At 58.6% G+C, this 55971-nt stretch carries 51 protein-coding genes and 1 pseudogene; 23 read left to right on the top strand and 29 right to left on the bottom strand.

Features of this window, described 5'->3' with window-relative positions:
* The 4 genes and pseudogenes from VB780_RS29580 to VB780_RS29595 all read left to right on the top strand — a co-directional run.
* A pseudogene (locus VB780_RS29580) lies at nucleotides 1-221 on the top strand (photosystem II q(b) protein); the annotation flags it as partial.
* Between the two features lie 149 nt (nucleotides 222-370).
* Entirely contained in the window at nucleotides 371-1435 is a 1065-nt protein-coding gene (locus VB780_RS29585; protein ID WP_323354785.1) for a folate-binding protein, read from the top strand.
* A gap of 106 nt (nucleotides 1436-1541) precedes the next feature.
* Complete coding sequence (gene gmd / locus VB780_RS29590) at nucleotides 1542-2615, top strand: GDP-mannose 4,6-dehydratase (protein ID WP_323354786.1); 1074 nt, start codon at nucleotides 1542-1544, stop codon at nucleotides 2613-2615.
* Between the two features lie 174 nt (nucleotides 2616-2789).
* Entirely contained in the window at nucleotides 2790-3329 is a 540-nt protein-coding gene (locus tag VB780_RS29595; protein WP_323354787.1) for a DUF2996 domain-containing protein, read from the top strand.
* 115 nt (nucleotides 3330-3444) lie between these two features.
* Here the strand turns inward: VB780_RS29595 and VB780_RS29600 are convergent, their stop codons facing one another.
* On the bottom strand, nucleotides 3445-4344 hold the full coding sequence (locus VB780_RS29600; protein WP_323354788.1) for an alpha/beta hydrolase: 900 nt from the start codon (nucleotides 4342-4344) through the stop codon (nucleotides 3445-3447).
* A gap of 104 nt (nucleotides 4345-4448) precedes the next feature.
* Here VB780_RS29600 and VB780_RS29605 point away from each other — a divergent pair, with 104 nt between their 5' ends.
* Complete coding sequence (locus VB780_RS29605; RefSeq protein ID WP_323354789.1) at nucleotides 4449-5672, top strand: DUF790 family protein; 1224 nt, start codon at nucleotides 4449-4451, stop codon at nucleotides 5670-5672.
* A 201-nt stretch (nucleotides 5673-5873) separates the two neighbouring features.
* On the opposite strand, the gene VB780_RS29610 is transcribed toward VB780_RS29605, so the two are convergent.
* Nucleotides 5874-6344, bottom strand: coding sequence for a hypothetical protein (locus tag VB780_RS29610; protein ID WP_323354790.1), 471 nt, complete (start codon nucleotides 6342-6344; stop codon nucleotides 5874-5876).
* 111 nt (nucleotides 6345-6455) lie between these two features.
* Nucleotides 6456-6866, bottom strand: coding sequence for a hypothetical protein (locus VB780_RS29615; RefSeq protein ID WP_323354791.1), 411 nt, complete (start codon nucleotides 6864-6866; stop codon nucleotides 6456-6458).
* A 633-nt stretch (nucleotides 6867-7499) separates the two neighbouring features.
* On the opposite strand from VB780_RS29615, the gene VB780_RS29620 reads away from it, so the two are divergent.
* The 3 genes from VB780_RS29620 (at nucleotide 7500) to VB780_RS29630 (ending at nucleotide 9969) form a co-directional block, all read left to right on the top strand.
* On the top strand, nucleotides 7500-8681 hold the full coding sequence (locus VB780_RS29620) for a histidine kinase (protein WP_323354792.1): 1182 nt from the start codon (nucleotides 7500-7502) through the stop codon (nucleotides 8679-8681).
* 232 nt (nucleotides 8682-8913) lie between these two features.
* Nucleotides 8914-9786: a hypothetical protein gene (locus tag VB780_RS29625; protein WP_323354793.1), complete on the top strand. Its 873-nt coding sequence runs from the start codon at nucleotides 8914-8916 to the stop codon at nucleotides 9784-9786.
* 30 nt (nucleotides 9787-9816) lie between these two features.
* Nucleotides 9817-9969, top strand: coding sequence for a hypothetical protein (locus VB780_RS29630; RefSeq protein ID WP_323354794.1), 153 nt, complete (start codon nucleotides 9817-9819; stop codon nucleotides 9967-9969).
* Here VB780_RS29630 and VB780_RS29635 read toward each other — a convergent pair.
* Nucleotides 9966-10154, bottom strand: a complete 189-nt coding sequence (locus tag VB780_RS29635; RefSeq protein WP_190628870.1) for a hypothetical protein — start codon at nucleotides 10152-10154, stop codon at nucleotides 9966-9968. The genes VB780_RS29630 and VB780_RS29635 overlap by 4 nt on opposite strands.
* Nucleotides 10155-10451: 297 nt before the next feature.
* Here VB780_RS29635 and VB780_RS29640 point away from each other — a divergent pair, with 297 nt between their 5' ends.
* Nucleotides 10452-11054: an SRPBCC family protein gene (locus VB780_RS29640; RefSeq protein WP_323354795.1), complete on the top strand. Its 603-nt coding sequence runs from the start codon at nucleotides 10452-10454 to the stop codon at nucleotides 11052-11054.
* A gap of 45 nt (nucleotides 11055-11099) precedes the next feature.
* Here VB780_RS29640 and VB780_RS29645 read toward each other — a convergent pair whose 3' ends face one another.
* Nucleotides 11100-11291: a hypothetical protein gene (locus tag VB780_RS29645; RefSeq protein ID WP_190628873.1), complete on the bottom strand. Its 192-nt coding sequence runs from the start codon at nucleotides 11289-11291 to the stop codon at nucleotides 11100-11102.
* Nucleotides 11292-11456: 165 nt separating this feature from the next.
* Here VB780_RS29645 and VB780_RS29650 point away from each other — a divergent pair, with 165 nt between their 5' ends.
* Nucleotides 11457-12125 (top strand): class I SAM-dependent methyltransferase, encoded by a 669-nt coding sequence (locus VB780_RS29650; protein WP_323354796.1) that lies wholly within the window; start codon nucleotides 11457-11459, stop codon nucleotides 12123-12125.
* A gap of 125 nt (nucleotides 12126-12250) precedes the next feature.
* Here VB780_RS29650 and mnmE read toward each other — a convergent pair whose 3' ends face one another.
* Complete coding sequence (mnmE, locus tag VB780_RS29655; protein WP_323354797.1) at nucleotides 12251-13681, bottom strand: tRNA uridine-5-carboxymethylaminomethyl(34) synthesis GTPase MnmE; 1431 nt, start codon at nucleotides 13679-13681, stop codon at nucleotides 12251-12253.
* Between the two features lie 80 nt (nucleotides 13682-13761).
* Nucleotides 13762-13971 (bottom strand): hypothetical protein, encoded by a 210-nt coding sequence (locus VB780_RS29660; protein WP_323354798.1) that lies wholly within the window; start codon nucleotides 13969-13971, stop codon nucleotides 13762-13764.
* A gap of 1 nt (nucleotide 13972) precedes the next feature.
* On the opposite strand from VB780_RS29660, the gene VB780_RS29665 reads away from it, so the two are divergent.
* Nucleotides 13973-14455: a DUF2062 domain-containing protein gene (locus VB780_RS29665; protein WP_323354799.1), complete on the top strand. Its 483-nt coding sequence runs from the start codon at nucleotides 13973-13975 to the stop codon at nucleotides 14453-14455.
* An 8-nt stretch (nucleotides 14456-14463) separates the two neighbouring features.
* On the opposite strand, the gene dapB is transcribed toward VB780_RS29665, so the two are convergent.
* Both dapB and ilvN read right to left on the bottom strand, forming a co-directional pair.
* Nucleotides 14464-15288 (bottom strand): 4-hydroxy-tetrahydrodipicolinate reductase, encoded by an 825-nt coding sequence (dapB, locus tag VB780_RS29670; RefSeq protein WP_323354800.1) that lies wholly within the window; start codon nucleotides 15286-15288, stop codon nucleotides 14464-14466.
* Between the two features lie 142 nt (nucleotides 15289-15430).
* Nucleotides 15431-15952, bottom strand: a complete 522-nt coding sequence (ilvN, locus tag VB780_RS29675; protein ID WP_323354831.1) for an acetolactate synthase small subunit — start codon at nucleotides 15950-15952, stop codon at nucleotides 15431-15433.
* A gap of 494 nt (nucleotides 15953-16446) precedes the next feature.
* On the opposite strand from ilvN, the gene VB780_RS29680 reads away from it, so the two are divergent.
* Together VB780_RS29680 and VB780_RS29685 are read left to right on the top strand one after the other, a co-directional pair.
* Nucleotides 16447-19452: a HEAT repeat domain-containing protein gene (locus VB780_RS29680; RefSeq protein WP_323354801.1), complete on the top strand. Its 3006-nt coding sequence runs from the start codon at nucleotides 16447-16449 to the stop codon at nucleotides 19450-19452.
* Nucleotides 19453-19550: 98 nt separating this feature from the next.
* A complete protein-coding gene (locus VB780_RS29685) occupies nucleotides 19551-20036 on the top strand; it encodes a cyclic nucleotide-binding domain-containing protein (RefSeq protein ID WP_323354802.1) in 486 nt (161 codons plus the stop codon).
* Nucleotides 20037-20384: 348 nt separating this feature from the next.
* On the opposite strand, the gene VB780_RS29690 is transcribed toward VB780_RS29685, so the two are convergent.
* The 3 genes from VB780_RS29690 to VB780_RS29700 are packed head-to-tail and all read right to left on the bottom strand — an operon-like array spanning nucleotide 20385 to nucleotide 22404.
* The gene (locus VB780_RS29690) at nucleotides 20385-21092 is read right to left on the bottom strand and encodes a carbonic anhydrase (protein ID WP_323354803.1); all 708 of its coding nucleotides are present in this window, start codon (nucleotides 21090-21092) and stop codon (nucleotides 20385-20387) included.
* Nucleotides 21093-21119: 27 nt separating this feature from the next.
* Nucleotides 21120-21431, bottom strand: a complete 312-nt coding sequence (locus tag VB780_RS29695; RefSeq protein ID WP_323354804.1) for a P-II family nitrogen regulator — start codon at nucleotides 21429-21431, stop codon at nucleotides 21120-21122.
* A gap of 4 nt (nucleotides 21432-21435) precedes the next feature.
* Nucleotides 21436-22404 (bottom strand): sodium-dependent bicarbonate transport family permease, encoded by a 969-nt coding sequence (locus VB780_RS29700; protein ID WP_323354805.1) that lies wholly within the window; start codon nucleotides 22402-22404, stop codon nucleotides 21436-21438.
* 555 nt (nucleotides 22405-22959) lie between these two features.
* Between VB780_RS29700 and VB780_RS29705 the strand changes: the two genes are divergently transcribed.
* The 3 genes from VB780_RS29705 to VB780_RS29710 are packed head-to-tail and all read left to right on the top strand — an operon-like array spanning nucleotide 22960 to nucleotide 24164.
* Nucleotides 22960-23178, top strand: coding sequence for a transposase family protein (locus VB780_RS29705; protein ID WP_323354806.1), 219 nt, complete (start codon nucleotides 22960-22962; stop codon nucleotides 23176-23178).
* 3 nt (nucleotides 23179-23181) lie between these two features.
* Nucleotides 23182-23445, top strand: coding sequence for a transposase family protein (locus VB780_RS31555; RefSeq protein WP_416349279.1), 264 nt, complete (start codon nucleotides 23182-23184; stop codon nucleotides 23443-23445).
* A gap of 56 nt (nucleotides 23446-23501) precedes the next feature.
* Complete coding sequence (locus VB780_RS29710) at nucleotides 23502-24164, top strand: MOSC domain-containing protein (protein WP_323354807.1); 663 nt, start codon at nucleotides 23502-23504, stop codon at nucleotides 24162-24164.
* Here VB780_RS29710 and VB780_RS29715 read toward each other — a convergent pair.
* The 8 genes from VB780_RS29715 to VB780_RS29750 form a co-directional block, all read right to left on the bottom strand.
* On the bottom strand, nucleotides 24142-24408 hold the full coding sequence (locus VB780_RS29715; RefSeq protein ID WP_323354808.1) for a hypothetical protein: 267 nt from the start codon (nucleotides 24406-24408) through the stop codon (nucleotides 24142-24144). The genes VB780_RS29710 and VB780_RS29715 overlap by 23 nt on opposite strands.
* A complete protein-coding gene (locus VB780_RS29720) occupies nucleotides 24408-24635 on the bottom strand; it encodes a hypothetical protein (protein ID WP_323354809.1) in 228 nt (75 codons plus the stop codon). Before VB780_RS29720 ends, VB780_RS29715 begins: the two co-directional genes overlap by 1 nt.
* Nucleotides 24636-25045: 410 nt before the next feature.
* Nucleotides 25046-27238: a VWD domain-containing protein gene (locus tag VB780_RS29725; protein WP_323354810.1), complete on the bottom strand. Its 2193-nt coding sequence runs from the start codon at nucleotides 27236-27238 to the stop codon at nucleotides 25046-25048.
* Nucleotides 27239-27359: 121 nt separating this feature from the next.
* Nucleotides 27360-27944, bottom strand: a complete 585-nt coding sequence (locus VB780_RS29730) for a hypothetical protein (RefSeq protein ID WP_323354811.1) — start codon at nucleotides 27942-27944, stop codon at nucleotides 27360-27362.
* Between the two features lie 163 nt (nucleotides 27945-28107).
* Nucleotides 28108-28737 (bottom strand): response regulator transcription factor, encoded by a 630-nt coding sequence (locus VB780_RS29735; protein ID WP_323354812.1) that lies wholly within the window; start codon nucleotides 28735-28737, stop codon nucleotides 28108-28110.
* Nucleotides 28734-29567 carry a S1C family serine protease gene (locus VB780_RS29740; protein ID WP_323354813.1) on the bottom strand — a complete coding sequence of 278 codons (834 nt, stop codon included), beginning with the start codon at nucleotides 29565-29567 and terminating at the stop codon, nucleotides 28734-28736. Before VB780_RS29740 ends, VB780_RS29735 begins: the two co-directional genes overlap by 4 nt.
* Nucleotides 29564-30490, bottom strand: coding sequence for a S1C family serine protease (locus VB780_RS29745; RefSeq protein ID WP_323354814.1), 927 nt, complete (start codon nucleotides 30488-30490; stop codon nucleotides 29564-29566). Before VB780_RS29745 ends, VB780_RS29740 begins: the two co-directional genes overlap by 4 nt.
* Nucleotides 30491-30910: 420 nt before the next feature.
* Nucleotides 30911-31114 carry a hypothetical protein gene (locus VB780_RS29750; protein WP_323354815.1) on the bottom strand — a complete coding sequence of 68 codons (204 nt, stop codon included), beginning with the start codon at nucleotides 31112-31114 and terminating at the stop codon, nucleotides 30911-30913.
* Nucleotides 31115-31436: 322 nt separating this feature from the next.
* Between VB780_RS29750 and VB780_RS29755 the strand changes: the two genes are divergently transcribed.
* The 4 genes from VB780_RS29755 (at nucleotide 31437) to VB780_RS29770 (ending at nucleotide 34023) form a co-directional block, all read left to right on the top strand.
* The gene (locus VB780_RS29755; protein WP_323354816.1) at nucleotides 31437-32117 is read left to right on the top strand and encodes an alpha/beta hydrolase; all 681 of its coding nucleotides are present in this window, start codon (nucleotides 31437-31439) and stop codon (nucleotides 32115-32117) included.
* 142 nt (nucleotides 32118-32259) lie between these two features.
* A complete protein-coding gene (locus VB780_RS29760) occupies nucleotides 32260-32928 on the top strand; it encodes an NADPH-dependent F420 reductase (protein ID WP_323354817.1) in 669 nt (222 codons plus the stop codon).
* Between the two features lie 137 nt (nucleotides 32929-33065).
* Entirely contained in the window at nucleotides 33066-33863 is a 798-nt protein-coding gene (locus VB780_RS29765; RefSeq protein WP_323354818.1) for an MOSC domain-containing protein, read from the top strand.
* 25 nt (nucleotides 33864-33888) lie between these two features.
* The gene (locus tag VB780_RS29770; RefSeq protein ID WP_323354819.1) at nucleotides 33889-34023 is read left to right on the top strand and encodes a hypothetical protein; all 135 of its coding nucleotides are present in this window, start codon (nucleotides 33889-33891) and stop codon (nucleotides 34021-34023) included.
* Between the two features lie 16 nt (nucleotides 34024-34039).
* Here the strand turns inward: VB780_RS29770 and VB780_RS29775 are convergent, their stop codons facing one another.
* The 9 genes from VB780_RS29775 to VB780_RS29810 form a co-directional block, all read right to left on the bottom strand.
* Nucleotides 34040-34612 (bottom strand): hypothetical protein, encoded by a 573-nt coding sequence (locus tag VB780_RS29775; RefSeq protein WP_323354820.1) that lies wholly within the window; start codon nucleotides 34610-34612, stop codon nucleotides 34040-34042.
* A 248-nt stretch (nucleotides 34613-34860) separates the two neighbouring features.
* Nucleotides 34861-35103 carry a LexA family protein gene (locus VB780_RS31560; RefSeq protein WP_416349280.1) on the bottom strand — a complete coding sequence of 81 codons (243 nt, stop codon included), beginning with the start codon at nucleotides 35101-35103 and terminating at the stop codon, nucleotides 34861-34863.
* A 7-nt stretch (nucleotides 35104-35110) separates the two neighbouring features.
* Nucleotides 35111-35881 carry a 4'-phosphopantetheinyl transferase family protein gene (locus tag VB780_RS29780; protein WP_323354821.1) on the bottom strand — a complete coding sequence of 257 codons (771 nt, stop codon included), beginning with the start codon at nucleotides 35879-35881 and terminating at the stop codon, nucleotides 35111-35113.
* 2 nt (nucleotides 35882-35883) lie between these two features.
* On the bottom strand, nucleotides 35884-36699 hold the full coding sequence (locus VB780_RS29785) for a thioesterase II family protein (RefSeq protein ID WP_323354822.1): 816 nt from the start codon (nucleotides 36697-36699) through the stop codon (nucleotides 35884-35886).
* Nucleotides 36700-36707: 8 nt separating this feature from the next.
* Complete coding sequence (locus tag VB780_RS29790; protein ID WP_323354823.1) at nucleotides 36708-41306, bottom strand: type I polyketide synthase; 4599 nt, start codon at nucleotides 41304-41306, stop codon at nucleotides 36708-36710.
* 25 nt (nucleotides 41307-41331) lie between these two features.
* Nucleotides 41332-44628: an amino acid adenylation domain-containing protein gene (locus tag VB780_RS29795; RefSeq protein WP_323354824.1), complete on the bottom strand. Its 3297-nt coding sequence runs from the start codon at nucleotides 44626-44628 to the stop codon at nucleotides 41332-41334.
* 3 nt (nucleotides 44629-44631) lie between these two features.
* Nucleotides 44632-49248: a non-ribosomal peptide synthetase gene (locus VB780_RS29800; RefSeq protein WP_323354825.1), complete on the bottom strand. Its 4617-nt coding sequence runs from the start codon at nucleotides 49246-49248 to the stop codon at nucleotides 44632-44634.
* Nucleotides 49249-49332: 84 nt separating this feature from the next.
* Nucleotides 49333-50373 (bottom strand): TauD/TfdA family dioxygenase, encoded by a 1041-nt coding sequence (locus tag VB780_RS29805; RefSeq protein ID WP_323354826.1) that lies wholly within the window; start codon nucleotides 50371-50373, stop codon nucleotides 49333-49335.
* A 5-nt stretch (nucleotides 50374-50378) separates the two neighbouring features.
* The gene (locus VB780_RS29810; RefSeq protein WP_323354827.1) at nucleotides 50379-51893 is read right to left on the bottom strand and encodes a condensation domain-containing protein; all 1515 of its coding nucleotides are present in this window, start codon (nucleotides 51891-51893) and stop codon (nucleotides 50379-50381) included.
* Nucleotides 51894-52121: 228 nt separating this feature from the next.
* On the opposite strand from VB780_RS29810, the gene VB780_RS29815 reads away from it, so the two are divergent.
* The 3 genes from VB780_RS29815 (at nucleotide 52122) to VB780_RS29825 (ending at nucleotide 55780) form a co-directional block, all read left to right on the top strand.
* Nucleotides 52122-53750 carry a cyclic peptide export ABC transporter gene (locus tag VB780_RS29815; RefSeq protein ID WP_323354828.1) on the top strand — a complete coding sequence of 543 codons (1629 nt, stop codon included), beginning with the start codon at nucleotides 52122-52124 and terminating at the stop codon, nucleotides 53748-53750.
* 117 nt (nucleotides 53751-53867) lie between these two features.
* The gene (locus VB780_RS29820) at nucleotides 53868-54809 is read left to right on the top strand and encodes an iron-siderophore ABC transporter substrate-binding protein (protein WP_323354829.1); all 942 of its coding nucleotides are present in this window, start codon (nucleotides 53868-53870) and stop codon (nucleotides 54807-54809) included.
* Complete coding sequence (locus VB780_RS29825; RefSeq protein WP_323354830.1) at nucleotides 54806-55780, top strand: sucrase ferredoxin; 975 nt, start codon at nucleotides 54806-54808, stop codon at nucleotides 55778-55780. The genes VB780_RS29820 and VB780_RS29825 overlap by 4 nt, the downstream gene beginning before the upstream one ends.
* Nucleotides 55781-55971: the final 191 nt, after the last annotated feature.

The raw sequence follows: 55971 nt of genomic DNA on the forward strand, positions 1-55971 counted from the left end.
TTGGCATCTGGTTCACCTCCCTGGGCATCAGCACCATGGCGTTCAACCTGAACGGGTTCAACTTCAACCAGTCGATCCTCGATAGCCAAGGTCGTGTGATTGGCACCTGGGCGGATGTGATCAACCGTGCGAACCTGGGTATGGAAGTGATGCACGAGCGCAATGCTCACAACTTCCCCCTTGACCTGGCCACGGCTGAGGCACCTGAAATCATCGGCTAGTCCCTTGTGACTACCCCATTGATTGATTAGGCAAAAAGCGCTCCCTGCGGGGGGCGCTTTTGCGTTGGGGGAGCGATCGCCCCTCGCAACGCCTAAAATAGTCAAACCCCATCGGCATATGTCACCGAAACGAGAGATACCGTATTCTCATGATCCAATCACTCCGCGATTTACAGCAGTGCCAAGGCGCAACGTTCTCATCAGAGGGTGTCCCCATAACCTTCGGCAACGCTGCTGGGCTAGAGGCGGTTGAGACGGGGGTTGCGCTGTTCGATCGCAGCCACTGGGGCGTACTTCAAATGTCTGGGGGCGATCGCCTCCGGTTTATCCACAATCAGACCACCAACACCTTTACCCAGCGCCAGCCTGGCGAAGGCTGCGACACCGTATTTGTCACCTCTACCGCTAGAACCATTGACCTGACCACCGTCTACCTAACCGATGAGGCGCTGCTGATTCTCACCTCCCCGGGCCAAGATCAGCGCCTCATGAACTGGATGGATCGCTACATCTTTCCAGCCGATCAGGTATCACTGACCAATTTGACCGAAGATATGGCCGTATTTTCCCTGGTTGGGCCTGGCAGCGCTGCTGTACTCAAAAGTCTGGGGGTTGAAGTAGAGACCGATTGGCCCATGGCCCACCACCGCAGCGTTAACCTTGACGGTGTGTCTCTACGCCTCGCAGTAGGCAGTGGTCTTGCTCTAGTCGGCTATACTCTCCTCATGCCCACAAAAGACGCGGCATCGGTATGGCGGCTTCTCACCACCGCTGGAGTTACCCCAGCGGGAGAATCCCTGTGGCAACAGCTCAGGGTGCAGCAGGGGCGTCCGGCCCCAGAGCGCGAACTCACCGAGGATTACAATCCTCTCGAAGCGGGTCTGTGGGACGCAATTTCCTTCGATAAAGGATGCTACATCGGGCAGGAGACCATCGCCCGACTCAACACCTACCAGGGAGTAAAACAGCAGCTCTGGGGGATTCAGCTCAGCGGCGCGGTTGACCCAGGGGAAGTTATTTTTGCAGGCACTGAAAAAGTGGGTTTACTCACCAGCGTGGTTGAGGCTCCTGGTGGGCTCAGGGGTTTGGGCTACATTCGCACCAAAGCTGGTGGAGCTGGCTTAGCGGTCAATATTGGCGCGGCTAAGGGTGTGGTAGTGGATGTGCCTTATCTGGCTCGTGGGTACCTAACAACGGAGCACCTAACCGTTTAGGCGGTAATTTGGGTACTCTTAGGTGAACTCACTCGATTGTATTTAAGTAACGCACTGATTGTATTAAGCTTGGTCAGCTAAGCACTGCCGTACAGATTTATACCCTATGAGCCAATCCAAACGCGCCCTAATTACTGGTATTACCGGTCAGGATGGATCTTATTTAGCAGAGTTACTTCTAGATGAAGGTTACGAGGTTCACGGCATTATTCGCCGTACCTCTACATTTAATACTGACCGCATCGACCACATCTACATTGATCCCCACAGCGCCGAAGCGCGTCTGTTTTTGCACTATGGCGACCTGACCGATGGCACCATGCTGCGCCGTATTCTGGAGCAGGTGCAGCCTCAAGAGGTCTACAACCTGGGCGCTCAATCCCACGTACGGGTGAGTTTTGATTCGCCCGAGTACACCGTAGATTGCGTTGGTATGGGTACGCTGCGACTTCTAGAGGCCATTCGTGACTACCAGCAGCGCACGGGGTTAGAAGTCCGTTTTTACCAGGCGGGTTCCTCGGAAATGTTTGGTAAGGTACAAGAAATTCCCCAAACAGAAACGACGCCCTTTTACCCTCGCAGTCCCTACGCCTGCGCTAAGGTCTTTGCCCACTGGCAAACCATCAACTATCGGGAGTCTTACAATCTGTTTGCCTGCAACGGCATTTTGTTCAACCACGAATCGCCCCGGCGTGGCGAAACCTTCGTTACCCGCAAAATCACCCGGGCGGTGGCCCGTATTGTGGCCGGTCAGCAGAAAAAGCTGTACCTGGGCAATCTCGACGCCAAGCGCGACTGGGGCTATGCCAAAGACTATGTCAAGGCTATGTGGCTGATGCTGCAGCAAGATCAGCCCGACGACTATGTCGTAGCCACCAACGAAACCCATGCCATCAGTGAGTTTTTAGACATTGCCTTCAACCACGTCAACCTCGACTGGCACGACTACGTGGAATTTGACCCCCGCTACCTGCGGCCCGCCGAAGTGGAACTGCTAATTGGTGACTCAACTAAAGCCCGCCAGGCTCTGGGCTGGGAGCCCAGCGTCACCTTTGAGGAACTGGTGCACCTCATGGTAGAGAGCGACCTAGAGGCGATCGGTATTGGTCATGGCAACGGCACCAACTCTGACATGGCCACTATCCGCAAAGAGATGTTGCATCTGGCTCCCCAGGGCTAGGGGCAGAGCAAATTTCTGATCAGAAAACGGTATCTGCCTCAAAGGCAGATACCGTTTTCTGTTTGGCAAAGCATGCGTTTTAGAGACCTTTCCTTTAGTATGGGAAAGACCAACTGGGTGAGCGACTCGACCCACTGAGACTGCCCCGATTGCTGTTGTAGGTTTTCCCTTTGTATGGCTGACGAAAAGACCCCCCCAGTAGATTCTGCTTCGGCTGAGGCTGCTCCCTCCCCCAAGGCCGAGGCTGCCGCCCCCAAAGCTGCCCCTAAGGCTGCTCCTAAGAAAGAAAAGCCTCCAGCCTTAGAGGACAAGCCGTTTACTGAGTTTATTGAGCAGCACTTTATTCCAACGCTAAAATCGGCGCTGAAGGAAAAAGGCCTTGACGATATTCAGCTGACGCTAGATCAGCAGCCCCTGGGCGTGTTTGGGGTCAGCGACGATGAGCAGTACTGGCATGTAAAGGGGCAATGGCAAACGGGCGATCGCGAAGCGTCTCTTTCAGAGAAAGCCTCCCCTTCGGGGAATCGCCAGTTTAATATCGCCTTCACCAAAGACAGTATCACTAGCCCTAAGCTGTTCTACTTTGCCGACCAGGGGTCGCAACCCAGCACTATCGAGCAGTTCATGGGCGACGAGCGCAAAATCACGCTAGATCTGATGGTTCTGTTTACGCTGAGGCGGCTTAACGGCCAAAAGTGGCTGGCGCGGAATTGAGTTGATAGGTGGTGCTCTTTATATCATGTAGATAGGCTTTGCCAACGTACCATTGGCCCCGTTAGCGCGACTTTTCTACTGGGGCGTTTCTCCTCTCCCCAGCGGAAAAATGTAGCTAGTCTGTGCAGTGGGTTAGAAACTGTCTGAGCAGGCCGCTTACTACGGCGGGTTGCTCAACATGGGGCAGTACTCCAGAATTAGGGATTTCGATGACCCGCTGCACTGCCTTTGGATTGAGGCTCGCCAGCCGCTTGACTGTGGCTGGTGCCGTAAACCGCGACCTGGATCCAAGCACAATGGTAGTGGGAGTTTGAAGCTGATGAATGTAGCGCGATAGATCAAAGCTAATGGCCCCAGTGAGGGAGGCCAAGGCTGCGTATTCGGCATTGGGCTGCTGGATGCAGGTGAGGTAGGCCTGCACGGTTTCAGGAGTGATGCGGCGTGAATCGGCGAAGAGAAAAGTCGAGAGGAACGATCGCACCGCTAGTTCATTAGCGGCCCCTACCTGGTACAGCAGCTTGTCTACGCCGGGTGTGCTGGCCAGCAGGGCGGGCAGGCTGGCTTTGTAGTCACGGCCAAAGTCGCTGTTGCCAGAGGGCGATATCAGAAACAGTCCTTTGAATAAATCGGGCCGTATGCCCGCTAGGCGAATCACCACCCCGGCGGTGAGGGAGGTGGCCGCTACCAGGGTGGGGGGCTCAGCCACCGACTCCAGCAGGTGGGCAATCATATAGAAGTAATCCTCCGTTGAGTAGGAACGGGCGGGATGGGTTGACTGGCCCCAGCCAATCAGGTCAGGCGCGATCACCCGATGGGTCGCGCCAAAGGCAGCGTAGACCTTGGACCATTCAAAGGCGGAGGAGCCGCCCCCCAGGCTGTGGAGAAACACCAGGGGAGGACGGGTAGCATTAGGTTCCTCTTGCCAGGGCCAGCCGCCGGGGGTGTAGTAGGCCATGACCCCTAGGTCTGTGGCAAGGGCCTGCTGAATAAAGCCCAGCGGCTGGAAGTTAAGCATGGTGATATTCGCTAAGATTCGTGGGTGCGGGCTATGCCCCCGCTGTGATTCAATCTTAGGGCCAATCTAGAGGCCTCTGCGGCCCGTTTGTATTCTTCCTGGAGGTGAGGTCAACGTTACCGAGCGAGCTGCTAATTTATCGGTTTCAAGGGGAGGCGATTCAGCCGAAGCGGCTGGCACTGGATGGGGCGAATCGGGCGATCGCAGCCGATCTGATCCAGCTTTTCCAACAGCAGGTGGGCCGTACCCAGGGCGACCTCAATCGCCAGCTGCAAGATTTGGAGGGCGAAGACACTAACTACCGTATCAAACGCGGGCTGGCCCACATTCTGCGCAACAGCTTTGCCACCTTTGACGTGGTGAGCCCGCTGGAACCGATCGAACTACGGCGGCGGGTGTTTGCTCTGGCAGCCCAGGCAATTCCGTCGCCGATCGCGGCTGAGACCCATTTGACAACGCTTGGCCAGCAGCTTTCTGAAGAGCTAGATCGCGAAGTTTCGGTAGCTGACCTGCGTCAGGGGCTCTACGCCGATCGCCAGGACAACCACATCCTGATTGAGTTTGAGCCGCCCACTCCCGACGTACTCATCCACCGCTACAACCTGTCGCAGACCCAGGGCGTGTTCTACAAAGCCAGTGATCTGGCAATGCACCTGTACCGTAACGACCCCGGCGAGTACAAGCTGATGTTTCGCTACCTAAAGCTGTTTCGCTTGATGACCTACATTGAGGGCGATGCTGACCAGGGGTTTACCATCACCATCGACGGCCCGGCTAGCCTATTTAAGGCCAGCACTCGCTATGGGGTCGATATTGCCAAGCTGATCCCCGCCATTCTGCATGTCAGCAAGTGGCGACTGACGGCGACACTGCAGATGAAAGACACCTTTACCCAGCAGGTGAAGACGCGCCAGTTCACCCTCGACAGCGACTGTGGTCTAGTCACCCACTACCCCCCCGGCAAGACCTACGACAGCATGATTGAAGAGTCGTTTGTCAGCCGCTGGCCGACTAAAACCCCCTGGCGGCTGGAACGGGAAGTAGACCTGGTACCGCTGCCCGGTAGCGTCATGATCCCCGACTTTCGCCTGGTGCATCCCGATGGGCGAGAATATTTGCTGGAGATCGTCGGCTACTGGCGACCCGAATATCTGCGCAAGAAGTTTGCCCAGGTTCGCAGGTCGGGGCGCGATAACCTGATTTTAGCTGTGTCAGAACGACTCAACTTAGAGAATGCTGGAGTGGATATGGCAAACGTCCCGGCCCAGGTGGTTTGGTTTAAGACCAAGCTACAGCCCAAGGTAGTGCTGGATGTGCTGGAAGACTAATACTGATACTGAACTTTGCTGTCGCCCCCTCATCTATAGGCTCGCTGACTGAAGTGACGTCTACGACAATTCTTGAGCGATGCGATAGAGCTGCATTGGGTCAAATCTACATCGGTGGCAGGAGCCCTGATGCTGAGACTGCCCCGATGGTCAAAGTCTCACTCGTGCCACAGACACCTGCCATCCAGAACGGACTGCGGTTTAGAAGCGGTCTGGTTCGGAGGAGGTTTGCGATGGATTAAACAGACTAAACACCTGCCGACAGCAGCGCCTTAGGCGTTCACGGCAGGTCGGATCGGGGGTAACCTCCCCGGAAAACACCCAATTGTCGATAGTCGATAGGCTCCAGCGCTTACCGCGGTGGTCGAACCCCGCTAGATCAAGACCAATCACTCGTCGTTGGGGAGAGGTTTCGGGCTCTCCATCGTTTTCAGGATCGGTATATAGGCGAATCTGCACTAGCAAACTGCGGCACTGAAACAACCGACTTACCCCAGGGAAGTGAAAACCCACGTCGATGGAGTCAGGATCTACTAAATCGCGAGTATCGGGGTCGTTGGCCCAGGGCTTAAGATCAGCCCGCAGATCGGGGAACTCGGCCTTAAAAAGGCCCACTACGGCGGCAATTTTGCTGGCGAACTCAATGCTGTTGGCCTGTTCTGCTGCGTTCACGCGACCTGCAACGATAATAGGGGAGCTTTAAGCATAAACTAGCACTCCCCTTTCAACAGTTAACTGGGTAACGGCTGGACCAACTTCGAACCGGCTCAATCTGGGCTATGGCTATGGGGCGGGATCCACAACCCCACGGCAGACATCGAGCATGCGGTGGTCGTTTTCGCTGAGACTGCCAATGGCATGGAATCCTTCGAGGCCGAAGGGAACTAGCTCACCGGAGGCATCGCTAGCGGCTACTGCAGGCCCCTCAGCCATGGCCAGGCTATAGGGATAGGTGTCTGATGGGTCGTAGCTATTGATAACGGTCATGGCGACTTCGTCACCCTGCACCTGACCCTCAAAGCAGTCGAAGGAGGAGCTAGGGTAGTACAGCGCACCGTAGACGCGATCGCCCGTACGCTCTAGCACCACATAACCTTGGCCGATCTGGTCAGGTTGAGGAACTTGGCCAAACAAATAGCGCTCGGCTGCGGATTCAGTGGTAGTCTGGGCCACTGCTAGGGACTCGCGAGCCATCTGACTGTCTGCAGTTTGAGCCCGGGCAGCCGTGCCCAGGGCAACCACAGCTGCTGCGCCCAACAATCCATAGACTAGGGGTCGGCGATCGCTATTCCGTCCCTGGCTTGCAAATCGGTTTACCAGGGAAGGAAATAGCTTGGATTGAAACGTTTTGATACCCATTACTATTGCCCCCTACCATTTAGTTTTCTGAATCGCTAACGGGTCATTGAGAGACTTAGTTCTCTCTCTAGCTCAATGCCCCAACGCGCCGCTCCGTGCCCCTTTCGGGTTCTGTGGCTTAAATTTAATGTAGTAGACCCTGGCAACCACTCTTACACCCTGACAGTGAACCGTAACAACTCTTGTCAGTGGTGGTTTTTTGTTTGCAATTGGCCCTGATTAGCCGTGGATTCTGCAATCTGCCCAGGGGGCGATCGCGCTGTCCGCAGCTTGTTTTACTACTGGGTTTTACTACTAAGTTTTGCCACTAGGTATAGTTTCGGGCCAATACTCCGATTAGGCATCTGCCGATGGGCCAGCTTTGCAACTGGTTAAAATTGGCTGCGGTCCTCAGTTGGGCCGTAGAGACCTAAGAGTCAGGGTAAAATCGTAGATAGAAACTGGTTTTCAGATGTGTAGGAGACAGTAATGGAGGGTTCCTCCACTTCCTTTGACGATGTTCGGGTACCCCTCAAACTGCTGTTGTTTATTGACAAGCGGCCCAGCTTGGCCCGGCAGATGCGCCAGATTAAACAGTACCTGAAAACTTTAGAAGCCCACTTTGAATTCAACCTAGACGTTGTTGACATCGGCGAACAGCCCTATCTGGCCGAGCACTACAAGCTGGTAGCGAGCCCTGCACTGATCAAAATTTCCCCAGCCCCGCAGCAGATGCTGGCCGGCAGCGACATTGTTAACCAGCTGGAGCGCTGGTGGCCCAAGTGGCAGCAAGAGCACCTTGATACGCTCAACTTGGCAGATGTAGATATAGAGGCTGAGCCTGGTCAGTCTGCTGATTCGGCTCAGCAAACCGAGCTTCTGACCAACTCCGCTGAGCTCATGAAGCTCTCTGACGAAATCTTTCGGCTCAACCAGACTCGCGAAGAGCTAGAGGCCCAGCTGCGCTTCAAAGATCGCATCATTGCCATGATGGCCCACGACCTGCGCAACCCCCTCACCGCTGCCTCCATTGCGGTTGAAACCCTGGAGTTGGGCTATGCCCCCAACCAAACCCGCAACATTACCCTGAGCCCTGAGCTCACTGGGCAGCTGCTGAAGCATGCTAAAACTCAAATTCGGGCCATCAATCGGATGATTACCGACATTCTCAAGGCGGCTCGGGGGGCTTCCATGGAGCTTCAGATTGTGCCCCAGGAGCTGAATTTACCGGCACTGTGCATGGAGGTAGTAGACGCCTTTCAAAACCGGCTTCAGGAAAAACAGCAGAGTCTAACCGCAGAAATCCCGCAAGATCTGCCCACGGTTTACGCCGACGGTACCCAGGTCAAGCGAGTGGTCACCAACCTGCTCGACAACGCCATTAAATATACGCCCCAGGGGGGGCAGGTCTCGATCATCGCGCTGCACCGCACTACCCAAAAGGTGCAAGTTGCCGTCATGGATACCGGCCCTGGTATTCCTCCCGAGAACCGCGACAAAATTTTTGAAGAGAGCTATCGTCTGCAGCGCGATGTTACCCAGGAGGGCTATGGGCTGGGGCTAGCCCTTTGTCAGCGGATTGTGCGCGCCCACTACGGTCAAATTTGGGTCGACTCGGCCCCTGGGGCAGGCAGCTCTTTTTTCTTTACTCTGCCGGTCTATCGGGCGTAGATTGTGCCAACCACAACACACTTATCCAGAATCTCACCGCGACCAGCCCCACGGGCCAAGTTCGCGTTCTGGGAAAGGATAATTTTTTAGCTGGAATAGGCTTGGCTCGGCTCGGCGAACTATTCCCCCCGACCTGCTGCGTCAGCTCGCCCCAAACCCTGGTGCCTATGGCAAGATAGGGGCCATGGTGAAGCGGCTTCTATCTTATCTGAGCCCTGCTCTTTGGGGCAGTATGCTGTCTGTCTACGGCAGCGGGCAGCTCTGGCGTGAGGTGGGGCAGCAGGCTGCCCGATCGCGTTGGGCAGAGGTTGCGGCTGCGATCGCATTTCTTTGGCTGCTGGGCCTGCTGGGGTTTAGCTTTGTGCTGCTCCACCTGGAGCAGCGTACGATGCTTCCTCCAGGGACTGTGGGGCTGGCCCACGGCCTCCAAACTATGTTGGGAATGGCTAATGCCGCCGCGCCAATTGCCTCTCCTGGCCGCTGGGGGCTCAGCCTAGTGGGGCTAGGGGCATGGTTTTGCCTAGTTGCCGGTACTCACAAGCTAGTGGGGCTGGTGGCGGCGGTTTTGACCTCTCCCTCTAACGCCCTCTCCCCCTGGCGCAGTCGCCTGCTGCCCTGGGGAATGACCTTGCTAGGCCTGGGGGGGTTGGGGCTGACAGTGAGCCTGGCGGGCGGCGATTTAGAGTCAGCGGCGATCGCCGGGCGCTGGGTCGGCTTAATTCGTCTGGGTCGCTGGGCGCTAGCTATAGGTATTGGGGGTGCCGGCCTAGCGCTGGTCTATCGCCTCGCCCCTCAGCGCTGGTTACCGGGCTTAGCGCTATGGCCCGGCGTCAGGGTGGCCTTGGCCCTGGCCCTGGGGGTTTTGGGCCTGCGACACTGGGGGCTAGACTGGCTGATCCACCAGGGAATCGCCTACGATCGCTTACTAATTCTCGGCCTGAACTTGGCAACGCTGTACGCGCTGATTCTGCTGGTGCCAGTGGGGGCGCAGATTAACCTCAGCATTCTGCGCCATCGGGGAGCCGTTCACCGACCCTGGGGGCGGCCTACGCCCCCCCCGCCCCCGCCGTCCTTTGACTCTTTCAAAATCAAGCGTCGAGAATAGGGACAGACGAGGTCTGCTGCAGGGGTTCCAATGCCCGACGCATCTGACCCTAAAGCTTTGAATCCACCGACGTTGTGGACGCTGCGCTGGCAAAAAAGTCCAGGTCTGCCGGAGCGGGAGCGATTTTTACTGGCAGGGGAGCCGGGCGATCGCCCCCAGCACCGCTCCAGGATCGGCCCCTAGCGAATGCGCTGGAGGCTGCTGACAATGCCTAAACCAAAACACAGCAAAACCAGCAGCCAGATTACCAGACCCGGTAAAAAGGCCAGCAGCGACAGGCCTCGTAGAACCCACACAATGGCGGTTAGGCCAAGGGCCGCTAAAAAAAGTTTGGTCAGGGGTTGCAGCGGGTAGCGACGACGGCCCATGGTGGCAATGTCTCCATTTGTAAAGCTTTCACTAGGCTACGGGGGAATACTGAGGGCATTGGTGAAAGCCCCGTAATGATACTACCGTCCTCCCTACGCTACGAAACTGTCTCACCTTTAATAGAAAGGCAGGCGACGCAGCGCTAGCATGGGCCAGTGCCGCAGCCTTGACCAGGGTAGCGGGCCTATCTGGGGCTTGCGATCGCCCCAGGGCCAGTTGTTTAACCTCCCCTCCTTAGCTGGACGGTGGCGGGTGCCGGCATAAAATCAGGTCGCGTTGTTAGGAGAGATCGAGCGATGGTGATTAGCGAAGCTCAGGGTATCCACGGGGTTAGGTCAGAAATCGGGTTTCTCGCCCAGTTTTCTCCCGGCGACCAGGTGGCACTGCTCAGGGGAGATGTCTTACTCAAGTCTCAGACTGGGGACGCCAGCGGCGCTGTTACGGCCCACATGTATGTACCCCTGGCCCGCCCTCAGATTTGGCCCCAGGTCACCAACTACAGCTGCTGGACTCAGTACTTTCCCAATATTGTGCACAGTGAAGTGCTAGAGACCGTGAAAACCGCAACTCAGCGCTATCGCCGTCTCTACCAGGTCGGGCGCAAGGGTTTTATGATGCTGACCGCCCAGGTCGAAATTTACCTCAAGGTGGTTGAAACCGCCTGTGAAGCGATTCAGTTTCGCCTAGAGCAGGGCACCTTCTCCCACTTTGCGGCAGACCTGCATCTGCAAGACTTTAACCAGGGCACGCTGCTGACCTACTCAGTACAGGCCGCGCCGACCATTCCAGTGCCGTCGTTTCTAATTGAGCAGGCAATTAAGACCGATCTGCCGGGCAATATGCGGCAGATGAGGCGGGTGCTGTGTGCCCGCTACGGTGTGGCGCAAGCAGCGGCGTAGGGCAGATTCTGCGTCTGTTCAATGGCTTAAGGCGTGCTTAGTCTGCTAGCGGTAGCGCTCCACAAAGGCGCGCCCTGCCGACATAGCCGCACTGCTAGTGGTGTAGAAAGTGCCGTCGCTGAGCACGTCCAGGTCAGGCTTCACAATCCAGCACTGGTAGCCCCGGTCTTTATTGTGGCTGACGCCAATAATCCAGCCGGTCATGGCTGAAACTTGCACGACCGAATCCGCGTCCATCGCAGTATCCTCCCGTGGGCCTACGACCCATCCCAAACCAAGGTCGAGGGTCAGAGCTGTGCGGTGCTATGGTAAGTCAGATTCTGGCCTGGGTTGGCAAAACCCCTGACTTTCTTCTCAATTTCGTTGGGCTATTCTGTACGTCTGCGCCCCTCCTTAGCTGCTATGAGCAATCAAACCCTGCCCCTCGACGATCGCTTGTATCGCTACCTGCTCGACCACTCGGTACATGAACCCGAGGTGCTCGTTGCTCTGCGCCATGAAACGGCCCAGCACTCCATGGCCCAAATGCAGATTGCTCCCGAACAAGGCCAGTTTATGGCGCTGCTGGTACAGCTATTGGGGGTGACCAAGGCGCTAGAGATCGGCGTTTTTACGGGCTATAGTGCGCTGCGGGTGGCACTGGCCATGCCTCCAGAGGGGCGGCTAGTAGCCTGCGATGTGAGTGAGGAGTACACGGCGATCGCCCACCGCTACTGGGAAAAAGCTGGGGTTGCCCACAAGATTGACCTACGCATTGCCCCGGCGACCGAAACCCTAGATCAGCTTATTGAAACTGGCGAAACCAACAGCTTCGACTTTGCCTTTATCGACGCCGACAAAAGCGGCTACCCCACCTACTATGAGCAAGCACTAAAATTGGTGCGCCCTGGCGGTCTTATTGTCTTAGACAACGTCCTGTGGTCGGGCCAGGTGGCCGATCCCGCCGTGCAAGATGGCCGCACTAACACCCTGCGCCGCCTCAATGAAGCGATTCACAATGACGATCGCGTCGTTGCCAGCCTAGTTCCCATCGCCGATGGTCTCACCCTGGCGATGAAAAAGCGGTGCTGATCCCCGATGAACTGGCCCAAGTCTTGCAGCAAGAGCAGCAACGGGTTGCCGCACTAGAAGCCTAGCTTGCTCGCTACTACAAACAACTTGTCAATTTAGCAGAGTGATTCTTCAAAATCGCAGGATCACTTGCCAATACAGAATCGGCTGAAGATTTCATCGAGCATAGATTCGGTGATTTCGTCGCCGGTAATGCTGCCCAGGGCGGCGATCGCAATTCTTAGATCAATCGTCCAAAAATCTAGCGGCAGCTGATTTTCAATGGTTTGCTGCACCTGGTGGAGCGCATTGCGAGCCGCGGTAAGGGCCGCTCCCTGGCGCTGATTGACGGTAAACTCCAAATTGGCCGTGGTGAGCTGGTCAGAGTGGATCGCATTGAGAATCGCCTGCTCTAGGGCGTCAATCCCCTGCTGCTGAGCGGCGGCGGTGTGAACAACAGGCCAGTCACCAGGGAAAACGAGATCCTTCACCCCATCGGCAGGGACTAGATCGACCTTGTTAATCACCAGAATTAAAGAATTTTCCTGCACCGACTCGTAGAGCTGTTGGTCGGCCTCAGTCCACCCGGCGACGGCGTCGATGGTGAGCAGTACCAGATCAGCCCCCTGGGCCACCTGGCGCGATCGCGCGATGCCCACCTGCTCCACGGGGTCGCTGGCCTCGCGAATGCCCGCCGTATCGAGCACCTGAATGGGGATGCCGCCCACCACCAGCTGCGACTCCACCACGTCGCGGGTGGTGCCGGGCAGGTCGGTGACAATGGCGCGATCGCTGCGACTCCAGGCATTCAGCAGGCTCGACTTGCCCACGTTGGGGCGGCCCACGATCGCCACTTTGAGCCCGGTGCGCAGCAGTTCCCCCGACTCGGCGGTGGCCAGCATGCCATCGATCTCCGCTAGCACGGCTGTTAACTGCGATCGCACCGTCTGCTCATCCAGGGGCGGCAGGTCGTCTTCGAAGTCGATGCGAGCCTCCACCTCGGCCAGCACGTCAAGGCAGGTCGAGCGCAGCTGGCGGATGGGCTGGGTGAGCTTGCCCTGCACCCCCGCCAGCGCCGTCTTCGCCGCCAGGGTTGACTGGGCTGCCACCAGATCGGCCACCCCTTCGGCCTGGGTCAGATCCAGCCGTCCGTTCAGAAACGCCCGCAGGGTAAATTCGCCCGGTTCCGCCAGCCGCGCCCCCTGGCTGAGGCAGAGCTGGAGCACCTGCTGCACCGCCATCAGCCCACCGTGGCAGTGGAACTCCACCACGTCTTCGCGGGTGTAGGAGCGAGGGGTCAGCATGAGCAGCAGCAGGGCTTCGTCTATGGGCTGCCGGGTGCGGGGATCGCGCACATGACCGTAGAGAATGCGGTGGCTCTCCCAGCGCTGCCGCCCCGGGGCGTGGAACAGGGCGCGGGCGATCGCCACGGCCTCAGCCCCCGACAGCCTCACAATGCCGACGCTGCCCTGCTGGGGGGCAATGGCGGTGGCGATCGCCACGATCGTTTCCCCTTGGATTGGAGATCGGGGCTGGGGTGGCAAAACGGCGGCGGCAGCACCATCCATGTCATTCATCCTGCACGGTGAAGTGATCTTGAACTCCCTGGGCAAACTCTATAAAACTCAGTCTGGCTGGGTACAATAGAAAAGAATCTTTACGCACTTTTAAGGTTCTGCCGCCAAAAAATCGGTGGCCTTTTCCCTGGTAGTTTATCAAGCTGGTCGGCAAAGGCTGCGTCACCAACAGCGTCGATCGCTTTCTCTTGACCTTCTCCCTTGGCGGTGCCGGGGAGTTTAGCTTCTGGTTTATCCTCATCTATGACCACCGCCGATCTGTCCCCTAGTCCAAAGTCTGCAATGCGCAAAATGTCTCAGCCTCAGTGGCGACGGCAGATCCGCTACATTTATCTGCGCTTCTTGCGGCTTCAGGGTTCCCCTGAACAGCTGGCTCGGGGCATGGCCGCCGGGGTGTTTGCGGGCTGTTTTCCGCTGTTTGGGTTTCAGACCATTCTGGGAGTGGCAGTAGCCACGGTGCTGCGGGGCAATCGCCTGATGGCGGCGGCGGCCACCTGGGTCAGTAATCCCTTCACCTACGTACCTATTTTTGCCTTCAACTATCAGGTTGGGCACTGGCTGCTGGGCGGTGGCCCGACCCAGACCTTTAAAGACCTCGACACCCTCAACAGCTGGATGGATATGGGCACCGAGGTGTCGGTGCGGCTGATGCTGGGCAGCGCTGTAGTGGGTCTAGTGGCCGGGGTGGCCAGCTATTTTGGCGGTCTGCCCCTGGTGCGGCGGGTGCGATCGCGCCAGCTCGCTCGGAAGCAGCGCCAGCTAGAGCAGCCCTAGCTCCTGGGTTAGAGAACCTTATCTAACCCGTAGATGAGCGATTTCAGAGCCATCACCCGGCGAATGCAGAGCAGTACCCCGGGCATAAAGCTGGCGCGATCGCTGGTGTCGTGGCGCAGGGTATAGAGCTGCCCCGGAGAACCAAATAAAATCTCCTGGTGGGCAATTAGCCCCGGCAGCCGCACGCTGTGGATATTGATGCCCTCCGCCGTCGTCCCACCCCGCGCCCCAGGCATGGTCTCGGTTTCTTTGACCAAAGGCGCATTAAAAGATTTCTGCGCCTCCGCCAGCATCTGGGCGGTCTGCACGGCGGTACCGCTGGGGGCATCGGCCTTTTGGTTGTGGTGCAGCTCGATAATCTCCACATGGTCGAAGTACTGGGCCGCCTGCTGAGCCGCCTGCTGCATCAGCACCACCCCAATGGAAAAGTTGGGCACGATCAGGCAGCCGATGCTGGCCTTGTCGGCAAACTCCGCCAGGTCGCGAATCTGCGCGTTGCTGAGGCCGGTGGTACCGACGACGGGGCGCACACCGTAGGCGATCGCCGCTCTGACCGACTCATACACGCTGTCGGGATGGGAGAGGTCAACCATCACTGCCAGGCCCTCACTCTGGGCGGCCACCAGGGTTGCCTCCAGGTCGTTCATGACCGGCACTTCCAGCGGTTTGTAGCCGATCACCTCGCCGATGTCTTGGCCCATTAGCTCAGGATTTCTGCCGATCGCCCCCACTAGGGTGATGTCTTCGGCTTGATCGATGGCTTTAATCACCTCGCGGCCCATTTTGCCGTAGGCTCCGTTGACCACAACCGGAATAGTTGATTGGGTAGACATAGAAAAATTTGGTTTAGCGGGCTACGGAAATTAGCAGGTGGGCAAGTCTGACGGTTAACAGGCTACCAGTCCTGCGGGTTGAAACGTTTCAACCTACCAACATTTCAACTTGCAAACCTGCCTGGCTTGCGGCTGAGACTGACTACTGAAATTTCCGTTCTAGCGACTTGAGATACTCGGTGTTGACCCCCGACTCGCGGGGCAGAGAGATTTTGCCCGTGCGGGCAATCTCGCGAATGCCAAAGCGATTGAGCACCTGCACGATCGCCACCATCTTGCCGGGGTCGCCCACCACCTCCAGCGTGACAGAATCCTCTGACACATCCACCACACGGGCTCGAAAGATCTGGGCGAACTCAATAATTTCAGACCGAGTGGTACTGCTCGCATTCACCTTGAGCAGCATCAGCTCCCGCTCGACGCAGGGCGTGTCGGTAACATCGTTGACCTTGAGCACGTTGATCAGCTTATAGAGCTGCTTGGTGAGCTGCTCGATCACCGCATCGTCGCCGGGCACCACCATGGTAATGCGAGAAATACCCGAGGTTTCGGCAGGCCCCACCGCCAGACTCTCAATGTTGAACCCGCGCCGGGCAAACAGACCGGCAATGCGGCTCAGCACCCCGGCCTCGTCTTCAACCAGTACAGAAATAGTGTGCTTGATGGCCTGCTGAGGAGCTACAGCCGAACTGGGGAAAATAGAGGGATTAACCATAGGGCCTGGGAATGTAGAGGGTATCAGCGCCACAGCTGACTCGCGAAACTGGGGACTGGCGCGAAATTGGGGACTGGCGCGAAATTGGGGAAGGTACCAAACCTCAATACTATCCCGAAAATCCCTGCCTTAAAACCATCCTGCCCCACTCACTCACCAATTTCTTCGCCGGGAAAAGTAAACTCCCTCAGTCCTCCCCCTTTCCTCTCTAGCGATACTCCGCACTGGCGATCGCGAAGCAATGGCCTCACAATCGGCCTGGTTGAACGATAAACAACGCTGCTGCTGCTCAAGGGCGGTCAATACAAGTTAGAACCAGCCCACCCAATCGCCACCTGATCCTCACAGCTCCATCCACCTTGCCTTCACAAACTCCCTGAACCCGTCCACATCCACCAGATTGGGTATCCTTGAGGCATTAGCCCACCGTCACTGCATCTGGCATGAGCTTATCTGGCCCCGCTAAAGAGATTCAGTCCCTCAGGGGACGCTTTCTCGATCTGATCAATCTGCGCCCTGGGGAAGAAGAGCGCACGCTGCTGATGTTTGCGTTTTACACCGCCACTTCCATGGGCATTTTGTGGCTGGAGGTCAGTTCAGCGGCGCTGTTCTTGGGTCAATACGGAGCAGCTAGCCTGCCGTGGATTTACATCTTTAGTGCTGGGGTAGGGCTGGGGCTGAGCGTGGTCTATTCCTGGCTGCAGCGGCTGTTTCCGCTGCGCCGGGTGATTGTGATCATCGCTATGCTGATGGCCGTGCCGATTTTGGGGTTTCGCTGGGGGCTGACGATACCGTGGCTGGCGGCTCCCATGGTGTTTTCGATGCGGCTGTGGATTGAGGCCATCTACGGCCTCAACGACCTCAACCTGTCGGTGACCGCCAACCAGTTGTTCAACATTCGCGAGATCAAGCGGGCGTATCCGATCATCAGCAGCGGCAACCTGGTGGCCGATGTGATCAGCGGCTTTTCGGTCTATCTGCTGCTCAAGCTGATTGGGCTGCAAAACGTGCTGTTGCTGTCCTTTGTGGTGATGGTGGTGGGGGCGGCCATTTTGTATCACCTCAGCCGCAACTATGAGCACGCCTTCCCCGACTCGCCCCGGCGTCAGGCAGAAGATGCTGAGTCAGTGGAGAGCTTCAGGTCGCGCCAGCGGCTCCAGGGGCCGATCCGGCAGTACGTGGTGCTGCTGTTTTCGTTCTTTGTGCTGGCCCAGATGCTGCTGTTCTCCATTGAGTTTCAGTTCTTTAACCAGCTGGAAACCAGTCTCGATGTCGATGCCATTGCCGCCTTTTTGGGCTTTTTTAGCGGTCTGCTGGGGCTGATTGAGCTATTTACCCAGTGGTTTACCTCCAGCCGACTGATCGAACGGGAGGGGGTGTTTACGGTAGCTCTGGTGCTGCCCTCGGTAATTGTGGTGATTGGGGTAATTACGCTGGTGGCCAGCTACCCCGTGCGCATGGGGTTGATGGCCATGTTTGTCGGGCTAATTGTGCTGAAGTTTTTTGATGAGTGGCTGCGGTATACGCTGGTGGCCACCACGCGACCAATTCTGTTTCAGCCGATTCCTGACCAGGTGCGCAGCACGGTGCAGTCGTGGGTGGGGGGTATTGCCGAGCCGTTGTCGATGGGGGGCACGGGGGTGGCCATTTTGGTCACCATTGCCGTTTGCAACCGCATTGGGCTGGTCGATACCCTGGTGCAGGCGCGGCTGTTTTTGCTGGGCACCGTGGTGGCGGCACTGGTGTGGTTTGCCATTATGGTGCTGCTGCGATCGCGCTACCTCAACCTGCTGGTGCGGGGGGCCGAGCGCGGCCTGCTGACCTTTTCTGACGCCAATCTGCGGGTGCTCAAGCGGGCCTTTATTGAGCAGCTCGAAAAGCCTGGATTGGACGCCAACAAGCGATCGTGCATTGAGCTGCTGAGCCACATTGACCCCAAAAACGTGGGCGAAATCTTGGCACCCCGCTTAGCCGATCTCCCCCCGGCGCTCCAGCGGCAGAGTTTGGAGGCCATGCTAGAGCATCCCAACCCGGCCTACACCGACCAGGTGCAGACGCTGCTAGAGGTGCCCCACCAGGCTCCTGAAATTTTGGCCCTCGCCCTACGCTACGTGTGGCTGGCCCAGGAGCGCTTTGACATCAATGATCTGCGCCCCTACCTGCCGCCGGAGGTGGATGCGGTGGTGCGGGGCACGGCGGCTTCGCTGATGCTGCGGCGGGGCAACCTGCAGGAGCGGGCTGAGGCCACTGCCACCCTGCGCAAAATGCTGGTGCATGACGAAGAGCGGGAGCGGGTGATGGGCTGCCGCGCCCTGGGGGAAGCCGACTATATGGAATCCCTCAGTATCTATATTGACGACCTGCTGCAAGACCCGTCGCTGCGGGTGCGGCGGGCGATTCTGGAGGCGATCGCCGCCACCCAGTACAAAAAGTACTACCCTTCGCTGCTCAAGGCGCTCCAGTACAAGTCAACCCGCGAGGCCGCTGTCGCCGCCCTCACCCGCCTGGGCAACGAGGCCCTGCCTATGCTCCAAGAACTAGCCCTCGACAGCTACCGTCCCGAAATTCTGCGCAACCAGGCCTGGCAGGTGATTGGCAATATTGGCACCGTACCCGCCCTAGAATTTTTAATTCAGAATCTAATCACTACCTGGGGCAGCACCCGCCGCCACATTCTGCGGATCTTGCTCAGTCTGTACCAGGAGGTGGGGGTGAAGCGATCGGTTCTGATCGACGGAGCCTTAGACCGCATGCTGGGCCGCAGCGGTATCGAAGATCTGCTAAATACGGAGCTGGCCTTTGCTGGGCAAATGCTGGCGGCTAAGGTCGATTTGGCCGCCAACCGGGTCGCCGGTACTGAGGCCGACCTGCTGCGCGAGGCCCTCGACGGCTTACAGGCCGATGCTACCGAACGCCTGTTTATGCTGCTGCGATTTGTGTCGCCCGCCACGGCGATTCAGGCGGCCCAGGTGAGCCTCAGCGGGTCGGCAGCCCAATGGGCCAGGGGCATCGAAATTCTCGACAACGTGGTGGATGTGGCCAACAAACGGTCGATTTTGATCTTGCTCGATCGCCGCCTAGACGCCGATAAGCTGAAGCTGCTGGCCCTGTCTACCCCGCTGATACCCTACGGAGCCATGCTGCCGCGCGATCGCCTGCGTCAACTGCTCGATCTGCGAAATTTTTTATCAGACTGGGCCGTTGCCTGCTGCTTTCACCTGGCCCGCGTGCAGCGGTGGAATCTCACCGCCGAGCACACCCTGGCCTCGCTCCAGCACCCCACCGGCTTTGTGCGCGAGGCCGTGCTGGCCTACCTGGCCGTGGCGTCGCCCCGCGCCCTGCGGGAGCTGCTGCCCCTGATGCAGCAAGACACCGACCCACTGGTGCTAGCCCAGGTTAAACAGCTGCTCAACACCTATAATTTGGAGCCGAGCCCCTCCGCAGGCTGACGCATCTTGGCCCCGTTTCCCCGCCGTTGCTCTCTAGGTCAAACCGCCCCTGTATGTTAAACAGCGTCGAACGTCTTCTGTTTATTCGCAATGTCCCCATGTTTAAAGAACTGCGGGATGACTTTTTGGTGCGGCTGGCCTCGGTGATGGATGAGGTGTTTTACGACAGCAACTACACCATCATTACCGAAGGTCAGGAGGGGCGATCGATGTACATCGTGGTGTCGGGCCGCGTCAGTGTACACATTGGCGGGCAGGAAGTGGCCCAGCTCAAAGAAGACGAATGCTTTGGCGAAATGTCGGTGTTTGATGCCGAGCCGCGATCGGCCTCGGTCACTACCCTAGAACCCTGTGCCTGCCTGGTGCTCACCCAGCAGCAGCTCTACGACGCCATTGACGAAACCCCCGGCATTGCGGTTAACGTCATTCGTCTGCTGTCGCGCCGTATTCGCGAGCTCAACCAAGACCTCAACCAGGTCAAACAGCAGCTGACGCAGCCCTCGCCGTTCCCTCAAACCCGGCCCCAATGGTACCGCCCTTTACCTTTTCCACCGTCGGAACCCCTCGCCCGGCCCGGCGGCTAGCACTGGGGTTCAGGGGAGAACTGTGGTGTTGCTAACTCAAGGGATGAACTGAACGCTTTAGGTCATGCAGATTCGTTCAGGATTCTGCGCAATCAAACCGCCATTCAGCAACGCCGTTTTTCTAGCTTCGTCAGTGACCCTAGATTGGCTGCCTATTCTGTGAAAAAATCGGCCTGGGAAGATTCCCGAAGACCGTACTGTTCTTCTAGATATACCTTCTATACGTAGCTATAACCGACAGAGCCTGGACTTGCCGGAATAACGCTGGGCATTGTGAGGGTAGGCAAAAGCCACTAAGGTTAGCCATGACTGCTGCCTACCCTCAAATTTACTGTGGCTAAGCCGAGATCAGGTCACTAAGGTTATAGCGCCAGTGTCGAGATCGTAACGGGCACCCACCACCTGGAGCTGGCCCGACTGCTGGCGATCGCGCACTAGCTGCGATCGCAGCACCTGCTCCATCTGGTAGCGCACATTGGCCGTCACCGCATTATCAACCCTGTCCCCCGGCATGTCCTTCACCCGCTCCACAGCGGGCAAAATCGCCGCGACAAAGGTGCCAATTTCCCCCGGCAGCACCCCATGGTCTACCGCCGCCGTCACTGCCCCGCAGCGCTCGTGGCCCAGCACCATCAGCAGCGGCGTTTCCAGCAGCTCCACCGCGTACTCAATGCTGCCCATAACGGCGGGGGTGGCGATGTTGCCCGCCACCCGCACGTCAAAAATATCCCCCAGGCCCTGGTCAAAAACAATTTCGGCGGTCACCCGAGAGTCGGCACAGCTCAGCACCGTAGCAAAGGGATGCTGCGCCTGGGTCAGTTCCTTGACCCGTTCCTCCGACTGATCGGGGTGCTCCAGGTGGTGCCCAGTAAAACGCTGGTTGCCGTCCATCAACCGCTTCAGTGCCTCTTCAGGGCTGAGGGCTGAGGGCACTAAAGACTTCGCTGCTGCTGCTTTGATCGGCCAAAAGGACGGCCCTAGAGCCGCCAGTCCCAGCAGTCCACTGCCGAGGGTCAGCACCCGGCGGCGATCGATACCTCTATCACTATGTTCCATAACTCGCTTCCTAAAAAACCCAATTCTTTACAGCGACGCTACACATTTCACCGAGCGAATTTCCATCACATCCGAGATGTAGCAGGTGCCCCCAAATTTGTTCAGCAGCGGACGGACATTCTCGGCCACGGTTTTGATTTGCTCAGGCATACAAAACGCAATAATGTAGACATTGTCAAGCATGGTCATATCGAGGTCTTCGCTGCCTTCTCGCAGCCCCGAGCCTTCTACATTGCGAATGACCGCATGGCCGTGAACTCCTGATTTTTTTAAGCTGTCTAGAATCTTGGCCAGCTCAAAGGAGTTGGCAATAATCTCAATCTTTTTAACAAGGTGCATGGGCTTAGCTCCACAACAGATTAATGCCGTACAGATAGAGCGGAATTCCAACAATAATGTTGAACGGAAACGTCACCGCCAAAGCCGTAGAAACATACAGGCTTGGGTTAGCTTCGGGCACCGTTAACCTCATGGCTGCAGGTACTGCAATGTAGGAGGCACTAGCGCACAACACCGCGAACAAAAGCGCATCGCCCTGGGGCATATTAATCGCCCTGGCAATCAACAGTCCAATACCGGCATTGAAAATTGGGATCAGTATGGCAAAGGAAATCAGGAATATGCCAGTTTTCTGTAAATCTTTAATTCTTTTGGCGGCGACTAGCCCCATATCGAGCAGGAAGAAGGTCAGCACGCCGTAGAACAGGTCTTGGGTGAAGGGCGATAACACCTGCCAGCCGTGCTCCCCCGTGAGAACGCCGATGATTAAGCTGCCCACCAGCAAGAACACCGAGCTGTTAAGAAAGGCGTCTCGCAGCACCTCAGACCAGACAAACTCTCGCTTTTCGTCCCTGGCGAAGAAGTTCACCAGAATCAGCCCCACAATAATAGCGGGAGATTCCATCAGGGCCAGGGCCGCTACCATGAAGCCGTCAAAGGGCATACCTAGCTCAGTGAGAAAGGCACTGGCGGTAATAAAGGTAACGGCGCTGATCGAGCCGTAGGTGGCGGCGATCGCCGCCGAGTCATAGGTGTCGAGCTTCAGCCGCAGAATAAAAAAGGTGTACAGCGGCACCGCGCAGGCCATCAAGATCGCCGCCAAAATTGTCAGCACCACCTGCTGGTTAATGCCGCTTTTAGTCAGCTCAACGCCCCCTTTAAACCCGATCGCCAGCAGCAAGTAAAGCGAAAATAGCTTGGGAATCGGCGGCGGAATTTCTAAATCAGATTTAACGAAAACAGCTATCATTCCCAAAAAGAAAAATAGCACCGGCGGATTCAAAATGTTGGACACGATCAAGTTGGCATTCATGTCCACCCCTTCTGGTGCGAATATCGCCGAAACTTCAAGAAACTTTGCATGCTGTAAATTATTATTGCCCTATGCCCATGATGTATCGCGTCGAATCCCTCCCTGTCAATGGTTTTGTTAAAATCTTTGCCGATCTCTCGACGGGCAGAACAGTCGTTCTCTGAACTGATCGAAACCCTTTTAGGGATATTGAGAAAGCATGGCTTTCAGAGAATTGATGGGGCAGCTTGAGTTGTTCACTGCTTGATCTCCGTGTTTAATCTCCTTTAAAGCGGTTTTAATAGATGAGTGATGCTGAATCATAATTGAACCCCGCTTCAAAACAAAATATTCAGCAGGAGCAGTCGGTCAAACCTCTAAATCAATTGGAAGTTGATAGACAGGCCATTCCATAACGCCTAGCTTTAGGATATAGCTCAAAAATTTTTCCCACCAATAGCTAACCTGCTCAGCAAAAAAAGGAGCCAGCCCATTAGGGGCTCAGGGTAAGCGCAAGAAAAATAGGTTTGTGACATGCTAAGAGCATCACCTCAGCTAGACCTTCAGCGAGTCCCCATGAGCCAAGGCTTTGCTCCCAACGAAGAGACCGCTAAAGCCGGTCAGCCCAGATCGCCCTTATGCGCGGCCACTGATGCCGCCTCAATTCAACAGCAGTGGGAGTCACACTTTGCTGAATTAGAAGATCCACGCGGCAGTCAGGGGATAGAGCACTCGTTCTTGAGCATTGTGATGATTGCGATTGTAGGCGTCATTGGGGAAGCGACGGGTTGGTAGGACATCGAAACCTATGCCGAGAGCCACGAGGCATGGCTGGACACCCTGTTCTCGTTACCGAACGGGGTGCTCCATGCCGACACCTACCGTCGGCTGTTCGAGCGGATGGCCCCGGAAGCCTTAGAGCGTTGCTTTTTGGGCTGGGTGAAGCAGATTGTTGAGAGCAGCGGTGCTCAGGTGATTCCCCGCAGGGCTCGCAACCTAGCACAATTTTTCGATGGTTTTCTTGCGCTTACTCTGCTTACACTCCCAACAAACGTATCCTAGAAAGAGTGTGTCTTAGCAGAGACACGTTCTTTTTTTGTCGCTGTCGTTTGACCACAATGCCTGAGATTGTCTCGATTCAGGTGGGCCTGCCCCAAACCTTGGGTACCGAAACCGCCACCAACCCGATGGATCAGCGCTGGACTACTGGATTCTTTAAGCAGCCCGTTGAGGGCAAGGTGTGGCTGGGCTACACCAACCTGGCGGGCGACGGCCAGGCCGACCTAAAGAACCACGGCGGGGTGGATAAGGCGGTGCTGGCTTACAGTGCTGAGCACTACCCCGACTGGCGATCGCACCTCCACAACCCCGATCTGCCCTACGGCGGCTTTGGTGAAAATTTCACCGTGACGGGGCAGACCGAGGCCGAGGTCTGCATTGGCGACACCTACGCGATCGGCAGCGCCCGGGTGCAGGTGTCGCAGCCCCGGCAACCCTGCTGGAAGCTATCTCGCCGCTGGCGGGTGAAGGATCTGGCGCTTCAGGTGAAGGCCAATGGCCGCAGCGGCTGGTATTTTCGAGTGCTAGAGGAGGGTGTGGTCAAGCCGGGGATGGCGATGGTGCTGTGCGATCGCCCCTACCCGGAGTGGACTGTGGCCCGCGCCAACCGCGTTATGCACCACGATCTGGGCGATCGCGCGGCGGCGACAGAACTTGCCAGTTGCCCCCTGCTGTCGCGCAACTGGCAAGAAAAACTGATCAAACGGGGTGCATCGTCTTAGTTGGGGCCGATGTCGGCTGTAGCGCACAGACCCGAGCGCGTTGCCGAGACACAATGCGCAGCTCGTGGGGATAGCGCGGGCGCGGATCATTCACGAGCCAGATCGGTGGCACCATGGTGGCTTCGTAGCCCTCAATTTCGTAGATAATGCCAGGCTGGTCTACCTGCTCAACGAGGGTGCCGGGCAGGTAGTCAAACAGCTCATCCCAGTCGATGGCTGACTCAGGGAGAGATGGGGGATGCATTAGGCGTAAAAGTGGCTTTTGTGCAGCACGGTTTCGCCGTGGTCGGGCACCCAGGCAACCCAGGTATCGGGCGACTCTTGGCACAGCAGCTTAGCCTCATCAGCGGCATAGGCATTGGGCAGGTTGGCCAGCTTAACCCAGGTGTCGCGGGTGTAGGTGATGTGACAAACCGGCTGCCAGCCAGCGGCTGGTTTGAGGTTAGTTTGAGAATGGACTTGTGGGATCATGAGGTCGCCTCTGAAGGGTGAATGCGGGCGACAGGCCTATCTTGGTGCGCAAGAACTTGTGCAAACAAGAGGCAGGTCGGCTGGCATTTCTGTATTCATTTTTACAAAATACCCGCAAAAATGCTGCGATCGCGCTAGATAAGTTCACAAACCCTGACCTGACGACCCCTCAGGAGGGACGGGTCATGCCGCAGCCCATCTGCCGATTGTCTGACCGCACCCTTTGCCGGTAGTGGTCACACTGCCTGCCCACCGCACAGGCATAGCTCGAGTAGGTGTAAAAATTCTGCGCCTTAGCCCACCCAGCAGTGGTTCCGCTGGGTGGGCTAAGGCATCCCCACGTTCGTCTGGCGCTGGTGCAAAGTTTCGCCAACGATGCCGCGCCGTCAAAAGCACACATCCTGTTCGGGCTAAAACGGCAGCCGGGGCAGCGAAAAGGGCGCCCGGCGGCGAATTTCGTCTTCGACGCGGTCTTGTACCTGGTCGAGCAGGGTGGTGGCGATCGCATTCACCGCCGCCTCCACAAAGCCGGGCTGCCCGGTGGCGGCGACATCAAACACGCAGCCCTCTATCATCCACTCGTTGACCCCGGCTGCTTGGCACAGGCGCGTGGCGTCTTGAATTTGGGCCGGGGCTACCCCCAAGAGTGACGGAAACTGGCTGGGAAAATCTCGCCGGGTAAAGGTTTCGGTCGATTGGCCGGGGGCGTAGTCAAACAGCGATTCGCCGGAGGCCACTCTCCAGCTGTCGCCAAACTGGCGGTAGAGCTGCTGAAAGAAGGCATTTTGCACCTGATTCAGCGGTACCGGAGCCGGAATCAGCCCCTGCACCAGCCGCGCTACCGGGGCATAGACATCCTGGGGCGGAATCACTGCGCCGCCGCGAATCTGCAAGTCGTCGTTGGGGTTGCGGTTGACGTTGCCCAGCAACCCTTGGTAAGCGCCTGCTCGGCGGGGCACCTCTGGCGAGAGGGCCAAAAAGGCCGCGCCGCCCATTGTCGTTTGGGAAACTTGCAGGGTTTCGCCTGTGGGCCAGGTGATTTGGTAGCGGTTGCCGACTCGCAGCACCAGGCCACCGCCCGGCAGCGTCGTGGGGCCTTCTGCCAGGGCGAAGGGATTGCCGTCGAGCCACAGGGGAGAGCTACCGTCAGGGGAATCTTGGGCGTAGATGGCCAGCCGATGGCCGCCCACCCCCACGGCCACCGCCGTATTCATCGACAGGGGCCGACTAGGGATTTGCCCCTGCCGCGCCTGCACCTGAAAGTGGCCGTCGGGGGCGGCCGTCAGCCAAAATTCGCCAATGGTCTGGAAGCTGTAGCGGTAGCCGTCGTAGGTGATGATGTGGGGGTCGCCGTAGCTGGTGCCGCTGGCGCGATCGCCCTCCCCACCCCAGGGCGTACTAGGGCCTTCTGCCGTGGGCTCGGGTTCCTCTTCGCAGGGATTTTCGACTGGGTCAATGCCCAGCTCGGCATTGCCAGGGTAGCCGGTGAGGGCAATGGTGGCCTGGGAGGAATCGACGGAAGTCACCCCCTCGGGCATGGTGCCGTCGGGGCAGCGGCAGGTGTCGCCGACGCAGTACCACTGGTTAAAGCTGCCGCTGATGCGGGTGGTGTTGCGATCGCCCCAGCGAATGGCCCCGTGGCCGTTGCCCAGCACCTGCACCGATACCACCTGGTTTTCTGGCAGAGTCAGGCTGTAGAGCCGCTGGATAGTGCGGGTAATGCTGCGCCCCTGGGGAATGGCGAGAGGGACAATTTCGCGGCGATCGCCCGTAATACCCGGCCCGCTGGTGTCCCAATCTCTGAGACTGCCGTTGCGCTCTAGGCCCATAGCCCAGGTTTGCAGAAAGCCATCGCGGTTGGCCATCAATCCTAAAAAGCGATCGATCCAGGCGGTTTCATCGGCGGGGGCGGGCAGCGGCGGGGTGAGGGCGCGATCGAGCAGAGTCCACACTGGCTCGCCGCTGTAGGCCATATGGGCAAAAACGCCCTGGGCATCGTAGCTGCGGTCTTCGATCTGGCTGTAGCTGGTCAGGTAGCGCCGCCAGCGGCTTTCCCCCAGGGGCGATCCGCCCGCGTAGGTTTCGCCGACCCAGCTAGCAGAACCCTCCAACACCCAGGGTGGCAGGGGAGATAGCGCCCCGGTTTTTTCGCGCTGGTAGCAGTGGTAGACCTCGTGGGCAATGTTGCTGCGCTTGGCGGGTTCGCTTAGCCCAGTCCAGTCATCGGCCACTACAATCAGGCAGGTTTCCCAATCGCCGGTAGACTCGCGCCCGGTGCGACCCTCTAGCACGCGAATATCGACCCACAGGCTGGGGTCGGCGGGGTCGCGCACGGCGGCGCGGCTGGTGGCCAGGTTGTGCTCGCCAGCGGCATCGCTGCGAATGTACTGGCTTTGGTAAATGTCGTCGTTGGTAATAAAAATGGGATGGGTAAAGCGGTGGCCGCTCTGGCTTTCGATATAGCTTTTGGCCTCGGCTACCCGGCGATCGAGGTCGGCATCGGCAGGGGCCGATCGCGCCAGGGTGGTCAGCACCAGGGCCAGGGTGAGGATAAACAACACACCCAGCCGCAGCCAGGTCAACCGACGCCAAAACGAAATCATCGCGAAACCCAAACATCAGCACATGACTGGGTTTTCAGTTTGGGGTTCGGCGATTCCGGATGAGTTTACCAAACCTTAGAATTGACGAGTTTTTGCAGAATGGCTATATTGACGTTCTGTTCTATGGCTTTCGTATTGAAAATAAAAATCGACGGTTCGGCTCTTGTATGAGATCGCCTTCAATCTCGCTCTCCCTACAATTTCCAGACCAGATTTCCTTATGGTTGGGATTGTTTAACGTCATTTCAGCCTCTTTGAAGTTGCCGTCAACAGGATCAGGGTCAACGGGATCACCTGATTTTTTCGGATCAGCTATTTTCTCACCCCACCATCTGCCTACCGTAGAATCTACAGTCTCAATTCGCAGGGTGCCACGATTAACTGGCGTGCCGCTATTGTCAGCAGTTGTCCAATTTAGCACCGAGCCCTCCCTTAAGAAAGCCGCACAGCCTATGGGCTGTGGTGTATCTATGGCTTGAGGGTTTAGCGGCTCATACGAGGTATTGAGGGCAAGAATTAGGCCAAAAACAAGCAGGGCAATGCCGATAGGCGCGGCCCACTTTTGCTGGGCGGGCTGCACCTCAATAAAGCCACCCACTTTGGTGACAAATGTGAGCAGAATAAAAAACAACCCAGCAAAAATTAAGATATTTGGAATTGGGGTATCTTCAAGCGCATCAATAATTCTGCCAATGGATTCAGCCATGGTTCTCTTGCCAGATCAGGTTTGCAGAGAAGGCAGGTGAGGAATGCTCGATCTATTGCTGCTACAGGGAAAGTCTCACTGTTTACCAGTAAAGCATTTTGCTCGAGGCGATCGCCAAACTGTAAAAAGTTGCAATGGGCCTCATCGCCGATCGCATTTTCGCCTACAGAAGAATGAACCCCGCCCGCGCTCCGGCGATCGCCGCTTCCGTCCTACTCGACACGTTGAGTTTCGCAAAGATAGCGCTGGTGTGATACTTAATCGTGTGCTCTGACAGGTGCAGACGGCGGGCGATCGCTTTATTGCTCAACCCTTCCGCCAGCAGGGCCAATACCTCGACCTCGCGCGGGGTCAGCGCTTCAGATTGGGGATTTTTAGTCTGGAACGATCCATTCAGGGTGAGGAGGCTGTCTAGCAGGGTGGGGTGAATGGCCATTAACCCCGCTGCCGCTGCATCCAGGGCCGCCACAATTTCTGCGCCGCTGGCCTGGCTGGGCAGTAACCCGACCCAGCCGATCTGCAAGAGTTCCGGCAGATCGACATCGCTCCAGGCGTTGAGCAGGGCCACTACCGGCAGGCCAAGGACGAGGTCTAGATCAGGCTGCTCGTCCCCCATCGTGGGCCAGCTGACGAGGGCACAGTCGGCGGCGCTGTTCCAGTCCCCAGGTTCTCTAGATATCGTCGGTTGAGCGGCGGCATTCATCACCTGCCAGCGGTCGCTTTCGTCGGCAATCAGGGCGCTCAACCCCGCCTGGGTAATGGCCGATGGGCTGAGGATCAGCACCCGTTTCATGCCGCCTGCTCCTGAACGGGTGGACGACCCACCGTGAGGGTACACACGATCGACTGCCCGCCCTGGCTGACCTGGAGGGCCAGGGTTTGGTCGGGTACCAAACACTCTAGCCAATCGGCAAAGTCGCCGGGTTGGCGAAATAGCCGCCCATTGAGACCGAGGATGGAGTCGCCCGCCACCAACCCCGATCGCGCCGCCGGACTGCCGGACTCCACCCGAGTGACTGTCCATGCCGTTGAGTTGTGGACGGGTTGCGCGGTAATGCCCAGGTAGGGCTGGTCGTGCTGGCTGCTGAGAAATCGCTGCACCAGAGCGACGGGAATGGCATAGCCCCGGCCTCCGGCAATTAGCGTATTGATGCCGACGACCTCGCCCGCCAGGGTGGCCAGGGGGCCGCCCGAGTAGCCGGGGGCCAGGGCAATATCGGCCTGCACCCAGCGGGGAATCGGCGGTTTGGCCGCCACAATACCTAGGGATGTGGCCCCTACGCTGCCGTCGGGGTTGCCCACGGCCATCACCATTTGTCCTACTCGCAGGGCGATCGCATCGCCAACGGTGGCGGCCTGTAGCCCCGCTGCATTGACCTTTAGAACCGCCAGATCCAGCCGTTGGCTGTAGCCGACTCGGTGGGCGCTAAGCGGCTGACCATCCGCCAGCTGGATGCGGGTTTGGCACTGGGAGACCACGTGGGCGTTGGTGACAATCAGCCCCGCCGCATCCCAAATGACCCCAGAGCCCCGTTGGCCAGCGGGGCCTTGAATGAGCACGGTGGATTGCCTGACGCGATCGGAGACTGAGGCCAAATCGTAATTCAGCAGTGGAAAACTCATCGCCCACCGCCCTGGGGCTGTTCCCCCACGGTGAGGGTGAGATCGGTGGGCTGGCCGCCCCGCAGCAGGTGCAGCGAGACGGGCTGACCGATCACGCCAACATCCAAATGGGCGTAGACCGCCTGGAGATTGCTGACCGCCTGGCCATTCACCGCCAAGAGAATGTCGCCCACCAGCAGGCCCGCCTGTTCCGCTGGCCCCGTGGCATCGATGCTGACGACCAGCAGGCCGACCTCTGCCTCCAGGCTCTGTTGCAGGGTGGCGGGCAGCACCACGGGTTGCAGCCCGACGCCCAGGTAGCCCCGGCTGAGGCTGCCGCGCTCTAGTAGGGTTTTGACGATGCGATCGAGATTGGCGGTGGGTAGCGTCACTACCCGATTGCGCGGCCCGTTGAGGTTCATGCCTAAGACTTCCCCCGCCGTATTCACCAGAGCGCCGCCGAGCAAGTTGGGGTAGAGGTTGACATCGGGGCGAATCAAGCGATCGATCGCCCGTCCTTGGGAGCTTTGCCAGGGGCCACCCAGGTTGCCCACTACCCCCAGGCTGGCGCTGACGCCGTAGTCCCACGACTGGCCGACGGCGAGCACCACATGGCCCACTTTGAGGTCGGCCCCATCGCTGGTGGCGGGCACGGGCAGGTCGGTGCGATCGAGTTGAATGATGGCCAGGTCGAGGGCGCGATCGTGGCCCGAAACTTCAGCCTCGACCACGTTGCCATCGGGCAGGGTGAGGGTGAGGCGGCTAGAGCGACCGAGGCCGTAGTCGGCGGTGACAATCACCCCCGGCTGCCAGTGAATGCCGCTGTAGGCAAAGCGGCGGTGGCCTTTGACGGCGACGAGGGTAGGGGCGATCGCACCCACCGCATCGGCTAGCCCAGTGGATAGGGCGCTAAGCGCCGTTGAAGTTGCATCAGTAGAGGTCATGCCAGACTCCGAAGGAGGGTGAACGCAAGGTTGCTATCCCCTACGATGCCGAAGCAAATGCTGGGTTAACCCCAGATGAATGGGTAGTCTGCCCCCAGACAAATGGGCAGTTCACCGCCAGCACAACCCTCCATTAAATTGAGGAAAACTTTAGTGCAGCGCCGCAAGTCTTAATTTGACCGCTGAAGAAACGATCTGGCGGCTAGCAATGTCATATTGCAGGGTCGATATGCTTGATCGCGAGGTCAATATGCTTCATTGCAGGGTCGATATGCTTGATCGCGAGGTCAATATGCTTCACTGCGGCCTTAGGTTGTGAAACGGCTGGCTCAGTGTGCCAAGTTGCGAGGGCGGTGGGCTTAATTTTGGCGATCGCACCCCCGACGGCAAGGGTATGCCGTCAGGGGCGGATAGGGTGCTTTACTCAATCAGCTCGGTCCTGGTGGCGATCGCCATCCACATTTCGGCTCTGTTCGATGTTGAGCTGAGGATGTCGCTGGTGGGCGGCACGGGGATGGGGCCGCTCCAATCGTTGGGGTCGGTGTAGCCGTAGGCGCGGCGGATTTTGATGGTGCGATCGCTCTCCGTCAACCGTGGAAGAGCGACCGGGTTGATCGTCTGCATAAGCCTGATGAAAATGGAGCAATAAACACTGCTGGATAAAATCCCTCACCAAAGTGTTATCCGTCAAATGTGCTGGATAATACCCCTCAACTCCGGCATTAACCATCAAATCTGCTGGATAACACCCCAAAACCTCGGACTTATCCAGCAAATATTCTGTTTAATTCCTTAAAGACTGGGTATTATCCTGTAAATCTGCTAGATAATGCAGAAAATTCGGGGTTTTATCTAGCAGATCTGACAACTAATACGTAGTTCGACGGCTTTGTGAAACGCTATTCAAAAATGCTTTATAACGGATTTTGTACTTGCGGAGATACTTATGAGCAAAGTCAGAAATATTCTATTAGTTCATGGTTTTTGGGCAGATGCCTCTTGTTACAGTGATCTCATCCCGCTCCTTTTAGCTGAAGGTTATCAAGTTATCGCTGTCCAAAATCCACTTATATCTCTAGAAGATGATATAGCTGCAACGAAACGTGCTCTGGATCGCATTGAGGGAGATTGTATTTTGATTGGTCATTCGTGGGGTGGTTTCGTTATTACTGCGGTTGGCAACGACAAACGAGTTGCTGGTTTGGTGTATATTGCGGCGCTTGCTCCGGATGCTGGTGAATCCATGGTTGATCTTATGAGTAAATACGGCTCCCCTTCACCACATTTTCAAGAGCAAAATGGTTTTGTTTGGATTTCTAAAGAAGGTATTAATGAAGTTTTGGCAAGTGATCTTTCAGAAGAAAGAAAGGCATTAATCCATGTGACTCAAGCAACACCATCTGTATCATTAACGGAAGTGAAGGCAAGTTCGCCCGCTTGGAGAGATAAACCAAGCTGGTATATCTTAGCGACAAATGATAAGGCAGTTCCGCCTGATTTACAGCGTGATATGTCTCAGCGAATGAATGCAAAAACAGTGACGGTGGAGTCAAGCCATTTTCCTATGATTTCGCATCCGAAAGAAGTTCTGGGAGTAATTAGGGAAGCAACAGCGAGTAGTCAATAAAAACGCAGTCGAACAAGTCTGGTGCAGCGGATTGAGCAAAGCTGCTTCTGGTGTCACCAAATTCTTGGCAACCGCTGACCAGAATCGTTAGGCATCCTATAGTTATCGATTAACCTAAAGCTAGATGAGTTAGGACTTGAGCATGAAGATAGGATTTTGGGGCAGTGGTAACATGGCACGAGTGCTCGGAGGTGCTTGGTCAGTAGCAGGGCATCAAATAACCTTCGGTTCGCGCGATGCTGCAAAGTCTCGTGGCGTAGCTGAGGAAATTGGTACAAGTGCGACTGGTGGAACGAATGACGAGGTTGCTGAATCTTGTGAGGTCATTATCAGCTCTGTACGTGCTGTGCCTTCAAGTTTTCTAGCATCAACCTCAGTGTTGGCAGGCAAAGTCATCATAGATTTAAATAATCGGGATTTTCCTCGTGAGTACAAGCCTGAAGAATTTCTCAATTCTCTAGCAGAAGCAACTCAAAAAGACGTTCCCTCTGCCAAAGTTGTGAAAGCATTGAATAATCAGGCAATGGAAGTTTTTAACTGCGATGCGGCAGCACTCAGAGATGCGGGCATACAAGCTTTTATTGCTGGAGATGATGATAGAGCCAAACAAATTGTTGCCGAGCTACTGAACGATATCGGGCTTAAGGCTGTCGATTTTGGTTTATTGTCTAATGCATGGTTATTAGAGGTGCAAGCAGATATTCTCAGAACTTATATGTTTGCAACTGGAAATGCTCTTGTCACACCCGGTTTTATCTTGGCTCCTCGTGCTGAGCCAAGATTTGGAGAGCGCCGTAAAGGTACATACTAAAATGCCTAACAACCGCGCTGCACTGGAACGCTCTAAATTGCTAACTGAGTTGCAAAGGTTATCTGCGCCCGGTGAGCGCAAACGTTAAGTGATTTTGCAGAGCGATGAGTAGCTAAAATGAGGTTTTCAGTTTTGCTATGACAGCTATTGGAACCGTCGAAAGCTTATGGTGCTACCCCGTTAAAAGTATGCGCGGCGTGGAAATGCCCGAAATCTTTATGGGATTTTTTGGTATTTATGGCGATCGCTGCTACGCCTTCAAAAGTTCCACCGCCCGCAAAGGCTTTCCTTACTTAAACGCAAACGTGCAGCAACAAATGTTGCAGTACCAGCCGCAATATCGTTACCCAGAACGAGCCTCAAAACCGCCGAATTTAATCGAAGCAGCGAGCATAGCACCTGGGGTAACACCGGCTAACAGTGACCCAGAAGACATGATGTTAGACATTGTCACTCCCGCAGGCAAAATTGTTTTTGTCGAGGATCCAGAACTGATACAACTACTGCGTGAAGGACTCGACGAAAACATCCACCTACAACTTGTGCATTCAGACCGAGCTTTAACTGATTGCCGCCCGATTTCGTTAATCAGCCTATCCACGATTCGACAAATTGAATCAGAATGCTCAATCCCCATTGACAAGCGGCGTTTTCGAGCAAATATCTACTTCGATTTTGCCTCAGACGAAACCGGATTTGCCGAAGACAACTTTGTCGGTCGCCGTCTACGAATTGGTTCAACCGCGACGGTCATGGTGCTGGAGCGCGACCCGCGTTGTAAGATGATTTCGCTCGATCCAGAGACAGGTGAACATAATCCAGAAGTTTCACGGAAAGTTGCCCAAGCCCACAACAACTTTGCTGGAATTTACTGTGCAGTTTTAGTTGAAGGAGTATTGAAAAAAGGTGATGCGATCGAGTTAGAAGCGGCTTAATTCATTATCTTCAGGGCTAAAGCCATTGGGCTACTCGCCCCAAAAGCCGCGATCGCGGGCGACGATTTCTGCCTCTACCTCAGCGATCGCCCGCAAAAGCCCCAGTCATCTGCTCCAGCAACTCTGGAGTCAGTCAGGGAAGGGCTGCCATGCCCGTTGATTAGCCACTATCTCGTCTAATCAACCCAGGAAATATCATCCGACTTGGGCTCGGTTGGCGCTTCAGCTGGCGGGACGGCAACTGGCTTTGGCTGGCTGGGTTGCGCCTGGGTCGCCTGCGGTGCTGACCGAGCCTGACCGGCTTGGCTGATGCGATCGCCCTCATTCACCTGCTTCCGCTTCATAAAGGCAGAGGACGCGGACTCCTCCGGTGCCAGCGATCGCAGAAACCAATCTAGCGTCTCTTGAGAAAGCCATCCGTGCAAAACCGCCAGTGCTCCAATTCTCAGCCCTGCCTGAGCCTGCTCCCTTAACAGGGCATCTACCTGGTGAGAGTCCAGCAGCCCCGCCTGCTGAAAGTAATACCCAATGGGGCTATCTCGACCAACCGTGGCGAGCTTCGGCCACTGTTCAGCGAAAAACTCAATGGCGTCGCGCTTCACCCACCCGCGCAGCTCAAGAATGTCGCCGATTCTCAAATCAGGCTGCCATTTCTGATCTTGAAGCACTACCTCAAGCTGCGCCTGAGAGAGCAACCCTGCCCGCTGCAACATTTCTCCGAGGGGTCTAGTTTTGGGTTGGGCTGGCATAGCTAAACGGGTGTAAAACACAAATAAAGTTGCATAGTCAGAACCCACGAAACCCTTGATTTGCCGTTGCTGTTTTGAGCAGGGGATTATTTAAAGTCGTAGACTGGTTCGATTGAATAGAGTCCTCAGCTAAACTTGCGCATAAAGCAACGTTGTATGCTAGCTTTCGGCAAGCATTTAACTCTTATCAGGCAAAGCCTTGGGTTCAGACGGAGGCTTCTCTTTAAGTGTAAGTTAAGCGCCTTAAACTATGCAATGGTACGGCTGCGGCATCTTCTATACAAGGATTGATGGCACACATTGACCACGGCGATCGCAATGCTGCCGTTTGTCGGGGTTAAGGCCCGATCTACAATCAGCAAGTCACCCGCGAAGATACCTACACCGGACATGGAGCTATCTTTGACCCGCACGAAGAACGGAGCGGTAGGGCGAGGAACAAGATTTTGAGGTCGTACTGGGTTTCTACAGCCCGTGATGATTGAAACAATTCCTCTGTTATTTTACTTCTGACAAACTTGGTGCTATGTAATGCCTGAACTGCATGCCGAGCTGATTGTGCTCAATGGCCAATGCACCAACGTAGTTGGAAGCCAGCTTGATGTCATAGAGAGACAAATCATAATTTCCCTTAGCTCCCCAAGAAGCTTGAGCTAAATAAGTCGATGGGGCAGCGGCTAAGGCAACTTCAATACATTCGGGAGAAAGGCTAAGCCCACACCCTATCGCTTTAAGCACGGCTTCTTTACGCGTCCAAGCTTGAAAAAACAATTGTCGTTGAATGGATTTTGGGGTTTGTTGGATGAGGGCTTTTTCGTCTTCAGAAAAAAATCGCTCAACCAAATTTTGCCAGCTTAATTTAGGTTGCATCGCCTCGATATCTACCCCAATCTCGTGATGCTGAATTATTGCGTATATGGCCCAACCTTTGGCATGGGAAAGATTAAATTTGATGTTCCCTTCGTTTTGCTCAAAGCCTAGAGCCGGTTTGCCATGGGGGCCGTAAACAAAACAGATATCTTGGGCGTTGCGATTGAGATAGCAACTGAGAATTTTCCTTAGGTTTGCCCGAGCCACAATGAAGCGGCGGCGATCGCGCTCGAACCGAAATCGCCCAGCCCGATCCTGTTCTGCACTGTTGAGCAGTGGATAGAGCTGATGGATCGTTGTGTCTTCAACCTCTAAGCTAGCCCGCCACAGGTGGACTTCGTTGGCGGCGAGGGCTACCTGCTGCGGAGCGGGCTCCCAAAGTTGAACCATAGTCACCATCGTCAATCACCAGTGCCAAAGAGATGACCTGTGGATAGGCCTTGGGGGCCGGGGCTGACCTCGGCCAGCGCCGTTAAGCTCAGGCTTAGCTGGTGCAATAGAGAGGCTTCTGCCGCGTGAATAAAAAAGTGGTTGCCGGGTAAAACATGCTGGGTAAATTTGGCCTGGGTCTGCGATCGCCAGGCTCGCAGTTTACCGCGCTGAGTAGCCGGGTCACGGGTACCGCCAAAGGCCGTAATCGGGCAGGGCAGAGGTGGTTCGGCCACGTAAGTATAGGTTTCGCACAGGGCAAAGTCGGCCCGCAGCACCGGCAGCAGCAGCGCCATAAACTCGTCATTGGCTAAAACCGCCGGATCGGTGCCCTGCAAGCGGGTAAGCTTTTCGCGAAAGGCGGCTTCTGGCAAAGTGTGGACAGGTGGTTCGGGGTCGGGCAACTGGGGGGCGCGATGGCCTGAGACATAGAGGTGGGCGGGCATGGGCAGACCGTGGCGGCGACAGTAGCGGGCCAGCTCAAAACCAATCAGCGCACCCATGCTGTGGCCAAACAGCACAAAGGGGCGATCGCAGAGGGGCTGGATCACCTGGGCGATCGCCCTCAGCATCTCATCCACGTTATCCAGGGGCGGTTCGGTCAGGCGGGCACCGTGACCCGGCAGTTCGAGGGCACACACCTCGACGCAGGTGGGCAAATGCTGGCCCCACGCCTGAAACAGGCGGGCATTCCCCCCCGAATAGGGCAGGCAAAAGCAGCGCAGGCGGGCCTGGGAGTTGGGGTTAACGCGGCGCAGCCAGCGATCGGTGTCGGGGGTCGTCATCATGGCAAAACTTAGGTCAGAACTTGGAGCTGAGAAAACTGGTGTAGGAGGTCATCTACCTGTGCTGCTGGCAGTTGATCGATCTGGTCGAGCAGTCTCTGGATCTCGGCAGGCTCGAAGCGCGGCAGGGCGGCAATGGTCAAAGACTGGTCTGTAGTGCTTTCGCTTTGGATACGGGCGATCGCCTGGGCCAGCCCCGCCACCGTCGGGCTGTCGAACAGGCAGCGCAGGGGAATATCGACCTGGAACTGCTGGCGCAGGTGAACCATGATTTGGGTGGCGAGCAGAGAATGGCCCCCCAGCTCGAAAAAGCTGTCATCAACGCCGATAGGGCTAATGCCCAGAAACGACTGCCAGATCTCCGCAATGGCATTTTCCACAGAGTCGCGGGGAGCCCGATAGTCATCCGCCAGGGTAGGGCGATCGTGGTGAATAGTTACCGCTGCTGGCTCGCTCAACGGTGGGGTAGAGGGCTGCCACTGCTGCTGGCGCAGGTTGAGATCGCCTGTGGAAACGATAACTTGGGGGGCGACGGCGTAGGCTAGTAGCCGCTGCCAAACGGCGCTGCCCTCTGCCGGGGTCAGGGCCAAATCGGCCATAGACTGCCCGAGTCCCTGGCGTTCGTCTGGCCGAAAGCGCCAGCCATCCCAGTTGACGCTCAGCCAGGGAAACGTCGCCGTTCGGGACTGCTGCTGGGCAAAGGCATCCATAAAGTAGTTGGCCGCGCCATAGGCCGCAAACCCCAGCCCGCCCAGCACCGAGGCCAAAGATGAGCAGAGCAGGCAAAAATCGAGCGGCTTGCCCTGAAGCACTTCAGCCAGGTTTTCTAAACCGACAACTTTGGCCTGAAACTGCTGCGCCAGCTCGGTACTGCCAGTTTCGGCAATTACCTGGAAGGCCTGTTCGCCCAGGGCTCCAGCGGCGTGAACCACGCCGTTGAGAGGGCCAAAGTGGGCTTCGGTTTGGGCGATCGCCCCCTGAAGCTGCGCCGAATCCCCCACGTCAGCGGTGAGCAGTAATACCTCGGCCCCGGCGGCTTCGATCGCCTGCACCTGGCGGATTTTGTCACTGATCGGATCGTCGGGGGTGCTTGCTAGCCAGGTGGGCCAGTGCGATCGCGGCGGGAATTCTCGCCGACTAAGTAGCGCAATTCTGGCCTGCCAAGGGGCCAGTGTTGCCGCCAGGGTCAGGCCAATATTCCCCAGCCCGCCAGTGATTAAATAGACGCCCTGCGATCGCAACAGGGTTTGGTCGGAGGCAGGCTCCGGCAGAGGCAGAGGCTCAAACTGTTGCACCCACCGCAGACCGTGACGATGGGCAATGACGGCCTCAGCGTCTGGCGTAGTCAAGTCTGCCAACAGCCGATCTAGGGGAACACCGTCGTTGAGCGTCACCGGCCAGTCCACCACGCGGCAGGTGATTTGGCGATATTCCTGGGGAATGACGGTGCTGGGGCCGAGCAGGGTGGCGTGGGCGGGCAAGAGGGTTTCGTTGCCAGTAACGTTGAAAATACCGGGCGTCATCACCGTCAGCCGCAGGGCGTGGTGCCAACCGCACTGAGCCAGGGCTTGGGCTAAATGCAGCAAACTCTGGCAGCCGCGCTCCTGAATTTCGGCAAAATCCGCAGGAGATGTCAGGCTCCAACCGTGGAGAATTTGGGTAGGACGGTGGGTTCCCAACGCATTGAGCAGGGCGCGATAATCCTCTGGTCGCTGGGGGGTGAGTGTAAAGGTCTGGTCATCCAAACGACTGAAGCATTCTCCCGATCGCACCCAAACAGCCGTCGGAAACTGCTGAACCATCGCCTGAGCCAGGGGGGAATCGTCTAGAAACAGCAGCCAGGATGCCTCAGCCGTCGGGACATTTACTGGTGGGCACAGGGGCGATCGCCGCCACGACGGCAGATAAAACCAGTCGGCAATATCAGACTTTTTCTGTAGGGTAATTTGGGCCACGGGCGCTGTCTGCTGGGCCTCGACCCAGTAGCGCTGCCGCTCAAAGGGATAGGTCGGCAAGGGCACTCGCCGCGGCCGCTCGTGGGCGTAGAACCCCGGCCAATCGATGGCGACATTCGCTAGCCACAGCTGCCCCAGGGCCGACAGCAGACAAGCCCCATCGTCTTGGGCATCGCGAGGATGGCTCAGGGAAGGAATTTTAGTCAGGGCTTTAAGGGCGGGATGCTGGCGAGCCAGGGTGGTTAGGGTCTGCCCCGGCCCTACTTCCAGCAGCAGCGCCTGGGCCTCGCTGAGGGTCTGTAGCCCGGTGCGAAACTGCACCGGCTGGCGCAGGTGTTGTACCCAGTAGTCGGGGTCGATCGCCTGCTCTGGGGTAATCCAAGTACCCGTTAGATTAGAGACCCAGGGAATTTGCGGTGGTTGCAGGTTGAGTTCACTCAGCGCCTGCCGGAATGGAGCCACAGCTCCCGCCATCAGCGGTGAGTGGAAGGCGTGGGAGGTTTTTAGACGGCGACAGGGAATGTTTTGGGTTTCTAACTGTTGCTGATAGTGGGCGATCGCATCCACCGATCCCGCCACCACGCACAGCTCTGGGGCGTTGTCTGCGGCTAAAACTAGATCCGCAGGCAAGTCAGACATCACTCGCTCGGCGGACTGAGCCACGCTCAGCATCGCGCCCTCTGGCTGCTGGGCCATCAGTTTTCCCCGCAGGGCCACCAAGGGCAGCAGGATTTCCAGTTCGGCCACCCCCGCCAGGCAGGCGGCGACGTATTCACCCAGGCTGTGACCGATCAGGGCTTGGGGCGTGATGCCCCACTGACGCCAGAGCTGGGCCAGGGCATATTCCAACAGAAACAGGCCGGGCTGGGCGATGTCGGTGCGGTGAATTAGCTCTAATGCCGCCGCCTGCTGGCCGTCGTCAGGGTAGAGAATCTGCCGCAGATCTAGCCCCAGATGGGGGTGCAGTAGGTCAGCGCCGCGATCGATCCAGTCACGGAAGGTAGGCTCCGTTTCATAGAGCTGCCGCCCCATGCCAACCTGCTGAGCTCCCTGCCCCGGCAGCAGAAAGACGACCTGGGGGGCCGAGTCGGGGGCAGTTTGGGACTTCACTCGGTGGGGGGCCGCAGCCGTAAGGGCGGTGAGGGCATCGGTGCGATCGCAGCACACCGCCATCCGTCGCTGGGCAAAGGCCTGCCGCCCCACCTGTAGGGTGTAGGCAACATCCGCCAGATCTACCCCATCCGGCTCCAGCGCTTCGGCCAGGTTCTGGGTCGCAGTTTCTAGTGCCATCGCGGTTTTAGCCGACCACAGCAACAACTGCCACGGGCGTGACTCGCTGGTGACGGGGGCGGGTGGGGCTTCCTCAACAATCACGTGGGCGTTGGTGCCGCCGATGCCAAAGGAGCTAACTCCCGCCCGGCGCGGGCCGTGGGGTGGGGCAGGCCAGGGCCGCAGCTGGGTGTTGACGTAGAAGGGGCTGTGCTCAAAGTCAATCTGCGGGTTTGCCGCCTCAAAGTGCAGGCTGGGCGGAATTTGCCGCTGCTGTAGGGCCAGCAGGGTTTTGATCAGCCCCGCTGCCCCCGCCGCCGCATCTAGATGACCAATGTTGGTCTTTACCGATCCCAGGGCGCAGTAGCCCCGCTGGGTGGTTTGAAACGCCTGGGTCAGGGCAGCGACTTCGATCGGGTCACCCAAAATCGTCCCCGTGCCGTGGGCTTCGATCACCTGAATGCTTTCGGGGGCAACCTCCGCCACCTGCTGAGCGGCGCGAATCACATCGGCCTGCCCTTCAATACGCGGAGCTGTGTAGCTGATTTTGTCTGCGCCATCGTTGTTGATGGCCGACCCTTTGATTACGCCGTGGATGGTGTCGCGATCGCCCAGGGCATCCTCTAGTCGCTTCAGCACCAGCAGCCCCACACCGCTGCCGCCCACCGTGCCCTGGGCGCGGGCATCAAAGGCGCGACAGCGGCCATCGGGGGACGAAATGCCCCCCTCCTGGTAAAGGTACCCTCCTTTCAACGGCAGCCGAATCGAGACCCCCCCGGCCAGCGCCAGATCGCATTCGCCACTGAGCAAAGCCTGGCCGGCCAGGTGAACAGCGACGAGGGCGGTGGAGCAAGCCGTTTGCACATTCACACTCGGCCCGCGCAGATTCATCAAATAGGAGGTGCGGGTGGTGAGAAACTCGCGCCCGTTGCCCAGCACCAGCGGAAACTGGCCCACAGTCTGCATCAGCTCAGGCTGGCTGAAGAGATTGAATAGGTAGCCGCTGAGGGTTGCGCCACCGTACACCCCGATTGCCCCGGCAAAGCGCTGGGGGTCGTAGCCTGCGGTTTCTAGCGCGGCCCAGGCCGTTTCTAAAAACACCCGCTGCTGGGGGTCAAGAATTTCGGCATCGCGAGGGCTGAGGCCAAAGAACCCGGCATCGAACTCGTCGGCCTGCTCTAGAATGGCGCGGGCTTTGACGTAGTTGGGCTGCTTCAACGTGGCTGCTTCAATACCCGCCGCCAGCAGCTCGGCCTCTGAAAAGTGCGAAACAGCGTCAACCCCGTTTTGCAGGTTGTGCCAAAAATCGGCCAGGGTGGGGGAACCGGGAAAGCGCCCGGCCATACCGACGACGGCAATTTCTAAACCCGTGTAGTGAGTGGTCATAGGAAGTCTTAAATAAACGCTGGACTTAGCGAGGAGTGGAGGTCTGGCGGCGCTGGCGTTGCTGGTGGAGCCGCGCTTTCCCCTGCTGTCGCTGGGCCTGGGAATCGGGGGTCGATGAAGCCGCTGCTGGGGCCGCTGCGCCCAGAAACTCGGCCAAGGCGGCAATGGTGGGATAGCGGAACAGATCCATCAGCTCAAACTGGGTATTCAGCTCGCTCTGGAGCCGATGGTGCAGCTGCATCAGCCCCAGGGAGTCGCCCCCCAGGTCGAAAAAGCTGTCGTTAATGCCCACTGTGTCGAGCTGGAGCAGCGCTTGCCAAACCCCAGCGATGGTTTGCTCTAGCGCTGACTGGGGGCGGGCAAAGGCCACGGGCAGCGCGGGGCGATCGCTACTAGGGGCGGGCAACCGGCGGCGATCGAGCTTGCCGTTCGCCGTCAGCGGCAGGGCGGGCACCGTCACAACGGCGGCGGGCACCATGTAGTCGGGCAGCTTGGCCTGAAGCCACTGGCGCAGATCGCGATCGCTGGGCGGCGCAGCGCGGCAGACTATGTAAGCCACCAGCCGGGGCGGCGCAGGCGAGTCGTGGCGCAGCAGCACCGCCGCCTCTCGAATGGCCGGATGCTGGCGAAGGACAGCCTCAATTTCGCCCAGCTCGATGCGAAAGCCGCGCAGTTTCACCTGATGGTCTAACCGGCCCAGGTAGTCGAGGTCGCCATCGGCCCGCCACCGCACCTGGTCGCCGGTTCTGTACATCACCCCTGGGGCAAAGGGATTGGCGACGAAGCGATCGGCGGTTAGCTCCGGGCGATTGAGATAGCCCAGGGCGACTCCGGCTCCCGCCACATATAGCTCTCCGGGCACCCCCACGGGCACAGGCTGTTGCGTGGCATCCAGCACATAGACCGCCAAGTCGGGGATGGGGCGACCGATGACGCTAGCCGAGGAAAGGGCATCGCCCTGGTGCAGCGGTCGGTAGGTAACATGCACCGTGGTTTCGGTGATGCCGTACATGTTGACCAAATGCGGGGCGCAATCGCCGTGGCGCTCAAACCAGGGCTGAAGGCTTTGCAGCTCCAAGGCTTCGCCGCCAAAAATCACCCACTTAAGGGCCAGCGGTGCTGGTTCCCGTTCACCCACCGCCATCAGCTGGCGAAAGGCCGTCGGGGTCTGGTTCAGCACTGTTACCTCCGCCTGCTGTAAGAGCTGGTAAAACGCCTGGGGCGATCGGCTGACCTCGTAGGGCACAATTACCAGCTGCCCGCCGTGGAGCAACGCCCCCCAGATCTCCCAAACAGAGAAATCGAAGGCAAAGGAGTGGAACAGCGTCCAGACATCGTCAGCGCTGAACTGAAACCAGGCTTGGGTGGCGGTGAACAGCCGCACCACCTGGCTGTGGCGCACCATCACACCCTTGGGCTGCCCGGTTGAGCCGGAGGTGTAGATCACGTAGGCGAGCTGCTCGGGCTGGGGGAAAGCCAGCTTACGCTGAGAGGACTGCTGGCGAATGGCCTCGGCATCGCGATCGAGACAGACCATTGCTTCAGGCTCTAACGTCAGCAGCTCGGTTTCTGCCGCCAGAGTTACTACCACGGCAGGCTGGGCATCCTCTAAGATCCAGCGCAGTCGCTCGGTGGGGTAGCTGGGGTCGAGGGGCAGGTAGGCTCCGCCCGCTTTCAAGATCCCTAGAATGGCCACGATCAGATCCTGCGATCGCGGCAAGCAGAGACCCACTAGGGCATCGGCAGTGACGCCTCGCTGCACCAGGTAATGGGCCAGCTGGGTCGAGCGCTGATTGAGTTCTCGGTAGGTGAGGGTGCCATCGCCATCACTCAGGGCAATGGCCTCTGGACGCTGTTGCACCTGGGCCGCAAAGCGCTCGACCAGCCCCGGCTGTGTCGGGAATGTGCGCTGGGTTTGACCCCAGCTCAGTAGTTGCGATCGCTCTGCCGTGGTGATCCAGGGCAGTTCAGCCAGGGGACTGTCCAAGTGCTGCGGCATGGATTCTAGCAGACAAGTCAGCTGCCCCAGCAGGCGAGTAATTGCAGCCGCATCGAACCGCTGCGGGTCGTACATCGCCTTGAGCAGCAGCCCCCCCGGAGCCGCCGCCGGGTCGGTCAATGCGACAATCGTCAGGGGGTAGTGGGTGCGCTCAGTGGTGTAAATATCGCCGATGCGGGCACGGCTCGTTGTCGATGCCTCCTGGGAAACTTGGTGCAGCGCAGGGTCAACCGGATAGTTCTCAAACACCACAATGCTGTCGAACAGGGGCGTGCCGGGGGTCACCTCGCTCCAGCGCTGCACCTGCATCAGCGGGCTATATTCGTACTGGCGCAGACTCGCCTGCTGGCGCTGAACCGCCTGCAACCAGGGCACCAGGGGCTGCTCCAGCTCGACCGACAGGCGAGCGGGCAGGGTATTGATGAACACCCCCACCATCGCCTCGGCTCCGGGTAGATCGGGGGGGCGTCCGGCAGAGGTGACGCCAAACACCAGATCGGTTTCGCCGCTGTAGTGGCTGAGCAAAATTCCCCAGGCCCCCTGCAACAGGGTGTTGAGGGTGAGCTGGTGCTGACGGGCAAAGGTTTTGAGGGTTTGGGTGAGGTCGGTGCTGATCAGGCGTTCGGTGCTGGCATGGTCTGGGGCGGTGCTGGCTGACTCCAGTACCGGACGGTGATCAATGCCCAGGGGCGTTGGGGCGGTAAAGCCCTGGAGGTGCGATCGCCAAAATGCCTCAGCCTTGGCCAAATCTTGCTGCTGGAGCCAGGCCACGTAGGCGCGATAGGGGGCTGCAGTAGGGATCTGGGGGATTTGTCCCTGGCACAGTGCGTCGTAGCGGGTCAATACCTCCTTCAAGACTAGCCCTGTAGACCAGCCATCGAGCAGCAGGTGGTGCTTGCTCCAAACGCAGTGATACTCTGCATTGGCCAGCTGAATTAGTGTCAGCCGCATCAGCGGGGCTGCCGAGAGGGTAAACCCCCGCTGCCGATCCTGCTGGAGCCAGTCCTGAAGGGCGAGCTGCTGGCGATCGCGGGGCTGGTCTCGCCAGTCGAGCTGAGTGAAGGGCAGAGCCACCTGGCGCTGCACCACCTGGAGCGGTTTTTCCAGCCCTTTCCACACAAAGGCGGTGCGAAGAATGGGCTGGTGTTGCAGGGTTTGCTCCCAGGCCTGGCGAATGGCTGCGATCGCCAGCTCCCCATGCAGAGTAAAGCCAAACTGCACACAGTACATACCCGCGCTAGGAGCCATCAAGCTGTGGAACAGGATGCCCTGCTGGGTGGGCGTCAGTTCGTAGAGGTCTTCGAGGTTATCAACTTTCTGCATGGCCTAGACCTCCCCGCTGGTTCGCAGCTGAGCCAGCACCTGATTCAGCGCCGCCTGGTTCAGATTGGCCTGGGGAAAGTCTGAGGGGGTGTAGCCACCTACCTCAGGCGAGGTGCAGTGGGCGATTAGCGATCGCAGCGCCGCCATCGTTTGCGCTGCCACCTGGGCGATTGTCTCGCGCCGATGGCACTGGTCGCTGTAGGTCCAGTCGAGGCGCAGCTGGCCACCTAGTACGCGCCCGTTAATTTCCAGCAGATGCCGTCGTGGCGCCTGGGGGTCGCGGCTGTGGCCTAGAGATTCGGGCGCGAGGCCAAACAGGCTGGCCTCGGGCAGGCTGCTGTCAAACTGTCCCAGGTAATTGAACATTAGCGCTGGCTGACAGGGCTCAGGGCAGCTCGCCCCGTCAGGGCTGAGATAGCGCCAGACCCCATAGTCCAGCGGTCTGCCGGGGCGACGCAGCTGTTCTTTGACCGCCATCAGGGCCGCTCCGGGAGATTCCGCCGAGGGTAGCGCCAGCTGTACCGGAGCAATGGCGGTAAACCAGCCCACGGTGCGTGATAGGTCGAGCACACCCTCAAAATCGTCCCGTCCGTGGTGCTCTAGCTCCAGCAGCAAAGACGATCGCCCCGTCCAAGGGGCCAACCCCTGCACCAGCGCCGTCAGCAGCACATCGTTGATCTGACTCTGGTACGCCTGGGGCACCTGCCGCAGCAGCGCCTCGGTTTCCTCAGCCCCTAAACTCAAGGTGAGCGTTTGGGCGGAGGCAATGGTGTTGAGGCCATTGAGGAAATCCAGGGGTAGGGTTGCTGCTGCCGAGTTGAAATGCTGCCAGTCGGGCGATCGCAACCCTAGCTCCGCCGACCGGCTATAGGTTTCTAAATACTCGCCCCACTGCTGAAAGGCGGTGGTCTTGGGCGGCAGCGCCACAGGTTCCTGCTGCTGGAGCTGGCGGTAGACCGTCTGCAAATCTTCCAGCAAAATCCGCCAGGAAACGCCATCGACAACCAGGTGGTGAATCACCAGCAGCAGCCGAGCGGGGCGCGATGGCCCCAGGTCAAACCAGGCTGCGCCCATCAGTGGCCCGGTGGTGATATTCAAAGAGGTCTGCAACGCCTCGCCGTGGGCGGCAATCTGCGTCTCTAGCTCATCCTCGGCCCAGGTTTGCCCGTCGATGATGCTCAGCACCAGCGGCGCGTCATCGGCATGAACGGCCTGCCAGCTATTCGCCTCAGGCTGAAACCGCAGCCGCAGCGCATCGTGGTGCTGCACCAGGTGGTTGAGCGCCCGCTCCAATAGCGCCGGGTCGAGCGGTTCTCGCGCTGTCAGCAAAATCGCCTGGTTCCAGTGGTGGCGGTTGACGTTGGCGTTCGTGAAGCGTTCCGACGGAAAGCCTTGCCCAGAGCAAATCGCCTGTTCAAAGAAGCGGTGCTGAATGGGGGTGAGGGGAGCAGCGCCGCGAATCGGCTCTTGCTCGGCAATCACCGAACTCGCTGTGCCCGCAACGGCGGCCAGAGCGGCAATGGTCTGGTGCTCAAACAGCTGGCGGGGGGTGAGTTGCAGCCCGGCCTGGTTGGCCCTGGCAATTACCTGAATGCTGAGGATAGAGTCGCCCCCCAGCTCAAAGAAGTTGTCGTGAATGCCAACGGCTTCTATACCCAGCAATTCTTGCCAGATCGTTACCAGGGTTTGCTCAGCCTCGGTGGTCGCTCCGACCACCGAGGCAGCTTGACGGCTGGGTGCAGGCAGAGCCTGGCGATCAACTTTGCCATTAGCGGTGAGAGGAAAAGTGCGCAGCGGCACGATCGCCGCTGGCACCATATAGTCCGGCAGTCTCGTCGCCAAATAGTCCCGCAGTTCCTCGGGGGAAGCATGGGGGGCAAGGGCGTAGGCCACCAGACGGGGTGGCTCTGGAGCATCTTCGCGCAGGAGACAGATTGCCTGCTGCACCGCCTGGTGCTGCTGCAACACCGCCGCAATTTCCCCCAGCTCAATGCGAAAGCCCCGCAGCTTAATCTGGTCGTCGGTGCGCCCGAGGAATTCCAGATTACCGCTAGGCAGGTGGCGGACGCGATCGCCCGTGCGATAGAGCCGCCCCGCCCCAAAAGGATTGACGATAAACCGCTCGGCGCTCAGTCCTGGCTGATTCAAATAGCCCCGGCTGACGGCGGCCCCGCCCACGTAAAGCTCACCCGGAACGTCTACCGGAACAGGCTGCTGATAGGCATCGAGCACGTAGACCTGCACGTTCGGCAGCGGCTGCCCCAGGGGTAGCGACGCGGTTGCATCCAGGCATCCTGAACCGGGGTCTTCATGCTCAGGGATGGCATAGGTGAGCACCCCCACGGTGGTTTCGGTGGGGCCGTAGTGGTTCAAAATACGGCAGTGGGGCACATGGCGACGCACCGCAGCCACCAGCGAACCGGGGGCCGCTTCGCCGCCCAGCACCAGGCACTGGCGCGGCAGCCAGTCGGCGGCAGATTCATCACTGAGCAACGCCCCCAGGTGAGATGGCACAATTTTGAGATAGTCGAGGGGATGCCGACGGCAATAGTCGGCCAGGGCGCTGGCCTGGAGGGTGCGATCTTCTGCAATCAGGTGTAGGCAGCCGCCCGTGCAGAGGGCCGCAAACAGCATAGTGTTACCTAGATCGGCGGCTACGCTGGAGACCAGGCCAAAGTGGGCGCCGCCGCCCAGCCCTAGCCGGGGCAAAATGCCCTGCACATAGTTCAGAATGTGGCGATGCTCGACGGCGACGCCCTTGGGCTGCCCCGTCGAGCCAGAGGTATAGATGACGTAGGCCAGATGGTCGAGAGTCGTCGTCGCAGCAGGATTTTCAACCTCAGCGGCGTCCCCTTCTTGATCGAGGTAAAGCCGGGGGAGGGCAGCGGGCAGACTGTCGCCCCATTCCCGCTGGGTCACAACCTGGGCCACAGCCGCATCCTGGCAAAGGGGCTGAATCCGGTCGGCGGGCTGGTGCGGGTCGAGGGGCAAATAGGCCCCGCCAGCTTTGAGAATGCCAAGCAGCGCCACCACCCAGTCGAGGCTGCGGGGCAGCAGCACTGCCACCACGCTCTCGGGGCCGACGCCCTGCTGCCGGAGGTTTTGGGCGAGCTGGTTGGCGCGGTGGTTGAGCTGGCGATAGGTGAGACATTCCTCCTCAAACCACAGGGCGGGCCGATCGGGCGTTTGTGCCACCTGGGCCTCAAACCACTGGTGCAGGCTGGGGTAGGGCGGCGGGTCAGTCGTTGTCTGGTTGAAGTCCACCAGCAGGGCTTGCCGCTCGGCAAGAGTTAGCAGCGGTAATTGCGCGATCGCCCCCTCCGGTTTAGCCAGCGCCGCCGCCAGCAGCGTCTGCCAGTGGCCCTGCATTTGCTGAATGGCAGATAGTTCCAAGCGGCTTGCATCGTAGCACCAGTCTAGGGTCAGAGCGTCTGGCCCAGGCCGACAGACCAGCTTCAGGGTTGAGGGCTCTAGGTAGGCGATCGTCGCCGTTACCGCAAAAGGAGACAGAGCCGTCGGTGCTGCCTCTACCCCAAAACTGATCGGGAACCAGCCCGCCTGGCCCTGCACCTGTTCCCAGTCAAAATAGTCCTGCCAGGGCTGAATGTCATTCAGCGCCTCATGCACCTGGGCCACGGTGGCGGCAAAGCTCTGCTCTGGGGAAAGCACCGCCCGCAGCGGCAGATCGCGGGTCAGCAGGCCAGCGGCGGTTTGTAATTCTGGGTAGTGCTGGCGGGCATTGCAGCTATAGCCCAGGGTTAGCGTGGACTGCTCGGTGAGTCGCCCGATTAAAATCTGCCAGAGGGCTAAACACACATCCTCCGTCGTCATCCCCTGCTGGGCGGCCCAGCGGTAAAGGGTTGCAGCCAGCTCATGGGGTAAGGTCACAGTAGCGACCTGAGGGTCAAAAGCAATTTGGGCATCCCATTGGGGCGTTGGCGACGCCTCTTTGGAGGGGCGATTCTCCTCTAGCGGCAGCCGCTGCACTATCTGCTCTAGGTCGCTCGACCGTCGCCAGTAGCTGCGTCCGGCGGCGGTGTCTTCCCCTTCCAGCAGTTCGGTTTGCCACTCGGCCAGGTCGGCATATTGCAGCGGCGGCTCATCGTCGGCCTGGGAATTGTCTGCGTAAAACCGCCGCAGGTCTTGGGCTATCAGCGCCAGCGTTGCGCCATCGGCACAGAGGGTGGGCAGGCTGATCAGCAGCTCGTCATGGGTGGTGTGCCGCAGCCAGTGCGATCGCAGCAGGGGGCCTTGCGCCCAGTCAAACGGCTGATTGAGCAGATGGTTTAGCTTAGCCGCCGTTTCCTCGGGGGACACCGCCGACCAGTCGTGCGACGTCAACACGGCCTCCACGGGCAGAGTTTCGGCAATCACCTGGAGGGGCATCGTCATCCCCGGCAGGGTGGGGAAGGTGGTACGCAAAATCTCGTGGCGATCGATCAGCGCTTGAAGGGCTGCCTGGAGGCGATCGCCATGCAAGGGCACTTGCGATCGCAGCCGCAGCACAGCGCGGAAGGGCTGATTTGGATAGCGCTGCTGGAGCCGCCAAAGCCGCTGCTGCTGGGGAGAAAGGCGGTAACCTGCGATCGCAGGCGAGGTCTGGGTCTGGGTCGTTTGCATCGTATCTACACCGATAAAAGAAAGCTGCTGTAGCTGTAGGGTGGGCAATGCCCACCATTAGGAAAAATGTCTCCCAGGCGCTGCCTAGGCAGCGCTCGGCAAACCGTAGGGCTGGGCCATGCCCACCAAAATTTTTCGTGGGCCACCGTAGGGGGTGCGCCCGTGGGCCGTCAGCATGTTGTCGAGCAGCAGCACATCCCCCTGCTGCCAAAGGAATTCCACCGTGGCCGCCTGGTAAGCGGCGCGAATGGTGGCCAGATCGGCTTCATCCAGCGGGGTACCGTCGCCGTGGTAGGCATTGCGGGGCAAATCGGCCTCGGCCACATCCGCCAGCAGCCCCGCCCGTACGGCCCCATCCAGACTGGAAATGTGGAACAGGTGGGCCTGGTTAAACCAAACCCAGTCTCCGGTGTGGGGATGACGGGCAACGGCCTGGCAGACCTGCCGCGTGCGCAGGCGATCGCCCCGGCCCCACTCCCATGTCATGCCGTTGGCCTGGCAAAACGCCTCCACCGCTGACCGATCTTCGGTTTGAAACACTGTCTGCCAGGGCAAATCGAGCCCACCGCCGTAGTTGCGCACGTAGAGCACCTGCCGCTGCTGCCAGCGCGATCGCAGCTCCTCCGGCAGCGCCTGGTAGACCTGGCGACTATCAGCGATCGGTGTTGTGCCGCCCCAGGCCCCAGGCTGTTCGCAGAGGAAAGCTATCTTGAGCGGCCACTGGCGGCTGTAGGCCATTTCGTTGTGCAGCGGAATGGTTTGGCTGGCCGGATACTCGGTCGAGGTGTAGACCCTGCCGCTGACCTGGGTGCGCGGAGTCGAGCGGTAGGCGTAGTCGAGCAGATCGCCGCCCAGGGCCTGCAAAAACTGCTCCAGCCCGGTAGTGCCGTCACCTGCGAAACTGCGAAACAAAATGCCGCCGTGGTATCGCAGCCGACCCTCAATCCAGTCGGTTTGGGTGGCGGCCCAGTCAGCCAGATTCAAGGCAGCCCCCTGGGTCGGTTGCACCACCAGGGGCAGCAGGCGATCGCGGTTCAGGGGCTGTGCGGTAATTAGAGCAGCAGCAGAGAGCTGCACCGAGCGGCGGCGAAGGTCGGTCAACCGCTGACGAGAAGGCGAGGTCATAGTGCTTAGGGAGAGGTAAAGGTTTGGCGGCGGGTGCCTCTGAGCTTTTGCCGCTGGCTCGCGAGCATGGCCTGCTGCTGGTGCGATCGCTGCTGCTGCTCGTGCTGCCGCAGGTGTTGCACCAGGGCATCGATGGGCTGATCGGGGTCGCGGGTAATTTCGGCCAGCAGCGCTTCGTACTGCCGGGCAAGGCGCTTGACGGTGGCCGACTCAAACAGGTCGGTGCTGTACTCCAGCGCTCCCTGCAACCCCTGGGGGCTTTTCCAAAGGCCCAGCTTCAGGTCGTGCTTGGCGGTGCCCAGATTGATCTCAATCGGCTCCAGGGTCAGCCCCGGAAAGGCCACCGTCGCCACCGGGTCATCCTGGAGGTAAAACCAAGCCTGATACAGCGGCGTCTGGCCCAGGCTGCGCTGGGGCTGGAGTTCTTCGACCAGTTTTTCAAAGGGCAAATCTTGATGGGCGTAGGCGTTCACCGCCTCGTCGCGCCCCTGCTTTAGCCAATGGCGAAAGGATGGATTGCCGCTCAAATCGGCGCAGAGCACCAGGGTGTTGGTGAAAAAGCCGATCAGATTGGCGACCTCAGGGCGATCGCGATTGGCAATCGGCGTGCCCACGCGAATCGTGGGCTGCTGGGCATAGGCGTACAGCAGCACTTGGAATGCCGCCAGGGTAGTCATAAACAGCGTGGCGCTGGCCTGCTGACTGAGTTCCTGAAGCTGGGCGGTGAGGTCAGGGGAAATCCCCAACCCGTGCCGATGACCGTGGTGGCTGCGCACGGCGGGGCGAGGAAAGTCGGTGGGCAGGCTGGGCGCGGCGGCGGGGGAAAGGCGCGATCGCCAGTAGTTCAGCTGCTGCTCTAGAACTTCGCCCTGCAAAAACTGCCGCTGCCACACGGCAAAATCGGCGTACTGAATTGGCAGCGGCGGCAGGGCGGGCGGCTGCCCCCGCCGATGGGCGTCGTAGAGAATGGCCAATTCTCGAATCAGCACCTCCATCGACCAGCCGTCGGAAACGATGTGGTGCAGAGCCAGCAGCAGTACGTGGGTCTCAGCCTCTAGCTGCATCAGGCGCGATCGCACCAGTCCATCCCGCGCCAGGTCAAAGGGCCGTTGGGCCAGGTCTAGCGCCTCGGCCTGAATCGCTGCTGTCTGCGCCTCGGGGGGCAGCGCTGACCAGTCCAGCCGGGTCAGCGGCACCGTGCCCGTCGGCTGGATCTGCTGGCACGGCTGCCCCTCTACCAGCACAAAGCGCGTGCGCAGCGCTTCGTGGCGCTGCACCAGGTCTTGAAACCCGCGCTCTAGAGCCGCCGCGTTGAGATCCCCCCGCAGCCGCACCGCCGCCATCATCGTGTAGGCCGGATTGCCCGGCTGGAGCCGATCGAGAAACCACAGCCGCTGCTGAGCAAAGGAAAGCGGGAACTGGTTGGGATGCTGGAGGCGCGATCGCAGCAGGGTGGCCAGGTGCGATCGCTTCTCTGCGTCCAATAGCGGGGCGATCGCCGAATGACGGGTAGAAGCCATGACTGTAAACAATAAATGTTCTTGATAATAGAAACGCTTGTGCGTCGTAATCCGACTGATAGGCTGGGCGCTGATCTCGGGCCAGTCCCTCTATTCCTGACCAAGCCGCTTTCAGGAAAAGTCGTTTTCAGGAAGAGAATTCCAACACCGGGATTGCTTGGGTGTGCATTAGCAGGCTAGTCTTATTAGGAATTCTTGTCAACACGGCTGTCAAAAATACGGTTCACTATGAATCTCCTTTACCTGCTGCTGCGCACCTCTCCCGTGGCTATGGCCGTTGCCGTTGTGGCTGGGGGGCTGAGCGGGGGCGGCAGTGCTCGCCTGGTCGCCCTGGTAAATGAAGTAGTCACGGGTCGTCAGGGGGTGACTGGCCCCTTTCTCTGGGGCTTTTTTGGCCTGCTGGCCGGGGTGGTGGTGGCCGGGTATCTGTCTCAGCTGCTGCTGATTCGGCTGGCCCAGGGTGCCTTATTTGACCTGCGCCTGGTGCTGGCCCGGCAGCTGCTCGACTGCCCCCTGCGCCAGCTCGAAGACCTGGGCAGCCATCGCCTGTTCGCGGCCCTGACGGCAGATATTGAAACCATCGCCTCCGCCTTTACGGTGGTGCCCTTTCTCTGCATCGACCTGGCGATCGTGGGCGGCTCTTTGATCTATCTGGGCTGGCTATCGCTGCCGCTGCTGCTGGTCATGGTGGCGTTTATTGCCCTGGCGACCGTCACCTACCAGCTGATTGCCAGGCGGGCCAGGCGCTTTTTGGTCGCCGCCCGCGACGAGCAAGACCGGCTGTTTAAGCACCTGCGCGGCATTATCCACGGCATTAAAGAACTCAAGCTGCACCACCAGCGCCGCCAGGTGTTTTTGAATGAAGACCTGTGCCAGAGTGCTGCTACCTATCGCCACTTCAACGTGCTGGGCATGGGCATTTTTGCCGGGGCGGCCAGCTGGGGGCAGCTGATTTTTTTTGCGATTATTAGCGTCTTTTTGTTTGTCGTGCCCCGGTTTAGCCCCCTGGAGATGGCGCTGCTGGCCAGTTACATTCTCACCATCATTTACCTCAGTGGCCCACTTGAGAACCTGATGCGGCGGCTGCCCATTCTCAGCCGCGCCAGCGTTGCCCTCGACAAGGTCGAATCCTTTGGGTTCATGCTGAACCAGTGCCAGGAGCCACCCAGCCCGGCCCCACTGGCCCCCACCTGGCAGCGTCTGGAGCTGACCCATGTGACCTATAGCTATGACCGGGGAGCCGATGCCACCCCCTTTACCGTAGGGCCATTTAGCCTGGCGTTTTCGCGGCCCGAGGTGGTGTTTTTGATCGGCGGCAACGGCAGCGGCAAGTCTACCCTGGCCAAGCTGATCACCGGGCTCTACCCTCCTACCACCGGTCAGATTTGGCTGGATGGCAACGCGATCGCCGAGGGCAATCGTGAAGCCTATCGGCAGCAGTTTTCCGCCATCTTTGCCGATTTTTACCTGTTCGATCGCCTGCTGGCCCTCGATAGCCCCGAGCAGATGGCGCAGGCCAACACCTACCTCACCGCTCTCCAGCTCGACCACAAAGTTCACCTGCGGGCTGGAGAACTCTCTACCACCGACCTCTCCCATGGGCAGCGCAAACGCCTGGCGCTGCTGACGGCGTACTTAGAAGATCGCCCCGTCTACCTGTTCGACGAGTGGGCCGCCGATCAGGACCCGCAGTTTAAGACGGTGTTTTACACCCAGATTTTGCCCGAGCTGAAGCGGCGCAAAAAGCTGGTGCTGGCCATTACCCATGATGACAAGTATTTTCATCTGGCCGATCGCATTCTCAAGCTAGAGAATGGCCAGTTGGTCGAGCAGTCAGTAGCTCAGATCTTGTCTTGACAAGGTAGACCGATTTATCTAAGGTGCAGAAGTCAATCTACTTATTGATATGTTTTCTCATCTAAACTATCTCAATTCACCAGGTTGGGTCTGGGGGCAGAGCAAATGCTGAGGGGAATGCGATACCTCAAATGGGCGCTGCTGGCGATCGCCACCCTAGGGCTAGTTGTGGCCTGCGGCGGGCCTTCTCTGCAATCCCAGCCAGCCGTCCCAGAGCAGGGGCGTACCGTTGCGACAGCGCTCGGCGAGGTGGTTGTACCTCAATCGCCCCAGCGGGTGATCGTGCTGGCCCAGAGCGCCCTCGACAACACCCTGGCGCTGGGGATTAAGCCCATTGCCTCAACCTATGCCGGGTTTTCCCAGCGCTCTGACTACGGCAATTTTCCCGACTATCTGGCGAATAAAACCGAGGGCATTGCCAACATTGGCCACGCCTCTCAGCCCAATTTTGAAGCCATGCTTGAGCTCAGCCCCGACCTGATTTTGAGCAGCGTGGACGACCACGGTCAGTTCTACGATCGCCTCTCGCAGATTGCCCCCACCGTGCTGGTCGAGACCCGCGCCGATGCCCTCACCACCTACGCTGAGGCCCTGGGTAAAACCGAGCAGGCCGAAACGCTCACCCAAGAGTTTGAGGCCAGAATTCAGCAGTTTCGCCAGCAGATGGGCGATCGCCTGCCAACTACCGAAGTGTCGGTGCTGCGCTTCCGCCCCGACCAGGTGCGCCTCTATATGAAAGATTCGTTCTGCGGCTACATTCTGGAGCAGGTGGGGCTGCCCCGTCCCGCCTCCCAGGCCAAAGACGAGGTGTTTGAAACTGTCAGCCTAGAGGCCGTTCCGGCTATGGATGGGGACGTGATTTTTTACTTTGAAGACAACCCCCAAGACTCTATGGCCCAGCAGGTGATGGCCCATCCGCTCTGGCAACAGCTAGGGGCGGTGCAGCAGGAGCGGGTGTATCCGGTGTCCTTTGACACGTGGTTTTTGGGCAGCGGTATTTTGGCCGCCAACGCCGTTCTAGACGATCTGTTCACCTATTTAATTGACGCTCCCCCATGACCTCACCCCAGTCGATTACCGCCTGCCCCGATGTCGATCTCTGCGCCGTGTTTTCTAAACGCAGCGGCGAAAACCCGATGGGAACGGCTCCAGAGTGCGATCGCTACCTGATTGTCGAAGTGCCCATGCCCTGGGGTCGCAACGTGCTCCAGAGCGAGAATTTTCCCGCTGCGCTGCTGCCGGTGCTGGAGCAGGCGGCGGCGCGCAGTGCCAAGGGGCGCTGTCTGGCGATCGCCCCCGACCCTCGCTATAGCAAGCCGGGCTACCGCCGCATTCTCTACTTTCAGCGCCCCGCTGCCCAGTTCGCCACCTATGACAAACAAGAATTTTGGGTGCCCGAAGACCTGGTCGTACCGCTGGTGCAGGCTTTGCCCAACCCCGACGAGCTGGCTCCCTTCGAAAGCTACCGTCAGCTTGCCCCAACGCGAGACTTTTTAGTCTGTGCCCACGCCGAGCTAGACATCTGCTGCGGCCGGTTTAGTCGGCCCGTGTACGACGCCCTCAAGACCCACGCCATGCCCAATGCCCTGCGGGTGTGGCGCACCAGCCACATCGGCAATCACCGCCTCGCCCCCACCTTAATTGACTTTCCTGAAGGCCGCTACTGGGGTCATTTAGAACCCGACACACCCCACTATCTGGTGCAGCGAGATGTGCCGATGGCCAACCTTAGGGCCTACTACCGTGGCTGGGCTGGACTGCCGCCCCTGGCGCAAATCGTGGAGGGGGAAATTTTTGCCCAACTGGGCTGGGCCTGGCGCGACCACCGCAAGTCGGGTCAGGTCTTGACCCTGGATGACGCCACGGGCCAGGCCCAGGTGCAGATTGACTTCACCAGCCCCGAGGGAGAAACAGGCTGCTACCAGGCCACGGTCTCCATCAGTGGCACGGTGATGACGCTGAATAATTCTGGCAAGGGCGATTTTAGGGAGGTAAAGCAGTACCGCGTCAGCAATCTAGAGCGTCTGTGAGCCCTTTGTAGCGTTGTCGTAGCAGCTCATTTGATGAAGAGATGCTTTTGAAATCGATTCCTCGGTAGGGGCATTGCAGTGTGTCGTCCGACGTAAGGTTGTACCCCGACATACGACATAGAGTTGTGCCCCTTCGGCGTTTTAGCGGTAAAACAGAAGGCGTTGTAACGCCGTCGTGACTTGGAGGTGAA

Origin of the sequence: Leptolyngbya sp. CCNP1308, from assembly GCF_034932455.1 — a bacterium.
In the GTDB taxonomy this organism is placed as follows: Bacteria; Cyanobacteriota; Cyanobacteriia; order Phormidesmidales; family Phormidesmidaceae; genus Nodosilinea.

Excerpts from the sequence above, each read along its gene's own strand:
- VB780_RS29585 (WP_323354785.1), top strand. The coding sequence starts at position 371 with ATGATCCAATCACTCCGCGATTTACAGCAGTGCCAAGGCGCAACGTTC.
- gmd (WP_323354786.1), top strand. The coding sequence starts at position 1,542 with ATGAGCCAATCCAAACGCGCCCTAATTACTGGTATTACCGGTCAGGAT.
- VB780_RS29595 (WP_323354787.1), top strand. The coding sequence starts at position 2,790 with ATGGCTGACGAAAAGACCCCCCCAGTAGATTCTGCTTCGGCTGAGGCT.
- VB780_RS29600 (WP_323354788.1), bottom strand. The coding sequence starts at position 4,344 with ATGCTTAACTTCCAGCCGCTGGGCTTTATTCAGCAGGCCCTTGCCACA.
- VB780_RS29615 (WP_323354791.1), bottom strand. The coding sequence starts at position 6,866 with ATGGCTCGCGAGTCCCTAGCAGTGGCCCAGACTACCACTGAATCCGCA.
- VB780_RS29620 (WP_323354792.1), top strand. The coding sequence starts at position 7,500 with ATGGAGGGTTCCTCCACTTCCTTTGACGATGTTCGGGTACCCCTCAAA.
- VB780_RS29625 (WP_323354793.1), top strand. The coding sequence starts at position 8,914 with ATGCTGTCTGTCTACGGCAGCGGGCAGCTCTGGCGTGAGGTGGGGCAG.
- VB780_RS29630 (WP_323354794.1), top strand. The coding sequence starts at position 9,817 with ATGCCCGACGCATCTGACCCTAAAGCTTTGAATCCACCGACGTTGTGG.
- VB780_RS29635 (WP_190628870.1), bottom strand. The coding sequence starts at position 10,154 with ATGGGCCGTCGTCGCTACCCGCTGCAACCCCTGACCAAACTTTTTTTA.
- VB780_RS29640 (WP_323354795.1), top strand. The coding sequence starts at position 10,452 with ATGGTGATTAGCGAAGCTCAGGGTATCCACGGGGTTAGGTCAGAAATC.
- VB780_RS29645 (WP_190628873.1), bottom strand. The coding sequence starts at position 11,291 with ATGGACGCGGATTCGGTCGTGCAAGTTTCAGCCATGACCGGCTGGATT.
- VB780_RS29650 (WP_323354796.1), top strand. The coding sequence starts at position 11,457 with ATGAGCAATCAAACCCTGCCCCTCGACGATCGCTTGTATCGCTACCTG.
- mnmE (WP_323354797.1), bottom strand. The coding sequence starts at position 13,681 with ATGAATGACATGGATGGTGCTGCCGCCGCCGTTTTGCCACCCCAGCCC.
- VB780_RS29665 (WP_323354799.1), top strand. The coding sequence starts at position 13,973 with ATGTCTCAGCCTCAGTGGCGACGGCAGATCCGCTACATTTATCTGCGC.
- dapB (WP_323354800.1), bottom strand. The coding sequence starts at position 15,288 with ATGTCTACCCAATCAACTATTCCGGTTGTGGTCAACGGAGCCTACGGC.
- VB780_RS29680 (WP_323354801.1), top strand. The coding sequence starts at position 16,447 with ATGAGCTTATCTGGCCCCGCTAAAGAGATTCAGTCCCTCAGGGGACGC.
- VB780_RS29685 (WP_323354802.1), top strand. The coding sequence starts at position 19,551 with ATGTTTAAAGAACTGCGGGATGACTTTTTGGTGCGGCTGGCCTCGGTG.
- VB780_RS29690 (WP_323354803.1), bottom strand. The coding sequence starts at position 21,092 with ATGGAACATAGTGATAGAGGTATCGATCGCCGCCGGGTGCTGACCCTC.
- VB780_RS29695 (WP_323354804.1), bottom strand. The coding sequence starts at position 21,431 with ATGCACCTTGTTAAAAAGATTGAGATTATTGCCAACTCCTTTGAGCTG.
- VB780_RS29700 (WP_323354805.1), bottom strand. The coding sequence starts at position 22,404 with ATGAATGCCAACTTGATCGTGTCCAACATTTTGAATCCGCCGGTGCTA.
- VB780_RS29705 (WP_323354806.1), top strand. The coding sequence starts at position 22,960 with ATGAGCCAAGGCTTTGCTCCCAACGAAGAGACCGCTAAAGCCGGTCAG.
- VB780_RS29710 (WP_323354807.1), top strand. The coding sequence starts at position 23,502 with ATGCCTGAGATTGTCTCGATTCAGGTGGGCCTGCCCCAAACCTTGGGT.
- VB780_RS29715 (WP_323354808.1), bottom strand. The coding sequence starts at position 24,408 with ATGCATCCCCCATCTCTCCCTGAGTCAGCCATCGACTGGGATGAGCTG.
- VB780_RS29720 (WP_323354809.1), bottom strand. The coding sequence starts at position 24,635 with ATGATCCCACAAGTCCATTCTCAAACTAACCTCAAACCAGCCGCTGGC.
- VB780_RS29725 (WP_323354810.1), bottom strand. The coding sequence starts at position 27,238 with ATGATTTCGTTTTGGCGTCGGTTGACCTGGCTGCGGCTGGGTGTGTTG.
- VB780_RS29730 (WP_323354811.1), bottom strand. The coding sequence starts at position 27,944 with ATGGCTGAATCCATTGGCAGAATTATTGATGCGCTTGAAGATACCCCA.
- VB780_RS29735 (WP_323354812.1), bottom strand. The coding sequence starts at position 28,737 with ATGAAACGGGTGCTGATCCTCAGCCCATCGGCCATTACCCAGGCGGGG.
- VB780_RS29740 (WP_323354813.1), bottom strand. The coding sequence starts at position 29,567 with ATGAGTTTTCCACTGCTGAATTACGATTTGGCCTCAGTCTCCGATCGC.
- VB780_RS29745 (WP_323354814.1), bottom strand. The coding sequence starts at position 30,490 with ATGACCTCTACTGATGCAACTTCAACGGCGCTTAGCGCCCTATCCACT.
- VB780_RS29750 (WP_323354815.1), bottom strand. The coding sequence starts at position 31,114 with ATGCAGACGATCAACCCGGTCGCTCTTCCACGGTTGACGGAGAGCGAT.
- VB780_RS29755 (WP_323354816.1), top strand. The coding sequence starts at position 31,437 with ATGAGCAAAGTCAGAAATATTCTATTAGTTCATGGTTTTTGGGCAGAT.
- VB780_RS29760 (WP_323354817.1), top strand. The coding sequence starts at position 32,260 with ATGAAGATAGGATTTTGGGGCAGTGGTAACATGGCACGAGTGCTCGGA.
- VB780_RS29765 (WP_323354818.1), top strand. The coding sequence starts at position 33,066 with ATGACAGCTATTGGAACCGTCGAAAGCTTATGGTGCTACCCCGTTAAA.
- VB780_RS29775 (WP_323354820.1), bottom strand. The coding sequence starts at position 34,612 with ATGCCAGCCCAACCCAAAACTAGACCCCTCGGAGAAATGTTGCAGCGG.
- VB780_RS29780 (WP_323354821.1), bottom strand. The coding sequence starts at position 35,881 with ATGGTGACTATGGTTCAACTTTGGGAGCCCGCTCCGCAGCAGGTAGCC.
- VB780_RS29785 (WP_323354822.1), bottom strand. The coding sequence starts at position 36,699 with ATGATGACGACCCCCGACACCGATCGCTGGCTGCGCCGCGTTAACCCC.
- VB780_RS29790 (WP_323354823.1), bottom strand. The coding sequence starts at position 41,306 with ATGACCACTCACTACACGGGTTTAGAAATTGCCGTCGTCGGTATGGCC.
- VB780_RS29795 (WP_323354824.1), bottom strand. The coding sequence starts at position 44,628 with ATGCAGAAAGTTGATAACCTCGAAGACCTCTACGAACTGACGCCCACC.
- VB780_RS29800 (WP_323354825.1), bottom strand. The coding sequence starts at position 49,248 with ATGCAAACGACCCAGACCCAGACCTCGCCTGCGATCGCAGGTTACCGC.
- VB780_RS29805 (WP_323354826.1), bottom strand. The coding sequence starts at position 50,373 with ATGACCTCGCCTTCTCGTCAGCGGTTGACCGACCTTCGCCGCCGCTCG.
- VB780_RS29810 (WP_323354827.1), bottom strand. The coding sequence starts at position 51,893 with ATGGCTTCTACCCGTCATTCGGCGATCGCCCCGCTATTGGACGCAGAG.
- VB780_RS29815 (WP_323354828.1), top strand. The coding sequence starts at position 52,122 with ATGAATCTCCTTTACCTGCTGCTGCGCACCTCTCCCGTGGCTATGGCC.
- VB780_RS29820 (WP_323354829.1), top strand. The coding sequence starts at position 53,868 with ATGCGATACCTCAAATGGGCGCTGCTGGCGATCGCCACCCTAGGGCTA.
- VB780_RS29825 (WP_323354830.1), top strand. The coding sequence starts at position 54,806 with ATGACCTCACCCCAGTCGATTACCGCCTGCCCCGATGTCGATCTCTGC.